We start from the raw sequence: 57,671 nt of genomic DNA, 5'->3' as shown, positions 1-57,671 counted from the left end.
CGCGCTTTGCCCGTGTCTTTCCATCATGGCGGCAAAATCAGCAATATAATTTGGAAGATCACTAAGTTCGACTGCCGTATCTTCAATAGAATCGGCTGCTTTATCATCGCCTACAATACTTCCTAAAAGTCCTAAACCTGCTTTTCGAACCTCATTTACTTTATCAATATCGGCTCCGTAAATTTTAGGCAGCGCATATCCAAAATTGTTATCTTGAAGATCCTTAATCAAAGCATCGGCTTGTAATTCGGCATCTTCCATACTAATATGCGATCCTACTTCAAGCATAATAACTGCTTTTGGTTCTCCCACAATAAAAAATCGGTTTTTTGATTGCTCCCTATTGGTTTTGGTACAATCTAAAATCGTGTCATCCATCATTTCGCAAGTGTACAAATGATGTTTCATTGCTGTAACCACCGCTTCCAAACTTTCATGAATGGTATGAAAATGTGCTACCACCATAATATTGTTTACTGGCGGCAAATCATCAACTTTCAAAGTAATTTCGGTTGTAAATGCCAAAGTTCCTTCGCTTCCGCAAAGTAATTTCCCTAAGTTGATTGTATCTTCTGTTCCTGAAAAAAGTTCTGATTTCAACAATGCATCAATTGCATAACCTGTATTTCTTCTGTGAATTTCAGGTTTTGGAAATTCTCTCTTAATTTCTTCCTGATTTTCTTTATTCGAAAGTTCCTTGTAAATGGTTTGGTAGATTTTACTTTCTAAAGAATCGCCTTTTGTTTTCTCTATAAATTCTGCTGAAGTCAAATCCTTAAAAACGACAATACTTCCGTCACTTAAAACTGTTTTTAGCTCTACAATTTTATCGCGGGTAACGCCGTAGCGAATTGACGTTGTTCCTGATGAATTATTCCCCACCATTCCACCAATCATACATCGGTTTGTGGTTGAAGTTGTTGGACTAAAAAATAATCCGTGAGGTTTTAAATATAAATTCAATTCATCTCGAATTACTCCGGGCTGAACTGTTATGGTTTTCTTTTCGGCATCAAAAGCAACAATTCTAGTAAAATGCTTAGAAACATCTACAATAATTCCGTTCCCAACGGTTTGACCCGCCAAGGAAGTTCCTGCGGTTCTTGGTGTTATTGAAATATTGTTTTGTGAAGCAAAGCGAATGATTTTTACAATATCTTCTTCTGTTTTAGGAATCGCAACGGCTTCTGGCATAATTCTATAAGCAGAAGCATCTGTTGCATACAGTTTCTTATGAAGACCATCATACAAAAGTGTACCTTCTAGGGAATCGGATAATTGTTGTAATTGGAGAGAATCGGGCATTGAATGAGTTTTGTTTTTTAATACAAATGGCAAACTTTAATTTAACAAATATATACAAAAAACAAACCAATTTCATTATTTTGCGTTATTTAACAAAATAAAATCAAAATAACGCAACATAATGCAATAAATTCTAATCAAAAAGTTAGTTACAATATAAAAACCCCTGATTTTTTATATTCTTCCAACCTTGTATCTTCAGGATCTAATTCCGTAACGATCGTGTCTAATTGATTTAGGTCGCAAACAACATGCGGCATTTTAGTATTTAATTTATTTGAAGAAAACATTGAAACAACTCTATCAGAAGCTTCTATCATAGCTTTCTTAACAATTGAGATCTCATACCCAACTTCCGTAAGACCTTGTTTAATATTAATACTACTGGCGCCAATAAAGCAAATGTCGGCTTTAATTTTAGACACAACTTGAATTACGTCCATACCAATTGTAACCATTGCGTTTTTTTGCATTTTACCGCCAATAAATATTAAATCAATATTTGGATGCTGTGACAATTGCATTGCGATTGGTAAACTGTATGTATAAATAGTTGCTTTTAAATCTGAAGGAATTAATTTTGCAAAAACCAAATTGGTACTTCCGCCGCTCATTATAATAACTTGGTCATCATGCAATAATGACAATGCCTTAGTTACAATTTTTTTCTTTTCGTCTTCGGCAGAGATTGCAATATTAAAAAGATCAACAGATTTCTCTGTTACCTGAATAGCTCCGCCATATACCTTCTCCAGCTGTTTTTTACTATCCAATTCATTCAAATCTCTTCTAATTGTATCTTCTGACAAATCCAGAGCCAAAGCCAAATCTGTAGTGACAACTTTCTGTTCTTCAATGAGCTTAGTCATTATATATTTATGTCTCTCGGCTTTCAGCATATTTTGAAAATGTTAAAATTCAACACAAATATATCAAATATTTCAATTGTAGGAGGATGTTCCATAAAAAACCGCAATAGTTTGCATTTTACAGCTTAAAAAGTAAAAGCAGAAAAAACAAACACCCAAATTATGCGTTATTTTGCGGTATTTGAATAATTTTTTGAAAAAAAATACACAATCCCGCATTTATTTGAAAATATTTTCTAAATTTCGCCATTCTAACCAAAACAATTAAGCCAATATGAAAAAAAAGTATTTAGTTCTTTTACTTTTCTTTTTCGGAATACTCGCAGGTTATTCCCAAAATTCAACCGTAAAAGGTAAAGTCACAGATGGTAGTGGAAACTCATTGCCGGGAGCAAACATTTTAGTGCAGGGATCTAAAGATCAAACTTCTACAGGAGCTGATGGAACTTTTACGATAAAAGCGCGTCAGGGTGATGTTCTTCAAGTGTCTTACATCGGTTTTAACAACAAAGAAGTTATTGTAAACGGAAATGATTTAAAAATTGTTATTTCTGAAAGTGCACAAACATTAAACAATGTAACAATTGTGGGTTCAATGGGTATTGTGCGTAATAAATCTTCTTTAGGATATGCTGTTCAGGAAGTAAAAGGTAAAGAAATTGCAGACACGCAGCGTCCTAACTTTGCTACTGCATTACAAGGCCGTGTTGCAGGTTTAAATGTAACAAGTACTTCTGGTGCTCCGGGTGCTTCGGCAGCGATTCAGTTAAGAGGAGTAAATTCGCTTAGTGGAAGCAACTCTCCTTTGTATGTTGTAGACGGATTACCGGTAAGCAACGAAACAATGGATCAAGCTTTGACTATTTCTAATGCTCCAAACAGAACGCAGGATTATACCAACAGAGGTGCAGATATCAACCCAGACGATATTGAATCTGTGGTTATCTTAAAAGGACCTGAGGCTGCAGCACTTTATGGAATGCAGGCTGGAAATGGTGCAATCGTAATTACTACTAAAAAAGGTAAAAAAGGCGTTGGAAGACTTACTTATTCTACTAATACACGATTCGACAATTTATACCGTTTTCCAGAAACTCAAAAAGTATATCAAAGAGGTTCTGACGGCGTAAACAATCCAGACTATAGAAGACAATTTGGAACGGCTTACGAACCGGGAACTCAATTTTATGATAATGTTAAAAATTTCTTCAAAACTGCGGTTTCAACCAATCATAATCTTTCGTTTGAAGCAGGTACAGAAACTACTTCTTACCGATTATCTCTTTCAAACTTAGAGCAAGAAGGTGTTGTCCCTAATACAGGTTACAGCCGTTTGACTGCTAATTTAAATGCTACTGCAAAATTATCTTCAAAATTAAAATCTGAAGCTAGTTTTAGTTTTACAAAATCAGACAATCAAAAAGCAGCAAAAGGAGCTGGATCTGCTGTACAAATTCCAGGTGTAAGAGATGCAGGATATTTACTTTCGCTTTTAACATGGCCGGCAAATGATGACGCCAGCAATTATTTAAATACCGACGGAACGAGAAGAAAAATTACGACTGGTGTTTTAGATACCGAAACTGATAATCCGTTCTGGGATGTAAACAAAAACTTATCTGAAGATTTTAATAACCGTTTTGTTACCAATGTTGGATTAATTTACGACCCAACTTCTTGGCTTAACTTTACAGGTCGTGTAGGCTGGGATGTGAATTCTGCTCAAGGTTACAGAGCTATTCATCCAGAATCTGCAGCGGGTATTACTCCAGGAGGTTACATCGAATCATACTATTCTAATACCAGTAATTTAAACACTACTTTATTGGCGACCGCTAAAAAATCATTCGGAAAATTCAACACCAAACTTATGGTGGGTAATTCAGTCAATGATAATGATTTTAGAATTTTATCTACAACAGGAAGCCGATTCTTTGATCCTAACTTCTACTCTATCAACAATACTGATGCTACAACGCAACGATCTCAAGAGAGAATTATTCAAAGTAAAATTATTGGTTTCTTTTCTGAGTTGAGTTTAGATTATGACAAAACTGTTTACTTAACTTTAACTGGACGTGAAGACTGGACTTCTGTATTACCAGATCCGTTTTTCTATCCTTCTGTTTCAACAAGTTTTGTTTTCACAAACTTAAACGGATTGAAAAATAAAGAAACACTTTCTTATGGAAAATTAAGGGCTTCTTATGCAGAAGCAGCTAATATTCCTTCTCCTTATTCTGCACAACCCGTTTTCAATCCGCAATTAACTACAGACGGTGGTTATGCGTATGGTGTTACAGGAGCAAATGCGAATTTGAAACCTGAATTCCGTAAATCATTTGAATTGGGTACAGAATTAAAATTCTTTAACAACCGCGTTGGACTAGATGTTGCGGTTTACAGCACAAAAACAATCGATCCGATTCTAAGAAATATGCGTTTAAGCTACGGAACAGGATTCGTTGTAACTTCTGCAAACTTTGGAGATTTACAAAACCAAGGTTTAGAGATTACTTTAAACGCATCACCAATACAAAAAGATAATTTTTCTTGGAATGTAAGTGCTAACTTCAGCAAAACACGTTCTGAATTATTAAATCTTCCTTCTGTTATTTCTGAATATTATGTTTCAGACACTTGGCTTTACGGAAATGTTCGCGGCGGGGTAACAGTTGGAAATCCGTTAACGACTTTAACAGGAAATGATTATTTGAGAAATAATGCAGGCGAGCCTTTAATTGATCCAAATAGCGGTTATGCTTTAAAAGATCCAAACTTTAAAATTATTGGAGACAGAAATCCAGATTTTATGCTTGGTTTACAAAACACGTTTACATACAAAGACCTTAGTTTATCATTCTTGTTAGACATTAGAAAAGGCGGCGATATTTATAACGCAACTGAATTCTATTTGTACCAAAACGGTTTATCTACCAAAACTTTAGATCGTGAACAAACAAGAATTGTAAAAGGTGTTTTAAGAGATGGTTTAGAAAACTCAGCCACTCCAACACAAAATAATATTCCGGTAAGACCAAGCGTTCAAAACGAATATTACAGAACTGGTGCGATCGACGCTGATTTTGTCGAAAAAGACATCAACTGGTTAAGAATGAGAGATATTACTTTAAGCTATAAAATGCCTTCTGAAATATTGAAAAAAACATTCATTAACGCACTTTCTCTTTATGTAACAATGACCGATGTTTTTATCATTACAAATTATACTGGAGCTGATCCTTCGGTTAATGGAACTAATGCTTCAACTGGAGGTGCTGGAGGAACAGGTTTTGACTTTGGAGTAGTTTCTACACCAAGAGGTTTGAACTTAGGATTAAAAATCGGACTTTAATTAATTGACCATGAAAAATATTAAAACATATATAGCCGCATTAGGTCTTGTAGCCACAATGATTTCTTGCAACGACTTAGAAGATATAAACGTAAATCCAAGTTTTCCTGTTGATGTTTCGGCACCAGCTTTACTACCTCCAATCGAGCAGCAAATGGCTGTGGGATTACAGTTTGACAACAGATGTCTTGGACGATACACTCAAAATTTCAGTACTGCTACGGCTGGCGCTGTAGGAAGTGAATGGGATCGTTTTGGATATCAATCAAATAGTGATACAGGTGGTGAAATCTGGAAAATGGCATATTTTTCTATTGGTTTAAACTTAACCAAATTACAGGAAAAAGCAGTTTCAGAACAACGTCATGATATTACTGGTATTGCAAAAGTAATTAGAGCTTGGACTTGGCAGGTTGCAACTGATTATCATTCTGAATTAATTAATTTTGATCAAGTTTTTACTTCGCGTCTTTCTTTTGATTATGTTCCTCAGGAACAAGTATACGCTGAAGTGGTTCGTTTATTGAATGAAGGTTTAACAGATTTGAACCGAACAGACGGAAGTGTTTCTCAGACTTATACTGCTGGAGGAGATAAAATGTATGGCGGAGACCGCTCTAAATGGGTTAAATTTGCTTACGGAGTTTTGGCTAGAAACTTAAACAATCAAATCAATAAAGCTTCTTATAACCCAGATAAAGTAATTGAATTCTGTGATAAATCATTGGCTTCTAATGCAGATAATGCTTTAATTAGATACAACGGAACAGTAGCTGCAGATATCAATTTCTACGGTCCTGGAAGAAATAACTTCAATACTTACCGTCAAACTGATTTTGCTGTGAGAACAATGGACGGAACTCTTTTTGGAGGCGCAAAAGATCCTAGAATCTCTAGAGTTTTAGCACCGTCTGTAGGTCAATCTGAATTAGCGCCGGCATCTTCCACAAATCCAGATCCGAGTAAATATACTTTTAATGGAAACCCGTTAAATACTACAGCTTCTACAGTTGCAACAAACGTAAGCAGAATTCCAAATATTTATGGAACGTATACTGCAGGAACTATTACAACTCCGGGAAGATATATTTTTAGAGATAAAGCGAATTTTCCTTTAATGACGTATTCAGAAATTCAATTTATTAAAGCTGAAGCAGCTTTTATAAAAGGAGACAAAGCTATGGCTTTAGATGCTTACAAGAAAGCAATTGACGCCAATATCGATTTTGTAAATTCAAATACTGTTGTAAGTACAATTTTCCCTATTACATCGACTATTACGGCTGCTGAAAAAACAGCATTCTTAACCAATGTCAACATCGTTCCAACGGCTGCAAACTTGACAATCAGCCAGATTATGCTTCAAAAATATGTAGCTTTATTTGGTTACGGAATGCTAGAAACTTGGACAGATTTGCGTAAATATCATTATAATCCAGATGTTTACAGAACAATGAATTTTACACCAAACGGAGGTTTATTTGTTGACAATAATGGAAATTTACCATACAGAGTTCGTCCGAGATTTAACTCAGAATATGTTTGGAATTTTGATGCTTTAAAAGCGATTGGAGCAGATAAGGTAGATTACCATACTCAAGAAATGTGGTTTTCTAAAAAGTAATTTCTTAAAAACTAAAAATCTATTAGATGAAAAATATATTTAACACCATAAAAAAGTCAATTATTCCAATTCTTGGAGTACTTGCATTTACATCCTGCGGCGACGAAAACGACCAGACTCCATATCAGAGTAAAGACGGAATTGCAAATGCTTCTAACGTAAAATTTATTCATGCCGCTGTTGGTCCAAATGGAACTAATTTTCAAATTAATTATTTTACAGGAACTGAAAAAATTTCGGCTGTAAGTTCTACAACCGGAGTGCAAATTGGGATGAGTTATGGCGCTCAATATCCAGTACCAATCAATTATGTTTTGATGAAACCGGGAACACAACCTTTGAGTGTTTTAACGCCTGCAACTCCTGCAGTTAGCATTTTCAATGGAAATATTACTACTGAAACGGGGAAATATTATACGAGTTTCTTAGTGTCAACACCGCCGTCTGTTACGCCGCCGGTATATTCTCTTTATCAATTAAATGATGATTTAGCTGTTGCTGATTTAGACAAGACTAAAGCCTATATTCGTTTTATAAATGTTATCAGCAATTCGGCACCAGCAGGTTATGATTTGGGATTAATTAAAGAAACATCAACTATTGGTGCAACGCCGGTTACGACAAAAGAAGTGTATACCTATAGAAATGTAACATTTAAGGGCGGTAACGAAAAATACATCGCTATTGAGCCGCAAGACCCAATAGATACAAGAGGATATCAATTGCAGGTTCGTGTTGCAGGTTCTCCAACAAATGTTCCTGGAACAACTACAGGAACAACAATTGCGAATCTTGCCAATTCACCAGCAAATACTGCTTTTGTTCCTAGAGCGGGAAGAGTTTACACAATTTATTGCAGAGGAATTATCGGTGGATTACCATCTGCAACTTTAAATGCTCCATCTGTTACTTTCATAACAAATAAATAAGCTTAAAAATCGAACCACTTTTTGATTAAAGTGGTTCGATTTAATTATCCTATTTTGTTTTTTTTCCTTTATTAAGCGTAATTTTAAATGTAATTTAAACTTTTGTATTATGTTTCAATCCCTTAAAAAAATCACTTTTATTCTATTTTTGATCGTTTCGAATGCTTCGAATGCAAATTCATCAACAGGAACTATTAAAAATAAAATCAATGATATCAGTAATGAAATAAAAACAGGAGCTGATAATTTCGAAAAATATATTCCTTTATTAAAAGATAAAAAAGTTGGCATTGTTACCAATCAAACTGGTCTTTTATCGAACAAAAAACATGTAGTAGATTTTCTATTAGAGAAAAAAATAAACATTCAAACCATCTTTGCACCAGAGCATGGCTTTAGAGGAACTGCTGACGCGGGAGAACACGTAGTTGACGGAAAAGATTCTAAAACGGGATTATCGATAATCTCTCTTTACGGAGACAATAAAAAACCTAAACCAGAACAATTATCTGGAATTGACGTCATGGTTTTTGACTTACAAGATGTAGGCGCGCGATTCTACACTTATATTTCATCTTTACATTATGTAATGGAAGCTTGCGCTGAAAACAATGTTCCGCTTATAATTTTTGATCGACCAAATCCAAATGGCAGAATTGTAGACGGTCCTCTTTTAGAAAAAGAATTCACAAGTTTTGTAGGTATGCACCCTATTCCGCTGCTTCACGGAATGACTATTGGTGAATATGCAAAAATGATCAATGGAGAAAAATGGCTTAAAAATGCAGCGCAATGTAAACTAACTGTAATTCCTTGCGTTAATTATAACAGAAAAATGGATTATAGTTTATTGGCAAAACCATCTCCAAATTTGCCAAACGATCAATCTATAAATCTATATGCAAGTTTGTGTTTGTTTGAAGGAACAAATGTAAGCATGGGACGCGGAACAGAAAAACAATTCCAAATTTATGGCTCGCCTTATTTGACAAAAACAAATTTCAGTTTTACTCCAAAACCAAATTTTGGAGCCAAAGATCCCGTCTATAATGGCGTAGAATGTTTTGGCGAAGATTTGACATCTTATCCTAAATTACAACAACTGGAATTGAAATGGCTGCTTAAAGCATATCAAAATACCAGTGATAAAACCAAATTCTTTAATCCTTTTTTCACAAAACTAGCAGGAACTAAGAAATTACAACAACAAATTGAAAGCGGCGCTTCTGAAGATACTATCAGAAAAAGCTGGGTGAAGGACTTAGAAGCCTTCAAAAAAATGAGAACGAAATATCTGATCTACCAATAAATTTTAATGCAGTAAAGAAAAATTAAAAATTAAAAAAAATCAAAAATGTCAAAAGCAAATCCAGATACAGAAAGAGAATCTCTTTACTCAAATTTAGATAAAATGAGTACCAACGAACTGCTTTCAAATATAAATAATGAAGATAAAAAAGTAGCAGCGATTGTTGAAGAACAAATTCCAAACATTGAAAAATTAGTCGATGCAATTGTTACAAAAATGAAACTTGGCGGAAGACTTTTTTATATTGGAGCAGGAACATCAGGGAGAATTGGAGTTTTAGATGCTTCTGAATGTCCTCCTACTTTTGGAGTTCCAGACAATTGGATTATTGGTATTATCGCCGGCGGAGATTCTGCTATTAGAAAAGCAGTAGAAAATGCCGAAGACGATGTCGATCAAGCATGGAGAGATTTATCTGCTTATGATATTTCGAGTTTAGATGTAGTAATAGGAATTGCAGCTTCTGGAAATACTCCTTACGTTATTGGCGGATTGAAAAAAGCACGTGAAAACAAAATCATAACCGGCAGTATTTCTTGCAATAGCGGCAGCTTGATTTCTAAACAAGCAGATCATCCTATTGAACTAATTGTAGGACCAGAATTCTTAACAGGAAGTACTAGAATGAAAGCTGGAACTTCTCAAAAATTAGTCTTAAACATGATTTCAACATCAGTTATGATTAAACTAGGAAGAATTTACGGCAACAAAATGATCGACATGCAGTTGTCTAACAAAAAATTAGTTCAAAGAGGTGTAGAAATGATCGTTGAAGAACTGCAGATTGATGAAAAAACAGCTTCTGATTTATTAAAAAAGCACAAAAGCGTAAGAGCGGTTTTATTAGCTCAGAATAAAAATCTAGAAATCTAATAACCAAACTATTCAAATCTTTTATAGATTTATACGTCTAAAAGTTTAAACCTAAACCTAAACCTAACAGCTTTTATAGTCTGTTGGGTTTAATCTACAAAGCAGTACTGATTTTTTAAACTTTAAGTCTCCCTATTCACAAAACCAAAACCACTAAAACTATAAAATGACACCAAGCACCATCCTCCTTCTTATTATCATTTATTTCGGAACATTATTCTATATCTCGCATAAAGTGAGCAAAAAAGACAGTGGAAATGATGCCTTTTTTACAGCTAATAAAAACTCAAAATGGTACTTAGTTGCTTTTGGAATGATTGGAACTGCTCTGTCAGGAGTAACTTTTATATCAGTTCCCGGAGAAGTTGGAGCCGTAAGCGGCGAGCAGTTTAAATATTTTCAGTTTGTATTGGGGAATGCAATAGGTTTTATAATAATTACAAAATTGTTATTACCGCTATATTACCGAATGAATTTAACCTCCATTTATGGCTATATCGAGCAAAGAATGGGCGTTTACAGCTACAAAACGGCAGCTTTAATTTTCTTGATAAGCAGAACCGTAAGCTCTGCTTTCAGACTTTATTTGGTTGTTATTGTATTGCAGCGATTTGTATTTGATTTTTATAATATTCCTTTTGCATTTACGGTATTCATCTCATTAATTCTTATTTTTTCGTATACCTATAGAGGCGGTTTAAAAACCATAATTATCACAGATACTTTACAAACATTTTTCTTGGTAACATCAGTTTTTCTTACCATTTATTTTATTTGCGACCGCATGGATTTAAGCGCCATTGGAGCATTTGAAGAAGTTAAAAACAGTAACTACTCTAAAATATTCTTCTTTGATGATTTCATGGGAAGTAAATTCCATTTTATAAAACAAATAATAGGCGGAATGTTTGTGACCATTGCTATGGTCGGATTGGATCAGGATTTAATGCAAAAAAACCTGAGCTGTAAAAATATTGGTGAAGCACAAAAAAACATGTTTACGTTTACAGGAATCTTTGTTATCATCAACATTTTCTTTTTAAGCGTTGGAGCCTTGTTATATATTTATGCTGATAAAAATGGAATCGCAATTCCAACTGACTTAATTACAGGCAAACCAAGAACTGATTTACTTTTTCCTGAAATTGCACTGAATCATTTAGCTGTTGTTCCTGCAATTGTATTTTTACTTGGAATTATTGCCGCGACTTTTGCAACAACAGATTCTGCTCTGACTGCATTAACGACTTCTTTTTGTGTTGACTTTCTGGGAATGGACAAAGCCGAAAACAACAAAAAAAACACTGTAAGAACAAGACATTTAGTACATATTAGTTTTTCAATTCTGATTTTCTTTGTAATCATTATTTTCAATACTATCAATGACAGCTCAGTTGTTGGAATGATATTTAAAGTTGCCTCTTATACTTATGGTCCGCTATTAGGTTTATATGCTTTTGGATTATTCCAAAAATCAAGACATGTAAATGATAAATTAGTTCCAGTACTATGCTTACTATCTCCTTTCTTCACGTATTTAATCAATGAAAATTCGAAATTATTATTTTCAGGATATGTGTTTGATAATGAATTAATAGTGATAAACGGATTAATAACTTATCTAGGATTATACCTGACAAGTTCACGAAGCAGCGAGAAAATATCTTTTTAAACTATATAAAAAGCAAGCCCAATTTGCTAAATAAAATAAAAGCTCACCCATTGAAAATCATCTTTTAATGGGTAGAAGCTAATTAAAACCCATTCGTTCAAAACAAAATATATTATGAAAAATTACTTCATAAGAATCAGCCTATACACCGCATTTCTTTTTTTGATTACCAATTGTGCTTCTAAAAAAAACACCGCAATTACAGCTGTAAAAACAGATATTCCTGTAAAAGACACAGTTGTTTACAAAGCTAAGCCTGTATCTGAGAAAAAAACTTTTTTTAAAGATTCTGATAAAGAAACTGCTTGGGTTGATAGTATTTACAATAAAATGTCGGCGAGAGAAAAAATAGGTCAGTTGTTTATGATTTCGGCCTATTCTAATAGAGATTCCCTGCATACAAAAGAAGTCAGTGCCTTAATTCAAAATTATAAAGTAGGCGGATTAATTTTTTTCCAAGGAGGACCTGTTCGTCAGGCAAAATTAACGAATCTGTATCAGTCAAAAGCAAAAGTACCTTTGTTTATTGCTATTGACGGTGAATGGGGATTGGGAATGCGTTTAGATTCGACTTATATTTATCCTTGGAATATGACTTTGGGAGCTATTCAGGATTTGAGTTTAATTGAGAATGTGGGACGTAACATGGCGAATGAAAATAAACGTATCGGAATTCATTTCAACTTTGCTCCTGTTCTTGACATTAATACCAATCCGAAAAATCCAATTATTGGCAACCGCTCTTTTGGCGAAGACAAAGTTAATGTAAGTAATAGAGCCATTGCTTTAATGAATGGCGTGCAAGGTCAAGGTGTTTTTTGCACAGGAAAACATTTTCCGGGTCATGGCGATACATCTGTAGATTCGCATAAAGCATTACCTCTAATTGATTTTTCGAAAGAACGACTTGAATTGGTTGAATTATATCCGTACAAAAAAACCTTCGACGAAGGTTTAGTTTCTGTAATGGTTGCGCATTTAAATATTCCAAGTTTAGAGCCGCAAACGAACATTCCCTCTTCGGCCTCTTATAATATTGTAACTAATCTGCTTCAAAAAGAATTAGGCTTTAACGGTTTGATTTTTACTGATGGTTTGGCAATGAAAGGCGCTACTGATTTTAAAGGTCCCGGCGATTTAGAAATAGCTGTTCTTCTTGCTGGAAATGATATTTTTCTCGGTCCTGACAATGTACCCGAAGCCTTTCAGAAATTAGAAGAAGCTTATGCTCAAGGTGTAATTACGGAAGAACGCTTGGCGCATTCGGTAAAAAAAATATTGCATTATAAATTTAAAGCCGGATTAAACAAGTACAAACCGATCGATATGAATAATATCAACGGTGATCTTAATCCAGTACAAAATGACGCTTTGCATTATAAACTTTACGAAAATGCGATTACGGTTTTAAAAAATGAAAAAGAAATTCTACCTATCAAAAACCTAGATCAAAAAATAGCGTATGTAAAACTAGGCGATGATGTTAACAGCACTTTTGTAACTACTTTAAAAAAATATACTGAAGTTACAGAAGTATCAAATACTAATATTGACAGTTTAAATCAAGAACTAAAAAATTACGATACTGTAATTATAGGTTTTCATAAACTAAATAAAACTTGGGAAAAGCAGAATTTTACAGATACTGAATTGCTTTGGTTACAAGAAATTGCCAAACACAACAAAGTGATTTTGGATATTTTCACAAAACCTTACTCACTGTTACCTGTCACTAATTTTGATGATATTGAAGGATTAGTTGTTTCGTATCAAAACTCAGCTATAAGTCAAGTTGTTTCTGCAGAAATACTATTTGGTGCTGTCGATGCAAAAGGAAAACTGCCGGTATCTATTAATGATTCGTTTAAGGTAAATGATGGCTTATCGACCGAAAAAATAAACCGTTTGGGCTTTACAACTCCAGAAAATGTAGGAATGAATTCTGCTGTTTTATCTAAAATAGATGCGATTGCCCAAAAAGCAATTGACGGAAAAATGACTCCCGGAATGCAAGTATTGGCTGCCCGAAAAGGAAAAGTTTTTTTTCAGAAATCATACGGTTATCAAACCTATGACAATCAAAAAAAGGTTACCAATTCAGATTTATATGATGTTGCTTCGATTTCGAAAATGATTTCTACACTGCCAAATGTGATGCAATTGTATGATAAAAACAAAGTTACTTTAGATACTAAATTAAAAGATATGGTGCCGTTTTTTGCACATACAAATAAAGAAAACATCATTTTCAAAGATTTGTTAACGCATTACGCAGGACTGCAGGCTTGGATTCCGTTTTACAAAGCAACACTAGACAACGAAGGAAAGCCATCTGCAAAGTACTATCGTAAAACAGCTGATTCTAATTTTTCGACAAAAGTTGCAGACAGTCTTTTTATTCGAAATGATTATCACGACACCATCATGAAAATCATTGCAAAAAGCCCAGTAGCCATAAAAAAAGAATACAAATACAGTGATTTTACTTTTATCATTTTAAAAGAATACTTAGAAAAGAAAACACATAAAAAGCTTGAAGATCTAAGTAAAGAAAACTTTTTCAGCACACTTGGCATGAATAATACACTTTACAATCCGCTAAATAAATTTGACAAAAACAGCATTGCTCCTACTGAAATCGATACTTATTTTAGACATCAGCTTATTCAGGGATATGTTCACGATATGGCTGCCGCTATGGAAGGCGGAGTTGCTGGTCATGCAGGAATTTTTTCTAATGCTATGGATGTTGCCAAAATGATGCAGCTATTTTTACAAAAAGGAAATTACGGCGGTAAGCACTATTTTTCTGAACAAACATTTGATGCTTTTAACACTAGTTATTATAAAGACAAAGGAATTCAGAGAGGTTTAGGTTTTGACAAAAGAGTTGGAAAAGGCGGACCAACTTGCGGTTGTGTTTCTGAGTCAAGTTTTGGTCATACCGGTTTTACTGGAAACATCGCTTGGGTTGACCCAGAAACAGAAATTGTTTATGTATTTTTATCCAATAGAACTTATCCAGAAGTTGTAAATGACGAGAATAAATTATCTAAAGGAAAAATCAGAGAAGATATTCAAAAGATAATTCAGGAAGCTGTTATCAAATAAGGAACATTTCTATTTAGTTAAACTAAAAAAAAAGATCATGAATGCAAATTTAGAATCACTGTATGAAATCGCAAAAAAGCCGTCCCGAATTATTATTGGGTTAATGTCTGGTACATCATTGGATGGTTTAGATGTGGCTTTGTGCAAAATTACTGGTTCTGGAGAAACTACTGAGGTTCAATTATTAGAATTTGACACAGTCGATTATTCAGAAGAAATAAAATCAGAAATCAGAAGCGTATTTGCAAAACCTACTATTGATTTTCAGAAACTAGTTTTATTAAATGAATGGATCGGGATTCTTCATGCTGATATGATTCTTGATTGTTTAAACCGTTGGAAAATTCCAGCTTCAAAAGTTGATTTAGTAGCCTCGCACGGGCAAACCGTTTTTCATGCTCCAAAAATTCTGCATCAGTTAGAAAAATTTACAAACGGTACTTTACAAATTGGCGACGGAGATCATATCGCTGTAAAAACTGGAATCATAACTATTTCTGATTTTAGACAAAAACATATAGCTGCGGGCGGCGAAGGTGCACCGTTGGCTGTTTATGGAGATTATTTTCTATTTAGTAAAAAAGGCGAAAATCGTATTATGCTTAATATGGGCGGTATTGCCAATTTTACTTTTTTACCTTCCAATCATAATCCCGAAGAGGTTTTTGTAACGGATACAGGAACAGGAAACACTTTAATTGATGCTTTTACCAGACTTTCATTTCCTGATAAAGCGTATGATAAAGATGCCGAAATTGCAAAAAAAGGAATTGTAAATCTATCTCTTTTAGAAGCTCTAAAAGCTGATGATTTTTTCCAAGCGCCATTTCCAAAAACCACAGGACCAGAGCTTTTCAGTATTGAATATGTGAGAAACGCGCAAACTAAAAGCGGTACAGAAAACATTTCTATTGAAGACTTATTAGCGACTTTAACCCGATTTAGTGCCGAAACGATAGCAGAAGCAATAAATTCGACAATCAGTAATACAACTTATCCAATAGAAAGTTTTACTATTTATATGTCCGGCGGAGGCGCTCATAATCCGTTATTAACAGGCTGGCTGAAAGAACTGCTGTCTTGTACTTTTACTAATACTGATTCACTGGGAATTTCTGGCGATGCAAAAGAAGCAATCTTATTTGCCATTTTAGCAAATGAAACTGTTTCTGGCGGAAACTCTGATTTTGGATCTCGTAAAGGAATTCCATCAGTGTCAATGGGAAAAATTTCTTTTCCATCATAAAAAATACTCTAAAAGTCTACCGTATGAACACAAATATTAAAAACAATATTGAACACAAATTTCACTAATTGTCACTAATTTGTTTGCTAAATTAATTTCACAAACAAGATTAACCTATTAAAATTAGTGACAATTAGTGCAATCCGTGTTACTTTTTATAATTGTGTCCACACAGAGCTTTAAAAGTTCTCTTTTAAACAATAAACCAAACCAAAAACCGACCTAATGACAAAAGAACGTTTAACCTCACTGGATGTATTTAGAGGATTTACAATTTTATTAATGACTATTGTCAATAATCCTGGAAGCTGGGCTTCAATTTATCCGCCTTTAGAACATGCTGAATGGCACGGCTGTACTCCTACTGATTTAGTTTTTCCGTTTTTTGTTTTTATAATGGGAACAGCAATACCTTTTGCAATGCCTACAAAGCATTTTGATGCAGCTGTATTCAATAAAATTTTGGTTCGTTCTCTGCGAATTTTCTGTTTGGGATTATCTCTAAACTTTTTCAGCAGAATACACTTATTTGATTTAGAAGGAATCCCATTATTACTCGTTCGATTAGCCATAACTTTTGCCGTTGCTTATGCTCTTTTAGGAAACTTTACTTTAAAGGTTAAAACCTATCTTGTTTTTGGAATTTTTACGTTGATGATTTTTCTAGCATACAGCAAATTAGAAGCTTTTGAAGATGTTAGAATTCCGGGTGTTCTTCAACGAATTGGTATTGTTTATTTCTTTGCTTCGTTATTATATTTAAAAACAAATTTAAAATCACAGCTTTTAATTGTTGCTTCGATATTAGTGGGTTATTATATTTTAATGGCTTTTGTTCCCGTTCCCGGAATTGGCGCTGCTAATTTTGACAAAGGAACTAATCTGGCAGCATGGTTAGACAATTTAGTTTTAAATGGGCATTTATGGAGCGTTTCTAAAACTTGGGATCCTGAAGGAATTTTAAGCACTCTGCCGGCTATTGGTACAGGAATACTTGGAATGTTTATTGGCCAGATTTTAAACTTACAAATTTCTAAAACTGAAATCATAAAGAAACTTGCCATTTCGGGAGTTGTTTTGTGGGCTCTTGGTTTACTTTGGAATATTATTTTCCCAATAAACAAATCGCTTTGGACAAGTTCATACGTCTTATATACGGCTGGAATTGCAACAATATGCTTAACCTTGCTGTATTATATTATTGATGTTACCAACTATAAAAAATGGACAAAATTATTCTTGATCTGGGGCGTAAATCCTATGATTGTATTTTACTTTTCGGGTGTAATTCCGAGAGTAATGAGTTCTATAAAAATGCAAAGCCCAGATTTAACTGGAGAAGAAATCAATCTTCAAACCTTAATTTACAAATTTTGGATTGTACCTTGTTTTGAGAATCCATTGAATTCTTCACTGGCTTATGCAATCTCTTATGCTATTTTCTGGTCATTGATTTTATGGGTTTTCTATAAAAGAAATTTGATTTTTAAGGTGTAGAAGACTTTGTTCCAAAGATCAAGGAAATTTGATAAAAGCTTAAATTTTAAAGTTAGTTTGCGCATTTTTGTCATTTCGACGAAGGAGAAATCTCTGCAACGAAAAGCCAATCTTTGTAGAGTTTCTTGCGGAGATTTCTCCTTCGTCGAAATGACAATGATTGTGGTTATTTAGTGAAATATTTTAAAGGAGCAAAATGAATTTGAAACAATTATTTACGGTATTTCTTTTTGCTGGGTTTCTTTTCTCCTGCTCATCCAATCTAAAAAAAAGTGATCGTACAATTATATCAAACCGTGATAAAATTGTCGTGCATTCTGATTTTAAAAAATATTTTGACAACTGCAATGTCGAAGGCTCAATTGCCATTTATGATAACAATAAACATACATGGTTTTTATCTGACACTATCGGCATCAAAAAAGAAACACTTCCTGCATCGACTTTCAAAATTATCAATCTGCTTATAGCATTAGAAACAAATACTATTTCCAGCGAAAATGACGTAGTAAAATGGCCTGGAACTACAGATACCGTAAAATATGGTTATCGTCCTGAGATTTACCATGACATAACAGTAAAAGAAGCTTTTGAAGTTTCTGCAGGCTGGGCATTTGTGGAGTTGGCAAAGAAAATTGGAAAAGATAATTACAAAAAATACTTATCATTGTGTCATTACGGAAATCTCGATCTGTCGCAAACGGATGCTGATTTTTGGAATTTTGGCAACTTTAAAATTTCACCTCTTAATCAAGTCGAATTTCTAAAAAATCTTTACGATGAAGAGCTTCCATTTTCGAAACGGAATATGCAAATTGTAAAAAAAGTAATGCTGACAGAACAAAACAGCGACTACACTATTTATTCAAAAACAGGCTGGACAAGAGAAAACGAAATCAATACCGGATGGTGGATTGGCTATATTGTAAATAATAATGGTGCTTATTTTTTTGCAACACGCCTTTTGCAAGATCGAAAAATTAATAGTGCTGATTTCGGAAATTGCAGAAAAGATATAACGAAATCTGTTTTTAAGGATTTGAGTATCGTTAAATAAATTCAGCTTTACAATCCGTCTAATTTCCTTTGTGAGTTTGTAAATCTTAAAAAACAATGGTAACGAACACTCGCATTACTACAACTATAGTCGCTGTTAATCAGCGCTGGAACTAATGCTGCATTTCCTGTAAAATCGAATTGACTGTTATATCTTGGGGGAGAACAGTTGGGGCAATAAAATTTTCTACAGTTACCACAGCAGTTCCTAACGCTGAAAAATGAGGCAGCAAAAACATCTCAATTTGCTGCATATACGAGGTTTTTAAATTCGGATATTGCTTCGGCAAAACTACTCTAGAAAGGCTTCATACTATAAAAAATGAGGGGGACAAATGGGGGACATTTTCATCTAGAAATCTAACAAAATCAATACATTCTGTTTTTAGGTTTAAGAGACGATTCTTTTTTGCTATTTTTACGATCCCAAAAACAAAAACCACAACTAAGAAAAAATGTTTTTAAAGAAAATCTACTGCATCATTTTAATCTTTTTTGCCTTTCTATTAAAAGCACAAAACGCTCCTATTCAAATTTCTTTTTCCGAAAATGAAATTAAAAATTATGAGGCAGTATTAAATCAGGAAAAATCTTTTGACAAGGATACACTGGCGTTAAAAAACTTTTTAAAACCACTGTATCAAAATAAAAACTACAGCGTTTTTTATGAGGCATTACTTGCTAATGGATATAGTAATTTTTATAATGCAGTAAACAAAAAAAGTGATTTTCACTATCAGCAGTCAATTAAAATGGCGGAGCTTTTAAAAGAACAAAGCATTGAAATTTGGACACAGCTTAATTATGTAAGTTATCTATATCACTACAGAGATTTCATAAAAATGACTCCGCTCCTTCTTAAAATAATTGATAAGATTGAAAAACTTCCAGCCGAAAAAATAATCTTACCGGGTGAATCCTTCAAAAAAATTGGATGGATTATGCAAACGCTTGGTGATTACAAAGAGGCGGCATACTATTTAGATCTTGCCAAAAAAAATGCTCCTAAAAAAAGCATCGAATATGCTTCGATAACAAATGCTATTGGCATGAATTATCTGCATACTTCTGATCTTAAAAAAGCTCAATATTATTTTTTACAAACTGCCAAATTAGCGCAGGAAATTCAGGATCGAGTGCGCTATGCTAAAGCTTTGGGAGATCTGGCACTGGTAAAACAAAAACAAGGCGATTTTAAATCGGCAATTTCATTAGTCAAAAAAGATATTGACATCTCAAAAACTGAAAAAAGCTATCAGAATACGATGTACGCTTTCATTTTACTAGCAGAACTATATTTAGATGACAACGATTTTATTAAAGCAGATCATGCTTTGAAAGAGGCACAGAATATTGTGTACTCAAAAACCTATTTTGAAAAATCAGAACTTCAAATCATTCAACTTAAATTGAGAATCCTGCAGCACCAAAACAAAGCTGATGAAGAATTGTTTTTAAGAAGACGAATGCTTGTTCTTGAAGATTCTCTTAAAAATAAAGATGGAGATATGGCTATCAGCAAAGTAAACTGGATGATTCAAAAAGAAAAATTTCAGCAAAATATTAATCGTACTAATGAACAATACAAGAATGAAATTTCGATAAAAAATGTTTATGCTGTAATTATTATCCTTGCTCTTTCCTTATTAATTTTTCTTGTTATTAATTTTAAAAAGCATCTAAAAAATAGACAGATTGAGTATCGTGAAAAGGTTTTTTCATTAAAAACAGAGAAAATAAAAAATGAGCAGAAATTATCCGAAGCAAAAGAAAATTTAGATGCACATGCCGCTCATTTGAAAGAAAAAAACAATCAAATAAAAATTTTAAAATCTGAGATAAATCAAATTAAAAACTCGTCTAACAGCGATTCTGAAAAAGAAAATCTGAGCATTTTACTAGAATCTCATTTGATGACGGAGGAAAACTGGAAAAATTTTAAAAGAGAATTTCAAAAAGTTCATCCTGAATTTCATCGTTTACTGGAAGAAGATTTTCCTGAAATTACAGATTCTAATAAACGAATTTTATTACTGCAAAAACTAAATTTTAATAATACTGAAATCTCTGAATTATTAGGAGTAACACCTGATGCTGTAAAAAAATCAAAACAACGTCTTAAGAAAAAACTCGGCGACAAATTTAATATCCTTTTTGAGCATATCAGTTCTAAAATTTCATAAACGTATAATCTTGAATGGTATCTAATTTGAAATTCGAATATATTCTAAAAGTAAAAAGAGAACTTAATTTTTAACTGTACCTTTATAAAAAATTGCAAAAAATAGAACCTGCATACAAATTTGCATGAGCTTTTTTACCCGTCAGAACTTTTTTTACATAACGAATTGATCAATGAAAAAAAGAGAAAAATTAGATATTATCCGAAAACACTATCCTTATGCTTTAACTACTATTGATTATATCAATAAAGTAATTGATTATGTTGAAGAGAAACTAGATTTAGAACCTTCGCAAATTATATTAGCAGATAGTATTTGCAGTGATGATGTAAACAGCATTCAATATCCTGCAAGAGCTCTCGAGTTTTTAGGTCCTTTTAAGATGGGCGGCTTAGATGGTTTTCCGTTTACGGGATTAAGCGGTATGGCTGCTTTTGCTAGTCATGTGCCTGATGATGGAGCTGTTTTTATTTATTACGGCCCTCATATTGGTATTTCTAAAGAAGGAGTTGTTGGAAAAATTAACCGCATTGGACAAACGGAGAAGTCGCTTTGCTGCGGTGCGGCAACTGGTGCTCTTAACAAATTAGCAGATAATACCATAAAATTAGGAAATGTAACGGAATTGGATTATCAAATGAATATTATTGAGCAAATTTTATTCAAGCAAAAAGATAAAATTCTAAACTCAGAACTTCCATTGATAGAGGCAACCGAAGTGATCTATCAAGCTATAGACGATCGTATTCAAGAACTGATCGCTGCAACGAAATACAATTGTAAATATATCATTCTTGTTGGCGCAATTTTAATTAACAGCGACAGCGATATTGGTTCGTTTTCGGCGGCAAAAAGATTTGAAATTATCAATCTAAAAACGGGTCTGAGAGAAAATATTATCACCGTTTTAAATCCGGAATAGTAAAAACAAACGCTGAACTTGTTTATTGAGTTGAAATAGCTGTTAATGTTATCTAAAATCAATGCAAGTACCATTTTTTAGAGTTATTTTTATAAAATGAATTGGAAAAATTACATCACTTTTTTTCGACATCTTAAGCATCTTTTGTTAGCTGTAAGTTTGGTGTATGCTTTTTCTAATTGTCAGATTAAAAAAACTATTCTGCATTTTACCGCGATCGATTCAATAGAATTTTCTCAAAAAACTCAAACTCAATTACCACAGTTTGGATCTTGCAGCAGCAGTTTAGTTCATAAAAACACTTTTGTAAAAAAGGTTATTTCTGCACCGCAAATTCCAATTATACCTAGAACACTGTCGTTTTATTCTCCTGTAAATGAGAGTACTGTTTTTACTAAAATTCAAATTCGTCCTGCTTTTGAATTCGGCAAAAAATCTACGACTTATCCTCCTATGTTTATCGTATTTAAAAATCTAAAAATTGCGCTAAAAGCGAATTCAATTACAGCTTAAAAACAATTTTTAATTTTTAAATTTTTACTGCATGATACAGCAAAAGAAATCTTTTGACACTGCGTCTATGGCTACTTTATCGTTACGATTGGTAGTTGGCTGGACTTATTTTTCGGCATTTTGGAGACGTCTTATTTTAGAAAACAAATTAATACCTGAAGAAGCAGGTTACATTGGCGAGAAATTCAATCATTTTTTACCCAATTCGCTGGGGTTAAAACCCATAATCGAATATTTAGTTACACATCCCGAAGCTTTATGGTATGCAATGGTAACTTTTACTATTGTCGAGGGAATTGTAGGTTTAGCATTAATTCTTGGTTTTTTCACTCGTTTAATGAGTATTGGAATATTCTTATTAGCATTCGGAATTCTGCTTGCTTCCGGCTGGATTGGAACAACTTGTTTAGACGAATGGCAAATAGGAATTTTAGGCTTGGCCGCAGGATTTACTTTATTTATAACCGGCAGTAACTATCTTTCGTTAGATTCTTATTTTATTTCGAGAAAGTTTCCTTTTACTAAAACAAAATGGTTTAAATTTCTAGGTTCTGGACCGCTGAATTTAGCTGCATACAAACGACTTATTTTGGTAATCGTTGCTTTTATTGCAGGTCTTACTTTGTATACTAATCAATATTTTCATGGAGGCGTTTTTGGAACATTGCACAATAAATCGGTAAAACCAAAACTGGAAATCAGCAATTTTAAAATGCAGAATACAGAAATGAGTTTTGATGTTTATAGAGTTGAAGGCGTTGACGTTTACGGTTCTTTTTTAATTGGTATTTCGCTTCAAGATTCATCTGGAAAATATCTTTTACAATTGCACGGAGCCGATTTAGCAAAATTACCTGCCACGATAATTGACAATCATTATGTTGCCAAAATAAAACCCGGAGCTCACAGCTTAATTATTCCGCTTGGTGCAAAAGCAACAATACGTCTTCCGATCGATCGTAAAAAAACATCTGACAAAGAGCATTACACGCTGACTTTAACTGATATAAGCGGTCTAACTTGGAGTGCTAGTATTTAGTATTTATAAAAAAAGCTGTCCGAAATTATATTTCGGACAGCTTTTAAAAATAATATATTCTATAATTGATATTACGCTTTATAAAGCATACTTGTGGCGCCTAATAAAGCTGCCTTCTCATTATCTGTAGAAATAGAAACTACGATTTCACTTCCAGCTTCTTTAATTTTTTGATTGAAAACAGGCAAAAAGAATTCGCTTGCGTTTGCAATTTTTCCTCCAATGATAAAGCTGTCTGCACCAAATTTTTCTAACCACGGAAGAACGATTTCTGCCAAGTCTTCTCCCATTTGTTCAAATACTTTTGCTGCCATTGTATCACCAGTTTTAGCCAAATTAAAAAGCTCTAAACCATTGTTTACTTTTTTTCCGCTTAAAGCGAAATAACCAGCCAAAAGTCCGCGAACTGAAACATAATCCTCAGCAATACCTTCTTTGTATGGAAGATCGTAAATTTCTCCCTCTTTTGGTACTGAATTACCTGTGCTGATTGATTCTCCTTTGTCTATAAAGCAAGCACCTAGTCCTGTACCAAGTGTAATCGCCATTACTTTTTTAGAAAGATTTCCTGAGTCTTTAAAAACTTCTCCTTTTCCAAAACAAACAGCATCATTTTCAAAAAGAATTGGAAAATCACTAGAAAGATCTAGTTTGTCCTGAAATAAATCACGTACATTCAACCCATAAAAATGTTCGTACTTAGATTGGTCTTTTATCCAGCAAATTCCGTTTGTATAATCAAATGGCCCCGGCATACAAACTGCTAATCCTGAAGTTTTTTCTACTTTAGAATTTTTGAATGATGTACGAATTGCTTTTTCCCAAATAGTCATAACCTCTTCCACCGGCATATTAGAATCAAAAGATTCTTTGTGCACTGAAAAATCCATCACCTTCATATCTACTATATCAATTATCGCTGCGGTGATATGTGTGCCTCCTATATCTAAGCCAACGGCATACTCTTTATTCATTCTTGTTTTTTTGTTTTTGGAATTGAACCATTTAGGGGTTAACTAAATTTTAGTTTTGATTCTTTTTTACCATAAAGAGATTAAGTCTAACTACTTATTTTTCCTAATCTCTTGACGGCAAATTATTGTTTTAAATGTTTTTGTCTTTTAAAATTTGCGGGTAATGAATACTGGTGTGTACTATCATTTCTCCAAAAAGTGTATTTGCCCAAGCAAACCATTTTCTAGTAAATTTTGCTACGTCGTCTTTATGAAAAGATTCGTGCATAAAACCAGTATCTGCATTTGTCTTGATTAAGTTGCTGATACATGCTTTTATTTCTTTTTCATCAACACTTGTAATGGCTCTTAAAACAATACTCATCGGCCAGATTGTATCGGTTCCTGTGTGCGGTCCGCCAATACCTTCACCAGCTTTTCCTTTATAGAAAAACGGGTTATTCTCTGAAAGCACTACTTTTCTTGTGTTTAAATAAAGCGGGCTGTCTGGTTCAATTGCTCCTAAATATGGTAATGATAATAATGACGGTACATTAGCGTCATCCATCATGTGAAAACTTCCGTATCCGTTTACTTCAAAAGCAATGATTTTTCCGAATTTTGGATGCTCGATAATTGCGTTTTCTTCTAATCCTTTCTGAACTTGGGCTTGCATTTCTTTTGCTTTGGCAACTAAATCTTTATCTAATAAGGCCGGCAAAGAGAAAATTTCCTGAAGGTATCCTAATACTTCGATTGCAAACATATTACTTGGAATTAAATATCCAAATAAAGTACTGTCGTCACTTGGTCTAAAAGTCGAAACAATTAATCCGCATGGTTTTACTGGATAACCGTAACCTCCTAAAGGCACTCCATCTGTAGCCCAAGCTGTAACTCTTTGAAAATTGTATGGTCCTTTATCTGTCCAGCGCTGTTGTTCTTTAAACGTTTGTAAAACCAACAACATCGCTTCTTTCCATTTACTATCGAACAAACTTATGTCTCCAGTTTCTTTCCAATAACCATGTGCCAGTCTAATTGGGTAGCATAAACTGTCAATTTCCCATTTACGTTCATGGATTCCAGGCTGCATTTTGGTCATGTCATTTTTCCATTCGCTTACCTGATTGAAATCTTTATAAAAAGCGTTTGCATAAGGATCTAATAAGATGCATTTTGTCTGACGATTGATTACTCCTTTTACCAACTCAGCCAATTTTTTATCTTCTTTTACAAACGGAATATATGGCCAAATTTGAGCTGTACTATCTCGTAACCACATGGCATCAATATCACCTGTAATTACATAAGTATCTGGTTTACCGTCGATGATTTCAAAATCGACAGTGGTATCTAATGTATTTGGAAAACAGTTTTCAAACAACCAAGCCAATTCTGGGTTAGCTATTTGTTTTTTGATTCTTACAATAGCGGCTTCAATAGCTTTACTTGTAAATTTTCGTTCGGCTACAGGAGGTCTTTTTGTAATAAAATCTTTTAATGCAAAATTGAAAGTATCCGATTGCATTCCGAAAGCATCTGTTTGAATGGCTAATAATCCTGCTGAAAATATCCCAGCGTTTTTTATGAATTTTCTACGTGATTGCATAATATTATTTTGAAGTTGAATAAGAATATGGAAAAGCGTTTGCTGAAGTTCCTCTTTGTAAATTTGGTGTATCGATCATGTCAAAATTTAATTCGCCGCCCTTTAATACATCAAAATGATTGATATAGTTTTTTGAGTAAGCAGCGTTGTTCCATTTTAAGTCCTGAGCATATTTATTAGTTTCAGAATTTTTTGGTGCGTTAATCACCAGTTCTTTTCCGTTTTCTAATTGCAATGTCAGTTTTTTAAATAATGGTGCTCCTAGAACATATTCTTCCGTTCCCGGGCAAACTGGGTAAAATCCCATTGCAGAGAAAACATACCAAGCCGATGTTTGTCCGTTGTCCTCATCGCCGCAATATCCATCTGGAGTTGGTTTGTACATACGGTTCATTACTTCACGTGACCAATATTGTGTTTTCCAAGGTTCACCTGCATAATTATACAAATAAATCATGTGCTGAATGGGCTGATTTCCATGAGCATATTGTCCCATATTCATAATCTGCATTTCGCGGATTTCATGAATAACAGATCCGTAATAACTGTCGTCAAAAATTGGCGGTGTTGAAAATACTGCGTCTAATTTTGCCGTAAATTTCTTTTGTCCTCCCATTAAATCAATCAAACCCTGTACGTCATGAAAAACGCTCCAGCTGTAATGCCATGCATTTCCTTCGGTAAAAGCATCTCCCCATTTAAACGGATTGAAATCTTTAGGAAAACTTCCGTCTTTATTTCTTCCGCTCATTAATCCGATTGATGGATTATAAAGATTTTTATAATTCATCATTCTTTTTTCGAATAAACTAATTTCTTTTTTAGGACGATTTAATGCTTTTGCTAATTTCCAAATCGTAAAGTCATCATAAGCATATTCTAATGTTCTTGCCGCATTTTCATTAATTTTCACATCATAAGGCACATAACCTAAAGTGTTGTAATACTGTACGCCGCGTCTTCCAACGGCATCCATTGGTCCTTCGTTGTTAGCACCGTGTAATAAAGCTTCGTACAACTTGTTGATGTCATATCCTCGTAATCCTTTGATGTAAGCATCAGAAACTACAGAAGCAGAATTATTACCAACCATTACATTTCTAAAGCCCGGACTTGACCATTCTGGCAAGAAACCGCCTTCTTTATAATCGTTGATTAATGCTTCTTGCATTTCTTTGTTTATAGAAGGATAAACTAAATTCAACAATGGATACAAGGCACGGAACGTATCCCAAAAGCCTGTTCCTGCATACATATAACCTGGCAAAACTTTACCATTGTATGGGCTGTAATGTACAATTTCTCCTTTTCCGTTTATTTCGTATTGTTTTTGTGGGAAGCATGCTGTACGGTATAAACAAGAATAGAATGTTTTTAATTGCTCGTCGCTTCCGCCTTCTGCAGTTAATTTTCCTAGAACTTTATTCCACTCTTTTTTAGATTCTGCTACTGTTTCTTTAAAAGAAGCAGTTCCTAATTCATTTTTCAAATTCAACTCAGCTTGTTCTTGACTGATAAAAGAAGAAGAAACTTTTACATTTACTATTTCTCCTTTTTTAGTTTTGAAACCTACAATTGCACCAACGTGATCATCTTTTAATTCTAATTTGTCTTTTTCTAAAACTTTATCATGCCAAGTATAATTGGTTGCAAAAGGTTTGTCGAACTGCAGTACAAAATAGTTTTTAAAGTTCTCAGGAACTCCGCCGCTGTTGCGAGTAGTATAACCAATAATTTTATTTTCTGATGGAATAATTTTAATGTAAGAACCTTTATCAAAAGCATCAATTACAATTGAAGATTGTTCATTTTCTGGAAATGTAATTTGAAAATGTGCTGCTCTTTCTGTTGCAGTTATTTCTGTTGTAACATCATAATCTGCAAGGTAAACGCTGTAGTAATACGGTTTAGAAACCTCGGCTTTATGACTGAACCAGCTTCCTCTTTCGTCTTCTGCAAAAGTTAATTTTCCAGTAACAGGCATGATCGAAAACTGTCCGTAATCGTTCATCCAAGGCGAAGGCTGATGTGTTTGTTTAAATCCTCTAATCTTATCTGCTGTATAAATATAAGCCCATCCGTCTCCCATTTTACCCGTTTGCGGAGTCCAGAAATTCATTCCCCAAGGTCTGCAGATTGCTGGATAGGTATTTCCGTTTGAAAGACTATGCAAAGATTGTGTACCCATTAACGGATTTACATATTCTACTGGATCTAATGCTTTAACCTGTGCATTTACAAAAATGCAGCATTGTAATACTCCTAAAAAAATTAAACTTTTTATTTTCATATTTTTTATTTTTTTGCTTTACGCTTTAAGCAATAGACTTTAAGCTAAAAACTGTGGCTGAACTTCCTAGTTTCTTTAATCTAAATCTTGTTTGTCTAAACTTTGACAAAGCTGTCATAAATCTAATCCCGATAACTCTCGGAACTGAAATCTAAAATTAAAGCGGTCTGTCTGCTTTTTTAACACCAAAAGTTGTCGATGGTTTACTTCCCATATACAATTTTAATTCTCCACCTTTTACAATCATATCATGTGTGATATATGATTTTGTATATGGCTTTCCGTTAAACTCGGCTTTCTGAATATAGATATTGGTTTTGCTGTTATCAATCGCTTTTATTGCAAACGAAATTCCTTCTTTGTGATGAATTACTGCTGAATTTACTAACGGACTTCCCATAACGTATATTCCATTTGCAGGATTGACAGAATAGAATCCCATTGACGATAAAACATACCAAGCAGACATTTGTCCTAGATCTTCATTTCCGCACAATCCATCAGGTTTTGTAGAATAGAATTTCTCATCGATTTCACGGATTAATTTGGCTGTTTTCCAAGGTTGTCCAACATATGCATAAAGATATGGAATATGATGGTTTGGCTCATTTCCTTGCGCATATTGACCAATTAAACCACTAATATCTGGAGATATTTCTTCACCTTCTACTTTATCAGTTATTAAAAATAAGGAATCTAATTTTTTAATAAATTTATCTTCACTTCCAAACAATTCGATTAAACCATAAGGATCTTGAGGAACTAACCAAGTGTATTGCCATGCATTTCCTTCTACATAATCATCTTTTCTATGTGCTGATGAAAGCGGATTAAATGGTGTTCTCCAATTTCCATCTGTTAATTTACCTCTCATGAATGTAGTTTCTTTATCGAAATAAAGTTTGTACAAATCGGCTCTTTTTGAGAAATAGTTATAATCTTCTGTCTTACCAAGATCTTTCGCCATTAACGCTATACAATAATCGTCGATCGCATATTCTAAAGCGTTTCCAACAGATTCTAACAATTTATCTGCAGGAATGTATTCTAGTTTTTGCACATAATCCATTCCTTCACGCGTTTGCATCGCTGTTTTTTTGATGGCTTCATAGGCTAATGCAACATCATAACCTCTATATCCTTTCATGTAAGCATCAACAATTACAGCAATCGAGTGATTTCCGTTCATTGTATTGGTTTCGTTACCCATTAAATGCCAAACTGGTAATCTGCCTTGCTGCTGATAAATCGCTAAAAATGATTTTACGATGTCATTAATTTTTTCTTGTTGTGTAATGGTATACAATGGATGTAAACCACGGTAAGTATCCCAAAGTGAAAAAGTAGTGTAGTTTGTAAAGTTTGCTTTTTCGTACACTTTTTTGTCTGTTCCTCTATAATCTCCGTTTACATCATTGAATATTGAAGGAGCAAACATCGTGTGATACAAAGCGGTGTAAAAAACTTTCATTGTTTTATCATCAGCTTTGATCTGAATTTTATTTAACGCTGCATTCCATTTTGAAGTCGCTTGTTTTGCTACAGCATTAAAGTCCCAATTTGGAATTTCGGCTTTTATATTGATAACTGCATTTTCATAGCTTACAGGTGAGATTCCAACTTTTACTAAAACTTCTTTATTTTTTAAAGTTGTAAAATCTAAAACTGCTTTCATTTTAAGACCTTCGCCCTCGTTTCCGCTTACAGAAGTTTTATCATCGTACAATGCCATATTTGAAATTGGCTCAGAAAATTCAATTGCAAAAAAGATACGTTGATCTGCTGCCCATCCTGCTGAATATCTATATCCTACAAGTGTAGTTTCGTTTACTTTTTTGATAAACGTTTTTACGGGTTTATCCCATCCCACACCATCTGCAAGATCTAATAAAACGTGATTGTCTTGAGCAGTATTAAAAGTATATTTATGAAAACCTACTCTTTCGCTTGCTGTTAACTCTGCTTTAATTTTATATTTATCAAGCAGTACACTGTAATATCCTGCTTTGCTTACTTCATTATCATGAGAGAAATAAGATCCATAACCTGTTGTCATGTCTTCTTTTGTTCCTTTTGTTAAAGGCACTTTTCCTGATACTGGTAACAAAAGAATATCGTTTAAATCTCCAATTCCAGTTCCGCTTAAATGGGTATGTGTGAAACCTAAAATGGTATTACTTGCATAGTTGTATCCACTGCACCAATCCCAGCCTTCAAAAACATTTACTGGTCCTAACTGCACAGCTCCAAAAGGAACATTGGCCCCCACAAATACATGACCGTGACCAGCAGAGCCAATAAACGGATTTACATATTGGGTATAATCTGAATTTGTTTGTTTTACCTTTTTTTCCTGTGAAATAGCAGGATTGGCAAAAAACAGGTTTAGAGCTAAAATACCGCTAAAAGCAATTTTGTTGTACTTTGTAAACATATTTTTTTTATTTAGATTCTGAGGTTCTAAGGTTCTAAGATTCTAAGATTTGCTAATTAAACTTAGCACTTCAGAACCTTAGCTTCTTAGAAGCTTTTTATTTATACTTATTCAAAACATTATATAGAGACTAGACTTTCACGGTTCGTTTTGTTATTTTACTCTCAAAAGAATAATCTAGAACACAAAAAATAACCGCAAAGAGCGCAATGACTCTCGCTAAGTTCGCAAGGTAAACAGATGCACTGCAATGCGTCTCTACACAAAAACCTTTGAACCTTTGCTACTTAGTACCTTAGTACCTCTTCAAAACATCATACAGAGAATAAACTTTCAGGACTGGCTTTGTCACTTTGCCTTCAAAAGAAATAATTCTTTCCTCACCAGCTTTTAAGTCTATATAATTATCACTCCATTTTCCTGTATAACCTTTTATAGAAATGTATACATATTTTGCGGCTTTTGAAGCTTTTAAAATCACTTTATTTCCTCTTACTTCCCAAGTTATTTTTGGGTCTTCCAATTTTAAATCAATTGGGCGAGTAAGATCAATTTCTGGTGTTTTATCATCTCTATACGCTTCTTTCATAGCGTACCAAGCTGCTTTTGGCTGTCTGTCATAATAATCCGTTACGCTCCAGCTTGCAACAGGCCAGCAATCATTAAGCTGCCAAACTAATGTTCCCATATTATAAGGCGCTTTTGAACGATGAATGCCTATAATATTTTTTAATGAATAGTATTGTAAGCATTGCGAGAGGTAAGTATAATCCTCAACATTCATTTTCTTTATTTTGTCTGAACTAATAAAGTAGCGATTTAAATACGAATCTAATTTCATAAATCCTTTGCCCGCTTTTTGATGTGCCTGCAAAATATCTGAATATAAATATCGGTCTTCTGGTAATGTAAATTTTTCTATAGAAGAATAATTTGGCATAGCCTGCATTCCGTACTCGCTTACAAAACGTCCCGTTTTATTCTGCACCGCTTCAATATCTTCAAGTCCCCACCAAGTTCCCCAATAATGGCTGTCACCTTCTGTTATACTTTTTGCTTTTGACCAGTGAAATAAAGGCGAAGAACTTAAGTATGGTCGTTTGGGATCAACTTCTTTTACCCATTTTGGAATACTATCTTGAAACAAACGAACGTAGTCTTTCCATAATCTGGTCGAATCTTGTTTCGACATTTTCATGCTTTTTTGCCATCCCCAACTTTTAAAAGCTTCATCGATTTCATTATTCCCGCACCATAAAACTATGCTTTTGTGGTAACGAAGACGTTTTACTTGATATTGAACTTCCTTTTTTACATTATCAAAAAAAGCATCATCTCCCGGTACCATTGTTCCAGCGAACATAAAATCCTGCCAGACATAGATTCCGTTTTTATCGCATAAATCATAAAAATAATCATCTTCATAAACCCCGCCTCCCCAAACACGCAGCATATTCATGTTGGCATCTTTGGCAAGTGCAATTACTTTTTCGTATTCTTTTTTGGTTACTCGCGACAGGAATGCATCTGATGGAATATAATTTGCCCCTTTCATATAAACGGGCTTGTCATCAATTTTAAAGTAAAATGATGTTCCTTTATCATCAGGCTGTTGTATCAATTCGATTTTGCGATCTAATACATATGGTTTCTCAGGAGTTTTTACATCATATGCTTCTAATCTTGGTGTTTTCCAAATTCCACAAGTTGTGAATTTTGGCCCCCAATCCCATCCAAAATGGTATTGTGCTTTACGTACATAGGCACGAGGATTATCTGGAATTACAAACGGAAAATCTTTTTTGGCCAATGAATCAACAACATTTTGTGCTGATTTAAAAACGACTACTAAATCATTTTTTCCCGGCTTTAAATTCTTTTTTACGTCAACACGCCATTGACGAAACATATTGTCTGCTTTTAAAACTAACTGATTGTTTAAATAAACGGATGCGTAAGTATCTAATCCGTCAAAAACTAATTCGGTATTTTTTTTATTTAAAGTTGCAGTGCTTACTTCAAAAGTGGTTTTATATTCCCAATCTTTCTTTTCAATCCATTCCAGCTTTTTTTCATTGTCTCTGTAGAATGGATCTGGTATTAATTTATTGTTGAGTAAATCGGTATGAACTTCACCGGGAACAGAAGCAGGATACCATTTTGTTGTTTTGGTTTCTCTGTACTGCCATCCTTTTTTTAATTCCATGTTTTGCGCCTTTGCCACAAATGAAAAATTTGCCAGACAAATACTCAAAACCCAATAAAAGTTCTTTTTAAACTCCATTATAACTCAATACTTAATTATTATGCTTTTGCAACTTAATTGTTGGCAGTTTGAGAAGGAAAACTACGTTTCCACAATTCTCCCTCTCTTTTGGGCTTTTAATACGGAATAACAGTAACTAACAAAATATTCTGAAAATCATTTTCCCTTTTACAGCTGCCAAGTTTTATCTTTTAAATTGTTTATTTAAGATTTTTTATTACACTTCAATAATTAAAAAATTAAGATCATTCAATTGTATATTCTTTTTGAAAGTAATTCCATCTTTTTCAGCAGAAGCTCTTTTGTCTTTTGCGAAAAAAAGGGTATTAAAACTATAGAACTAATTTGTGATACAAACCCTCTAATTTAATGAAAATTGAAATAGAAAATTAAAAATAAGCCGGGAGGTACTCATACTCCTCCCGAGCTTATTCAACTTAACTAACCAAAATTTTAAAACTACTTATCCCACCAAATTCTAGTTGTCATTAAATCCAACCCTTGGCGTTGTATTGCTTCTTTATAATTTGCATTATTAGTGATTAATTCTGACTGGTCATAAATTAATCTTCTAGGAATTGTTCCCTTTGTTTCTCCTGTTGGATCATTAACTGGAACTAAAACTGGATATCCTGTTCTTCTGTATTCTGAGAATGCTTCAAAACCATTAAACAACAATACAATCCATTTTTGAGTAATAATTTGTTCGATTTTTTGAGCTTCAGTTCCTGATGATTTAAAAGGGTGAGCTGTCATGTAATCGTTGTATTCTGTAAGAGTGACTGCTGGTACTTTGTCTCCAAAAATAGTCAGAATCTGCATTGCAGCTCTTACTCCATCTTCATAATGCTTTTGTGCTGATCCGTTTACATTCCATCCTTTTACAGCTGCTTCAGCCAAAATAAACTCTACTTCAGCGTAAGACATAATTAATGTAGGAGCGTCTAAACGTAATACTGTAGATGTATTAGGATCAGAGAAAACTTTTTTGTCTCCGCCTGGAAATTCTCTTGCATCATTTGCAAGACCTTGCTGGCTTGCAGGAGAATTGTCTCCAGTTGCTTCAAGTTTTGCTAAAATTCTTAAACGTGGATCATTATTGCTTTTCAAATTATCAATAAATGTTTTACTGAATTTTGTATTTGCATCGCCTTTATTCAAGTCATTTACAACCCATGAAGAAGTAATTGGATTTGTCTTAACTCCTTGTGGTCCTGAGTCATGTCTTAAAACTAAACTATCATCATTTGATGTAAAAACACCTTTAGCAACAGCTTTCTCTACATATTGTTTTGCTTTTGCAGGGTTCACTTTAGATAAACGCATTGCAACTCTTAACATCATTGAGTTAGCTAATTTTTTCCATTTAGCCACATCACTTTGATAGAACAAATCAGCGTTGCCTACAAATGCTTTATTAGCATCTAAAGCGTCACCTGCTTCATCTAATTCTTTCAAAAGATCATTGTAGATTGCTTCTTGAGTATCATATTTTGGAGCATAAACTCCTCCGTTGTATCCTTTTCCAGCTTCAAAATAAGGAACATCTCCATAAGTATCTGTTAACTTTTGAAACAAGAAAACTTTCATGATTCTTAAAGCCTGAATAGCATTAGCATTCTCTGGTGTATCTTTTATAACAGATAATAACTGGAAAATTTGATTTAATCCTTTACCATACGTTTCTCCAAAAAGTGCTCCTGAATATTCAGATGAATAGGTATATTTTGACCCTGAACCACTTAAGGATGAAAATTGCTGTACAATTTGCGCAGCATAAATATTATTTCCTCTCGTATTAGAAAAGTCTTGTCCGTCAACATAAATCTCAGCAAGTGTAAACATAGATTTTACAGATGGATCTGTCAAAGCATTTGGATTCTGATTCAATTCTTCGAATCCTTTGTCGCATGAAGCAAGTGTCATTGCACCAACAATTGCAACACAGAATATTTTTATAAATTTATTTTTCATCTTTCAATTTTCGTTATTAGAATTTAACATTAAGAGTTAAACCAAAGTTTCTTGTCAACGGCATAGATGCTCTTTCAAGACCTTGTGCATTACTATTAGAGTAGTTAGACTCTGGATCAATGTTTGGCACTTTATCATAAATTGTCCATAAGTTATGAGCAGAAAATGCTAAACTAACCGATTGGAATGGTGTTTTTGCAAGATTTGCTTTTGGAAAATTATAGCTGAAAGAAACTGCTCTCAACTTGATAAAATCAGCATCGTAAACAAAATTTGATGTCACCTCTGCATAACTTCTCCAGTAATCATATGCAGAAACTGTAGTATTTACAGGATTACCGTTAACATCTGTACCACTTACAGCAATTCCGCCTTCACGACCGCCAAGTGTTTGCTCAGCTAATCCGTAACGAGTTCCTAACTGGTTTGTTGCTGAGTAGATTTCTCCACCAAATTTAGCATCAACAAAAATCGAAAGTGTGAAATTTTTATAAGAGAAATCATTTGAGAATCCCATAGACAATGGTGCAACACCTTGTCCAGCATTAATTAAATCTCCTCTCATGAATCTGCCGTTTGTATCAAGTACAATATTTCCTTTTGCATCTCTTAAATAATCATAAGCTTTGATTATTCCAAATGGCTGTCCTTTTTCTAAAACTACAGAAGCTTTTGAATCTCTGTTTCCTTCAAGTGTTTTTGTTGTAATTTTATCAGAAAGATTAAGTACTTCACTATCGTTATAAGCAAAATTATACCCAACATTCCATCCAAAAGTTGGTGTTTTAATCGCTTTTACATTAATTGCAAATTCAACCCCTTTGTTCAGGATTTCTCCCACGTTGATTTTTGTTGTTCTATAACCAGATGCTTGAGAAATATCGGCATCAGTAATATCGTTAGTTGTTTTCTTACTGTAGAAAGTTAAATCTGTACTCACTCTATTATTGAAGAATGTATTTTCGAAACCAAATTCGATTGTACTAACGTTGTAAGGTTTTAAACTTCTGTTTGGAACTGTATCTCCATTAACTCCTAAAATTGGCTGACCTAAAGAATCTGTTTGTCCATCAGGTGCAGAATATGTTAATGCTAAAGCATAAGCGTCTGGCAAAGCTCCACCAACATTACCCCAACCTGCTCTAATCTTACCGTAAGACATCCATTCTGGCAATTGAATAATTTCAGAATAAATTAAACTGGTACTTACAGATGGGTAAAAAGTACTGTTACTTGACGGATCTAAAGTTGAAAACCAATCTTGACGACCTGTTAAACTAACATATAAGAAATCTTTGTATCCTAAATCGGCAGAATAGAAAAGTGAGTTAACTTCGCTTTCCGAGAATAATTTTTCTGTTTTTTCAGGTTGTGTATTTCCATAGAAATATTTGAATGGAACAATAAAATTATTTCCCTTCATTTTAATTCCGCTGAATCTGTTGTGTTGACGGTTAGCTCCAATGAAAGCATCTAATGAAAGGTTTTCTACTATATTACCTTTGTATCCTAAATAAGCAGAAGCATTATATTCTGTACGTCCTTCTACTCTGTTCTCTAATGCCCCTCCAGTTTTGTAGTTAATTCCTGTAGGTTCGATTTCAGTGTATTCGTAGTTAATATCATCCATACCAATAACACCTTTTGCGTAAATTTTTTCAGTAATGTTATAATTTACTTTAGCAGAACCGATAAAACGTTTTCTAAGATCACTATTTAAATCTTCTTGCGTTGCAAAATATGGATTCGTTTGGTAAGTGTTTGATCCAAAATAATCAGCTTCACCTCCATTTTCATCGTAACCATTACTTAACCATCTGATATCTGCTCCAGGATTTAAGAATGTTGTAGTATACGAAGCGTTTCTAGGTGAATCGTTCAAATAAGGTCTGTTTTGACTTTTCTCTGTAATATATTGTGCATTTGTTTCGATGCTGATTTTTTTATTCGGAGACGAGTTCAAACTTAAAGCCACGTTGTTTCTTCCAAAGTTTGTTCCTGGTAAAATAGACTCGTCTTTTGTATTTCCGAAAGACAATCTAAAATTAGTTGTTTCGTTTCCTCCAGAAATTGCTAAAGTATTACTGAAAGAATATCCCGTTCTATAGAAGTTTTTTACGTTATTTTTCCCATTTGCTTGATATGGTCTAGTAGTTCCATCAAGTGCAATAGTTTGTTTTCCGTCATATTTATCTCCCCAAGCCAATACATATTTTTCTCTAAGCTCTGATAAACTGCCAAATCTTGAAGGAACTCCATTAACAGGCTCTCCTGATCCGTATTGATCTTGCCAATCTAAAAGGCTTATTGGTGTATTGAATGTAGAGTTTGTACTAAAATCTACACCAAGACCAGTTCCGCTTTTTCCTTTTTTAGTAGTAATCAAGATAACACCATTAGATCCTCTGTACCCGTAAAGAGCAGAAGCCGCACTACCTTTAAGTACTGACATAGAAGCAATATCATCTGGATTGAAAGAAGACATACCATCTCCTTTATCAGCTCCACCCCACATACCAGCATTACCTTGCTGAGTGTTATCGATTGGAATACCATCTACAACATACAAAGGCTGGTTTGATCCAGAAGCCGAAGTTGCTCCACGAATTACAACACGGCTAGAACCTGATGGTCCAGAAACTGGTGCAGAAACGTTAACACCGGCAATTTTACCTTGTAATGCGTTTCCTAAGTTAATTTCTTTATTTTTTGTTAGTTCTTCTCCTTTAAGTTCCCCAACAGCGTATCCTAAACTTTTCTTTTGTTTTTTAACTCCAAATGATGTTACAACAACATCTTTTAATTCTTGTACATTTTCTAATAATACAACTGATATTTTATTTTCACCTGGCTGAAGTACTATCGTTTTTGATGTAAAACCTATCGAAGATACATTTAAAGTAACTGCTCCTTCTGGAACATTCATTTTAAATCTACCTTCTGTATCTGTAATTGCACTAAACGGTTTTCCTTGAACCTCGATAGATGCAGCAATAACTCCTCTGTTTTGTGCATCTGCCACTACGCCTGTTATTAATCGATTTTGCGCCACAGCTCCTAAGCTGCACAACAATACCATTCCTAACACTGCTAATATTCGTTTCATAAGCTTTTTTTTTGGTAATTGGTAATTTGTTTTGTTTTAACGTGATTGTTTTTAAATAATTAATAAAAATTTGAACTCAATTTTAATATTGTACTCATAAGCTCTACGCCCAACAAATACAATGCTTTAATAGCAACGTAAACATTCCTATAACTCTTAGCAATCGATATAGTAAACAGCTCAAAAAAATAACGCAATGCTCGAATATTTTGACCTTAAATTACTAAAACGATTTAGTAAAATTCCTAAAAAAAAACGAATCGTTTTTTTCTTTTTTTTTATGATTATGCTCTTAAAAATTAAACTGATTCTCTAACAATCAATTCTCCTTTTTTGAGACTTTTTTCTATTTCAAATTTTTCCATATTGGTCATCTGACTCAATAACAATTGTATTGATTTGACCGCAATATCATTAATAGGCTGCGAAATAACTGTTATTTTTGGTGTATGAAGTTTAAAACTGTCATGATCATCAAAACTAATAACCGAAACATCGTCTGGAATTGTTTTCCCAACCTTTTTAAAAGCCTGTAAACCTGCAAGCCCCATATAGTTTGTTAAAAACAAAACGGCATCAATTTGCGGATTTTTTTCTAAAAAACTTACAATTGCTGCAACTCTGGTTTCTTCAGTGCTGTTGTACTCCATATGAAGCACCAGCGAATCATTATAAAGACCAGCTTCTTTTAATGCATCTCGACATCCATCTTCTCGTGATTTCATCTGAATCATTTCTGATGTGATATTGACAATCGCTATATTCTTACGGCCTTTATTGATCAAAAATTTTGCTGCAGAATTTGATGCCTCATAATTATCCATTACAACATGGCTCACATTTTGTCCTGCAAAATATCTATCAATTAATACTACCGGCTTTTTCAATCTCAAAAGCAAATCAATACTGCTTTCAATATTTTGTGTTGGCGTAATAATAAACCCATCCACATTTGCCTGCAGTAAACTATGTATTAACTCCTCAGAACGTTCATCATTACCGCCTGTACTGCAATAAAAAACACGATAATCAATATTTCTTGCTTCCTCTTCTATTACCCGCGCAAGATCAGCAAAAAACTGATTCGAAATATCCTCAACAATTAACCCGATAGATCTCGTTTTACCCGTTCTTAGACTTGTCGCTATCATACTTGGCCGATAATTAAGTTTTTCAGCAACTTGCTGTACTTTTTTAATCACCGCCGGGCTTATTCCCATCTTCTCTCCTTTATCATTAATAACAAAAGACACCGTAGATATAGAAACCTCAGCTTCTGTTGCAATATCCTTAATAGTTATTTTTTTCATTTAGAGAGTTAATTTTACATTAAGCTGTTATTAACGATATTACAAATATAACTAAAAATAATTACTAAAACGATTTTGTAGATATTATTTTAAACAAATCATTATTTTAAAGCCAATAATAATCATATTTAACAGTAATTGTATGTGTTTTTAGCATTAATCGTTATTTTTAATCAGATAAAAACGGCATAATAGTAATAGAATTCCTTTTTTATTAAGAATCTTTACTGAATTATGAATGGGCAATTTAACTCTTTTTTTTGGTTTGCAATTATTTTAAATCAAATTAACACTTATAGTTTTACGAAATATAAACTTCTAAAATTGAAGCTTCTCCTTCTAACACATAATTACGCATTCCTGCGGGAATTAAAACCGTATCGCCTTTTTTATATTGATAGCTTACATTTTCATATCTAATCTCAAAAGCTCCTTCAATACACATATAAACTGTAAAAGTTTCGCCGTTTTTATTTCCTTCAATCTTACCGTCTAGCGGAATAATGTTTGTTGTAAAATAGGGACAATCTACAATTACATTCGATTGATTAGATACTGTTTCGTACTTTTTATGTGTATCTACTTTATTGTAATTGATTGCATCAAGTGCCAAGTCAACATGTAATTCTCTTGTATTTCCTTGAGCATCTTTTCGGTCAAAATCATACAAACGGTATGTAATATCAGATGTCTGTTGAATCTCTGCAACAACCAATCCCGCTCCAATTGCATGCACAGTTCCTGTTTCTAGAAAAAATACATCGCCCGCTTTTGCTTTTACATCGTCAAGAATCGAAACCAAAGTTTTATTATTTAGATTTTCTAAATATTCTTCTTTACTCGAATCTTCTTTAAAACCAACAATAATTCTTGCATCAGCATCAGCCTGCATAACATACCACATTTCGGTTTTACCAAAAGAGTTATGACGTTCTTTTGCTAATTTATCATTCGGATGTACTTGTATTGATAAATCTTCGCGTGCATCTAAATATTTAAAAAGTAACGGAAATTGATTGCCAAATCGAGCATAAACGTTTTTTCCTAAAATATCATTTGGAGACTTATCAATAAGTTCTGTCAATGATTTTCCTTTTAATTCTCCATTTGCCACCACACTTACATCACCTTCTACTGTAGACAACTCCCAGCTTTCTCCTGTAATTGCAGAAACAATAGGTTTATTAAGAACGGTTTTTAATTTTTCTCCTCCCCAAATTCTTTCTTTCAAAATTGGTTCAAACTGTAAAGGGTACATTTTTGTATTCATTTTTTATATTTTTTAATATTGTTTTTAGTCGCTAACCACTAATTAATCTACACTTATATTAAATCTGCTAATCTGTGTGAAACCTTTTTTTGCCACAGATTAAAAGGATTAAAATGATTTTAAAAAATCTGCTCAATCTGCCAAATCTGCGTGATTTTTTTTTTGCCACAGATTAGAATGGCTAAAAAAAATCCGTGTTTATCTGCGTTTTCGCGATAGCGAATCCGTGTCATCCGCGTGCCATTTTTCCAACTTTTCTACTTTATAGAAATCGCAGCGCCTCCGCTTGAAGCTAGTTTTTGTTTTAGTTTAGTTTTACTGTTTACTGTTACTTTTCGAATGTTGTACGATTGCGGATTAGTTTTGTAATCTGCCGTTTTTCCATCTTCATAAATTGTTGCTGTAAAGTTTTTTCCTGCTGGAAGGAAACTAAAATCAATTAAAGCTGTACGCGAATTTTCATCTGTAATTGCACCCACAAACCACTCTTGCTTGCCTTTTGTTTTTCTAGCAATAGTAATATAATCACCAGGTTCAGCTTCTAGAATATAAGTTTCATCCCAATCTAAAGCGACATCTTTTATAAACTGAAAAGCATCATTGAATTTTATATAATTTTCTGGTAAATCGGCAGCCATTTGCAACGGACTGTACATGGTAACATACAATGCCAATTGCTTAACAAGTGTTGTGCTCAATTTATTTTTCTTTTCTCCATAAACTGATAAATCACCTTGAAAAATTCCTGGAGTATAATCCATTGGCCCGCCCATTAACCTTGTAAAAGGCAAAATTGTAGTATGATCTGGATGAATTCCTTCCATCGATTCAAACTCAGTTCCACGAGCTGATTCTTGCGCAAACCAGTTTGGATAAGTACGGTGTAAACCTGTTGGACGAACGGCTTCATGTGAATCTACCATAATTTTATGCTTAGCAGCTTCTTTTGCTACATAAGTATAATGATTTACCATTTGCTGCCCGTCGTGATGTTCTCCTCTTGGAATAATTGGCCCAACATATCCTGTTTTTACAGCATTGTAATTATTATCAACCATAAAAGTTAAAGCATCTTTCAACTGTCTTTCATATTCAGAAACTGATGATGTTGTTTCGTGATGCATAATGATTTTTACGTTTTTCTTTGTTGCATAATCGCTTAGTTCTTTCACATTAAAATCTGGATATGCTTTAGTAAAACTATAAATGTGTTCTTTTTTAAAAGCGGTATTATCTTCCCAGCCTTCATTCCAGCCTTCTACCAAAACAGCATCAAAACCATTTAATGAAGCAAAATCTATATATTCTTTTACATGTTTTGTATTCGCTCCGTGTGTATTATTTGGTTTTAACTTAGAAAAATCTGTTTTACCAATTACAACATCTTGATTGTCTGAATACGCCCAAGTAGATCCGCCTCCTGTAAAATATTCCCACCAAACTCCAATATATTTTACTGGTTTAATCCAAGAAACATCATCAAAAGCACAAGGTTCATTTAGATTTAAAATCATTTTTGAAGATAAAATATTTCTAGCATCATCGCTTACAACAATAGTTCTCCATGGCGTGAAACTTCCTGTTTGAATATATCCTTTATTACCAACTGCGTCTGGAACTAAATGTGAACTTAATGAATACGTTTTATCATTTACATTAAGACACATTGCTGGAAAGTTTTTTAGCGCGGCTTCGTGAATATTAATATAAATCCCCTCATTTGTCTTCAGCATTAAAGGCGTTTGAGCAGCTAAATTTTTAATTGTTGTCTGCGCAGCTAATGGAACATGGGTTGCATCGTAAACCAAAGACTGCATTTCTGATATTTTTGAAGTTGAATAACTATATTCATTTGTATCATAATCCCCCGGAATCCAGAATAATTTATGATCTCCTGTCAAATTAAATTCAGTCGTTTCTTCTTGAATAATAAAGTGGCGCAAATTGTCTTGCACCGGAAATTCATATCTAAAACCTAAACCATCATTAAATAAACGAAAGTAAATTGACATTTTTCGTTTGCTCTTTTCTTGCACAAGATCAACTTTTAATTCATTGTATTGATTTTGTATTTCTTTTTGCTCTCCTAAAACGGGTTTCCAAGTACTATTTTCAGATTGAAATTTGGTTTCGGCAACTTGAAAACCGCTATTCAACAAAATATCAGATTTTATAACAAAACCCATTTTACTTTCTTGAATTACTGCTTTTTGTTTAAAGTTTAAAGTATAAACCGGTGTTCCGTTTTGATCTAAATGAAATTTCATTGTTAAGTTACCATTTGGAGACTTAAGGTCTTGCGCAGTAACAAATCCGACTAAAAACAATATAAAGAAGCAGCTAAAAAATGTATTTTTCATAAGATAATTTGAGAGAGTAAAAATTCCTAAATCGATTTAGTAAAAATAATAAAATAAATTAAAAAGCAATACTTTGTAGAAAAAAATAAATATAATGGAATAAAAACGCGGTTTAAATTAAGAATAATCTTTCGCCTTAAAAGTAAAAAGGAAGTGTAATGTATTGATTTCTATAAATTTTGAAGTCGGCGGTAATCTGTGGGAGAAATAGAAGAATGTTTTTTAAAAAAGCGTCCAAAAGCAGAAACTGAATTAAATCTAAGTCGATAAGCAATATCACTTATATTGATGGAAGGATTTCCTAATAATACGACAGCTTCTTTTAACAAGTGTGCATCGATAATTTCGTGCGGAGTTTTGTCTGCCGCTTTTTTTACAATCTGAATCAGATATTTGTTTGAAATATGCAATTTTTGAGCATAATAACTTACTCCTTTATGCTGTGTAATATTATTCATAACCAAATTAAGAAACTGAAAATAAGTATCTTTAGGATTATTAGTAATTGAAACTGTTTCAGGTGCTTCTTTTGGCAATAATTCGGCTGTTTCTAAAAGCAGATTGAAGATAATGGTTCTGACAATTTCATCTTTAAATTTCAAATCGGCCTCAATTTTACTTTCAAGATATTTCATCAATTTAATCAGCTTTTTGGCATCTTGTTCTTTCAATTGAATGAGTTCAAATGATCTGTCTTTAAAAAAAGCCAGTCTTTCGATAATAAAAGGATCTGATATGTATTTAAGCAAAAACTCCTTTTCAAAAAACAGCAATTTCATCCTAAAGTCTTCGCTGTTATTATGAAAAGCAATAATGGTTGCAGGCCTTGCGATTAACAAAGTAAATTGCTTGATATAATGCTGATGTCCGTCAATGGCAATATCGATATCTCCTTCAGTACAGACACACAACGAATAATAATCCATCCGAAAAGGCTTCTGAGGGTATTCCATTTGTTTTTTCCCCGAAGAAACATAATAGGGTAAATTGTTATCAACCTCAAAATAGGCCAATGTATCTCTTATTTTATCGTAAGGTTGATCCATCCTATATAAATGCTGCTTAAATATTGTTTTTGGAAAACTAATTTATGCATAAAAATAAGCATTTATAGGTATAATTCCTTATAAAATGTGCCCTTTTAATAATTAATTAAACTTAAATCATACAAAAATGGCGCTAAAGCAAAAGCCTTAACGCCATTTATTTGAATTATGATAGTATATACAATTATGTTTTAATCTCTGATTCCTCCTATCCAGTGTTTTAATTTATTCAGCTGTTCATTAAAGAAGGATTCGTGTTCTTGCCCGTCATCAGCATTTTCAACAAGTAGATGTTCGTAGTAAGTTCCTTTTAGAAATTTTCTTAAAAGTCCTTCACCAACTATTGGTTCGTAATCATTTAATGATTGTGCAGCTTTAAGCAAATGACGAATATCGTATTGCAGCGGATTGATGTCTGGTACTTGTTTGTTCAGATTTAATAAGTCATAAACGGCGATTCTGGCTGTTCGCACAGAACTTTCCATTGTAAAAACAATATCATTATTGGTTTCCACAAATTGCCCAACTAATCCTAAATTGGTACAGCCTTCTGGCACTACTTGCGGACGATCTCCTTTTGCTCTCGGCATAAACATAGAAGTAATGTATGGCATATAAGAACTTCTAACAATGGTATTTTCTACAATATTGTCTAATTGATCGATGATTCCTAAATGATACGCTAATTCAGCCAAAATTTCATCTCCGGTACATTGCGGCATTGTTTTTTTGACGTAATCACCTTCTTTGTCCATAAAAAGAGCATACACCCAAATTACTAAAATATCATCTGGCTGGTCTGGAAAATGAGGCTGTCTGTTACAGGTAAAACTCATTAACCATTTGGAATCGCTGATGGTTACAATTCCTCCTGTTGCCGTTTTTCCTGAGTACGGATCGTTGACACAAAGTTCTTTTACTTTTTCTACAAAGGCAGAAGGTTTACAGGTAAGTGTAGCCGATTCCCAAGAAGATTTTGCAATGTTACCGCAGAATTTTTCAGGTTTCCCAAAAACAGGTGATTTAGCTGCTAGATTTTTCCATAATTTCCACCCGGCACTTTGTCCGCTGGTACTGTTGTCTAAACCTATAATTGGGGCATTTTTATTATCTCCATAAAAAGTATCTTCGGTCATTGAACCTGTTGTAGCAATTACATAATTGTCTTTACCTACAGGAATTCTTTCTTCTTTTCCATTTTTTTCGGTAATAATAGCTTCAATCACTTTACCTTCGGTATTGCTGTGAATATCTAAATCTTTAACGAGTGTGTTTAAATCGATCTGCACACCTTTACTCTGAAGAAATCTTCGAAGCGGCGTAATAAAGGTATCATATTGATTGTATTTTGGAAAAACAAGACACGAAAGATCTTTCATTCCGTCGATCGCGTGAAGGAAACGGTGCATATACAATTTACATTCTAATAAACTGTGCCAGTTTTCGAATGCAAACATGGTACGCCAAAAGAACCAAAAATTACTTTCTAAGAAAGATTTACTGAAATAATCCTCAATAGTTAAATCGTCTAGATCTTCTTTCTTTTTGAGGAGTAATTTTATAATTGCCAACTGGTCTTTTTTCTCTAATCCAAACTTGCTGAAATCTTTAATTTGTCCTTTATTATGTATCAATCTCGCTTTAGAATAATTAGGATCATTATCATTTACTAAACGATATTCGTCTAATACGCTATACGGTTCAGGAAGTTCCAAAGCAGGAATATCTTGAAAAATATCCCAAAGATTTTCGTAAGTCATGTCCATTTCACGTCCGCCGCGAATAATGTAACCGTCTGTAGTATTTCCGGCACCATCAAGAGATCCGCCGTCTACGTGAAGCTGATCTAGAAAAATAATATTCTCACCCGGAACATGACCATCACGAATAAAATAATAAGCCGCTGCCATTCCTGCAATACCGCTGCCCACAATGTAAATTTTACTGTCTTTGTACGATTTTGAAGGAATTCCTTTGTTTCGCTGGTAATTTCCAATTTGATCTGAAAAAGGCATTGTTTTTTCAGGTGTGTTAATCTGAACCTCTTTACTAGAGTCCGGTTTGTGGTTCACATTTCCATATTCTTGAGAACCTTTAAGTAATTTATCGAATTTTGAAGTGGTAGAACTCATAACTAATCTATTTTTGATTTACCCAAAGTTAAGACTAGCCTGAAGATAATGTGCATCCCGAAACTCGCTATTACTATCCCCAAATTCTTACTTTGTAAAACGTACTATAATCTAGTAATAACAATAAATTAAACTCGTTAGACGCAATTACTTTCAACACATAGTCCCGATAGTTATCGGGACTATGTGTTAGATTATTATTTTTTACAATTACACTCAACGGGTTTAATTAGTATATAAAAACGTAGTACTGTCCTAAAACTCCTTACGCATATTAAAATCTCTATTCGATAAAAAAAATAACAAAATCAACTTTTCTTAAAATTAGAAATTCCAGTATTCAGCCATTCTAAATAGTCATCAATATCAGGATTATAAGCTGAAGTTTCGTTTAGCTTTTCTCCTTCATTATTCACCAATACATAAAAAGGCTGTGCATTTGTTTTATATTTTATGGTTTGAAATTCGCTCCATTTCTGACCAATATATTTTATTTTTTTACCTGTTAATTCAGAAACCTTTTGTTCATGTGAAGCTAATTCTCTTTTATCATCAACATATAAAGAAATCAAAACCAGATCGCCTTTTAGAATTTTCTGAACCTTATCGTCAGACCAAACGTTATCTTCCATCTTACGACAATTAACACAAGCATGTCCTGTAAAATCAATCATAACGGGCTTACCCATTTTTCTGGCATACTCCATTCCTAAATCATAATCTCTAAATGCCATAATATCATGAGGCCCCAGCTCTGCTCCTTCTGGCAGGTTTTCTGTTATTTGACGCGATTCAGAATTACTTAATCCATTCGGAATTTCGCTATAATGCATTGGCGGTGGAAAACCACTGATCATTTTTAAAGGTGCACCCCAAATTCCAGGAATCAGATAAATAGTAAAGGCCAAAACCAAAACTCCTAATCCTAGTCTTCCAACACTAATATTCGAAACTGGACTATCATGAGGCAGCTGAATTTTTCCGAATAAATAAAAAGTTAATGTCCCGAAAATTGCTATCCAAATCGCTAAAAAAGTTTCTCTTTCCAGTAAATGCAATTGCAAAACTAAATCGGCATTCGACAAAAATTTAAACGCTAAAGCCATTTCCAGAAATCCCAAAAATACTTTAACTGAATTCAGCCAGCCGCCAGATTTTGGAAGTGAATTTAACCAACCCGGAAATGCGGCAAATAAAGTAAAGGGCAATGCCAAAGCCAAAGAAAAACCAAACATTCCAACAAAAGGTGCAATCCCTCCGCGTGAAGCAGCTTCAACAAGTAAAGTTCCAACAATTGGTCCCGTACAAGAAAAGGAGACAATCGCCAATGCCAAAGCCATGAATAAAATTCCAACAACTCCGCCTTTATCTGCTTGCGAATCTACTTTGTTTATCCACGCATTTGGAAGCATAATTTCGAATGCTCCTAAAAACGAAAAAGCAAAAAACATTAAAAGCACAAAAAATATAAGGTTAAACCACACGTTCGTTGAAAGTGCATTTAAAGAATCTGCACCAAAAAACCAGGTTACAATTGCGCCTAAAAAAATATAAATAGCGATAATTGAAATTCCGTAAAAAACAGCTTTTCTAATACCCTGAGACTTAGTTTTACTTTGTTTGGTAAAAAAGCTTACCGTCATAGGAATCATTGGAAAAACACAAGGTGTTAACAAGGCCGCAAATCCAGAGAAAAAAGACAGTAAAAAAATCGACCATAAACTTCTTGATTCCGTTTCATGCTGTTGTTTTTTCAGCTCTTTTTTGGGCGTTTTTTCAGCTTCTGTCTGAATTATTTCTTCTGTCTTTTCTTTTACAACAGTGGCAGAAGAATCAATCTCTGCTGTTTTAATTTCTTTCTTCGCATCACTTTCTATTAATGTTACTGCTTTCGCAGACGGACTAACGGTAAACTCCAGTTCGTCTGAACTTGGCGGAAGACAGTTTTCATCATTGCAAACCATAAATTCAACTTCTGCCTTTATTGTGAAAGGTTTTGATGAAAGTATTTTAACACGCTGTCTAAAAGTGGTTTCTTTTTCAAAAAACTTAATCAGCATTTTAAAAATCGGATCATTGATGGTTTTTCCTTTTTCTTCTTTTACTGCACCAATTAACTGAAATTCGGGTGCTTTTGTAAAGGTAAAACGAGTAGGAATCGGACCTCCGTCTGAAACTTCCTGACTGTATAAATGCCAGCCTGATTCGATTATTGCTTTTGCCTGCAACTCGTATTCCGTATCGGAAATTTTCTCGATACTGGTTTTCCATTTTAACGGATTATAAATTTGAGCCTGTGTTATTATTGAAAACAACAACAAAAGACTCCCTAAAAATATGTTCTTGTTCATGGGTTATTTTTTTTAAAAAAGAGGGTTGAATAGCAAAAAAACAACCCTCTTGACAATCCTCTATAACAACTAATTTGCTTACTAATTCAAAATAATAATTGATAGGGAAAACAATTAAACTCTATTATTAAAAAAACGGATGAAATTATTTTAATGGTTTGAAAACAACTTCGTAAGATTTTGCATTTTTAAAGAAAGTATTTGCAAAATCCTGAATATCTTTTACTGTAACTGCATTTACAATATCAATGTAATTTTTTGGATCATCCATATTAATATTATTTTCAAAATAATTGGAAATTAGATCCATGCTGTTAAAATTAAAATTTTGCTGATCTGCTTTTGCTTTGATATAGTTCTTACTTGTTTTTTCAATATCTTCGTTCAAAATATCTCCTTTTCGAATTTTATCAATTTCCTGATATACAATTGGCAATAAATGTTCAACTTTATCTGCGTCACAATCAAATGCTATATTAAGATTAACAGTAGGTTTAGGAAGCTTCACTAAACTTCCACCAACCTGCGCTCCATATGTTCCTCCTTCTTTTTCTCTCAAGCTTTCGGTATATCTTAAAGTTAAAATGTCTCCTAAAAATGAAGCCAAAATTCTATTTTTTTGAGAGTAAGTAAAGTTGTCCTGAAACTTAATTTTAACGGAACTCTTTGGCGTTTCCATCTTTATAAAAACATCTTTGTCTATTTTATTAGAAACCCATTCAACTGTATTATCCTTAAACTTTTCTTTCCTTTTTATTCCAGGTATACTTGCAATATATTTTTCTAATAAAGGTTTTAAAACTTCAGGTTTAATATCACCCACAATATAAAATGTAAAATTGCTTACATCTGAAAAACGATCTAGATAGAAAGATTTCATTTTATCAAAAGATAAATCGTCTATAAATTGTTGGTTTACTATCCGAACTTCTGGATTGTTTTTACCATAAATAGCAAAACTTAAACTGTCGCTCATTTTAGATGAAATATCATTTTGTCTGTTTTTTAAAGAATTTTGCATGTTTTGTTTAAACAAATTGTACTGGTTCTGATCAAATCTTGGTTTGACAAAACGTAAGTAAACCAATTGCATCATCGTTTCTGTATCCTTCGTATTTGCATTGCCCGTAACTCTTTCTGACAAATTATCAATATCAGCCAAAACGTTTACAATCTTTCCTTTTAGTACTTTTTCTAAATCGGTACTCGAAAATGATGCAACACCTGACATCATTGCCAGATTTGCAGCACCAGCTATTGAAGGCATATCTTTAGAGGAATATAGCGAAGATCCTCCAAAACTTTTTGCATTCAGCGTGACCGATTTTTTATTCTTATCAGCAAATTTATAATGCACTTTTATACCATTACTTAATATGTAGGTAGTTGCTCCAATTTCTTTTGTTTCTTTTTCAGAAACAATTTTGCCAGGTTTTAAATCTGCTCCATCCATAAGAGATTTAGTAACAAAAACATCTACATACGGTTGTAACAAAGCATCATTTTCTGCTTTCTGAATAATATCAAAAGCTTTTTCCTGATTCAGATTTTCTTCACCTTCTACACCTGTTACGGTTACAACTCGATTTTGTTTAGTGTATAATTTTAAAACTTCTTCTTGAAGAATTTTACTGTCCAGATTTTTCAAAATGCTTTTTGTCATTTCAAATTCTACTGCAGGATCAGCAATAACTTCGTGATTTAAATAATCATCTTTTACCATTCCGATTACTTGTTTATGCGAAATCTCATTTAGTTTTTCTAAATAATTTTCATAACCAGAAATGGTTTCGGTAACTGCCCTCTCTATTTCTCCTTTTGAAAAACCAAATTTATAAGCACGAACCCATTCGTTCATCACAGCCGTAAAAGCTTCTGCTTGTTTTCCTGGTTTTGGGCTTATACTTAAAACAAAAACATCATTTAAACGAGAATATTTTTGATATCCTATTTGTGCGCCTTTAAATGGACATTCTTGTTTTTGAGCCATTTCTCCCAAACGGTTATTCAAAATAGAAAAAGCAATACTTCTTTGTGTTGATTTTTCTAAATCGGCATAAGTTCCTGTTGGTTTTTCAGCATTATGACGAATCATGAAGCTGATATTTGAAGCTGAAATTTCTTTATCTAAAGCCAGTTTAAAAGTCGGTTCTGCTCGTACTGGAATGGCAATTTCAAAACGCTTTTTAGGATTTACCGGCGTCGGAATATCAGCAAAAAGCTTTTTTATTTTGGCTTCAATTTCATCTGAATTAATATCTCCAACAATAGCTATTGCCTGTAAATCGGGACGATACCAATCTTTATAAAAATCTCTTAAAACTTGGTATTTAAAGTTCTTTACAATATCCATGTCTCCAATCGGCATACGGTCTGCATACAGCGAATTGTTGTAATAATATGGTGCTAACTGATTGTAAATTCTTGCTCTTGCATTTTGTCTAGTACGCCATTCTTCAGTAATTACACCGCGTTCGGCATCGATTTCTTCATTGGTCAGAGACAAAAAGTTAGACCAATCGTGCAAAACCAATAAACAGGTATCAACAACACCTCCGTCTTTTGACGGAATGTTGTCTAAGTTGTAAACCGTTTCGTCTGTACTGGTGTAGGCATTAATATTTTTCCCGAAAACAGCACCTTGCTTTTGAAGTGTATTCAGAATGCCTTTTCCTTCAAAATTTTTGGTTCCGTTAAACGCCATATGTTCCAGAAAATGCGCCAAACCTTTCTGCTGATCGTTTTCTAAAATAGAACCTACATTTTGAATAATGTAATAACTTGCTGCATTTTTATTTACCTCAGTCGGGTAAATATAATACGTCATTCCGTTTGGTAAAACGCCCTTTTTTATTTTCTGATTGACTGCGATTGGGTCTGTTGCTTTATAATTCTGTGCAAATGTCAAGCTTCCGATGAAAAGCAGTAAAACTGATATTTTTTTGGTGTACTTCATAAAGATTATGTATTAACTCTTCAATAGTTTATCCAGTTGTTCTCTCAATTCAGGATTAGATGGACGGAAAGCATCTGTGTTGATAATGTTCCCTTTGGTATCAAATAATAAAAATCTCGGAATCGCATTTACTTCATAATTTTTAGCGACATCAGAATTGAAATCTTTATCAGCCATTAACTGAATTCCTTTTAATTGTTCTTTGGTAACAAAATCTTTCCATTTTTGTGCGTCTTTTGGTTTATCTAATGAAAGACTAACGAATACAATATTTTTTCCGTGATAATCTTCTTCAATTTTTTTCATGTGCGGAATTTCAGCCTTGCAAGGTCCGCACCAAGTTGCCCATAAATCGATATAAACAAATTTTCCTTTGAAATCTGAAAATGAAACTGGTTTATCATTAATATCATTATACGAAAAATTTAATCCCTTTTGTCCTACGCTTTTATGAAGCACTTTTTCGTATTCTAGTAAAAAAGTTTTGCTAGCTTCAGAAATCATATACGGTTTTATGCTTGGAGCTACTTTTTCATATTCTTCGATTTTCATTCTTGAAGTTGACACTGCATCACGTAAATAAACATCTTTTAACGCAGGATCTGTAATATGATCTAATGCTTCAACAATATCTAAACGCTTTGGAACTGCGGCACCATTTATACTTATATAAAAGAAATAATTCGACATTAAAGCAACTCCGTTATGTAATTTTAACAAATCTGGATCTGTAAACTTTTTATCTGTCTGCCAAGTTTTTATAACCGCCGGACGATCGTCTTTATCTGGAAATGCAGTTCTAGGCATTCTGAAAAAAGTATATGTCGATTCTTCAACATCTGTTGCTACAGCCAGTTTTAATAGCTTATTGAAATTAGCATCTTTTGTATTTATTGTTTTAGAAAATTCATTTGCTTTTGCAACACCTTTATCAAGCCAAGGATAAAAATCTAGGTATGTTACATTTCCTCCAAGTCTTGCAAATGGTGCAAATTCATTATATATTTCATTTGCTTTCTGAACCAGAACATTCTGCCCCACATTTTTTCCACTCAAAACATAATGCTCTTTATTAATAACCAAATTGATATCTAATTTTGGTTCTAAATACAAACGGATTAACTGAGTTCTGTTTTTAAACTGTCCGTAATCAACATAATAAAAGCCAGCAGTTGAAACTGGTGTCATAAAGCCAAACTCCCCAAGCGGATTAACTTTTGCGGTAGCAGCAACGGCTGGCTTTCCATCTTCAACATTGTAAAGTGTAACTTCTTTCGCCTGAAAATCTGGAATCGAAATTGTTCCTTTAATTACAGCATATTCTGAAATACTGCCTGCAAAACTCATTTGAACCGTAATAAAGGTCAAAATGAAATAAAAAATGTGTTTTTTCATGATAGTTTATTTGTTTTTTGATTGTTTTTAAATTGAAATACGCATCGACTGATCACCTTGTTCGATAATCAGGTCTTTACTTTCTTTATTGTCTTTTAGTTTTTTAAGATTTTCTGGTTTCAATAAATCTTTGGCTTCAAAATCATTAATCTGAGTGATTTTTGCTCCAATTTTGATTTTCTTCAAGTCTTCATTTTGCTGGTCTATAATTCGTTTTACTATAAGATTCTGGTTTTCGTCAAAATCCAAATTAAGTCCAGCGATATAAAATGAAGATCTCTTTTTAAAGTTTTTATTTGGTTCTAAATAAACCATTTTATGGAGCACATCAATTGTAAAATTGAAACGTTTTATTAAATCAATTCCCAAAGATCCATCAGCGTACGCCCAATTTTTATTTGCCTCTTCATATTCCTGAACCGCAATTGTTACATCTGAAAAATTATTTCCGTTAATAGCAACATTTGGTATTGTGCCGCCTACAATTTTAGTTTGTTTTCCTAAACTGTAATTAACAGATGTATATTCGGTTTTTAAACTGGCTTCCAGATTGTTTTTATGATTAAAAGGTCCGTACGCAATTAAGTCATAACCCGCGCCGGTATCAAAAGTAAAATTGCCTTCGACTGTTTTTTTATCTTCAAATGTCAGATTCATTTGTACGACCGGAAGCCCCGATTTATAATCAAAAACTAATGGTTTTGCTTTTCCCAAATAATTGAAATTTCCAAAATTGTACAAATCAATTGTCATCGTATCAAAATTGACAGATGTGATATAATTGCGTAGTAAATTGGCGCCAAATAATCCATCATAAACACCATGTTTTGGAAAAATAACAAGACCTTGATTTTTTAAAACCTGATCGCCAATGTAAATGGTATTATCTGCCGAGTATTGTACTTGCTGACTTCCGCCAACCACAGATGCCGATTTGCTTTTTGTAACTACAACTCCTGCTTTATAAGCACTGTCTGGATTTAAAGCCATTCCGTCTGCGCCTGTATCAAACAGCATTAAAAATTCACGATCAGCTTTGTTTAACTTTATTTTAATTGCGATTCCGTTTTCTATAATTTCAAACGGAATGCTGGCCATTTTTTTTACCTCAGCATTTCGATCGACTCTGTATAATCCGTCAAAAAAAGTAACATAGCGTATTTTGTTTTCTTTATTGAAAACTATTTGTGTGGGTTTCTTTTCTTTTCCTTTGAAACAAAAATCAGCCGAAACAAAAGTTTCGTCTTTAATTGCTGCCGATTTTCCAATTTGGATAGAATCTAAAACAGGAAAAGCATTAAAAATAGTATTTAAATAAAATTCATTTGAAGATGAATCTCCTGCACCTACTGTAAATTCGGGTGCCAGAAGATTTTTTATATCATTATAATTTTTATTTTGAAAGGCTTTTTCGAAAGATTCAATAGCTTTTTGAGCGCTGTTTTGAGCGCAAACTGAATATCCAAAAATCAATATCGAAAACAAGAATATTTTTTTCATTTCGAATTACTTTTGTAAAGTATAGGGATTAGTTACCACTTTTTCTACGCCAAAATCTTTCAATAAAATAACTGAATATTTTGTGAATTCTTCTGGTGTATACAGTTCTTTAGCATCATTTACTAATTCTGTAAAACCTTTCAAATCCTTCTTTTTTTCGTACTCTTTTTTCTTGCGTTGCAAAATGTTAAACACATGAGTATTAACACTCCATTTTCCGTAATCTTTAGCTAATTTTTTACTGCTCAAAAGAAATGGATCATCATATTGTTTACCAACTCTTAATCCAGTAATAATTACAAAAGAAACCTCTTCAGTAGCATCTTTAGATTTTAAATATGTATCGATTACTTCAAAAGGAACATTTCTTTTTCCATCTAAATAAGCTTGTTTGTAAAAATCTGGATAGTCTTTTTCTTGAATTTCTGTACTGTATTTTTTGAAAACACCTTTTTTAGCAGCGTCTTTTGCATTTTGAAGCAAGGCTGTAAATTGCTCAACGTTTTGAAAACCGCCGGCAATATCAATTACTTTTCCGTCTGCATTCATAAATAAAAATGTTGGAAATCCGGTAACGCCGTATTTCATGCATAGTTTTTTACCAATTTCTTCTTTCAAAATATCCGATTTGAAAGTGACAAAATCTTTGCTTAAAACAACAGCTACTTTAGGATCTGGAAATACCTCTTTATCCATTTGTGCACACGGCATACAACCTGTAAAATACAAATCGACAAAGATTAATTTTTTCTCCGTTTGGGCTTGTTTTTTGGCTGATTCCCAACTTTCTTGAGTTGATTGCTCTTGTGCTTTTAAGGCAATAGTAGGACAGGCAAGCAGCAAAACTGCACTTGCGATTTTAAAAAAACGTTTCATAAAATGTAGTTTTTAGAAACCGAATGAAGAATGTTTTTTTGCTCTTCATTCGGCTTTGTTTAAGGTTTTTAGTTATCTACCACGGTATGCAACATCAACAATTTTGCATAAACCACTGTATGTATCTGTTAAAACTAAATCTCCATTTACTGGAGGAACAGTATATAATTCTAATTTACCAGTTGTTCCGTAACTGCCGACAACTAATTTTTTGTCTGCATTTCTTGCATAAGCATGAAAACCGATATAAGTTATCTCTTCTGATCCTTTGTTTATCATTAATTTGGCAGACTGAGTACCATTATCATATTCATAAACTTTACCTCCCACAGCATAAAATAAATATCCTGAATCCGGGCTTACAGCAAACTTGGTCGCTTTATCAAATTCTGGCGCGTTTAATATTTCTTTATAATAGCTTTGTACTAAAGTTCTTGAAAAACGAAGCAAATTGTATTTCCCCGTTGAACGGTTTTTTAAAACCGCAAAACTTTCAAAACCATTAAAACCAGATGTGGTCATGTAAATTAAATCAGAATTGGTATTGTTCCAATCAAGAGTTGTAGTACTTCCCGCTACAGGAGGCATTGGAGAACAATTTCCTTTAGAATAACTAAAACGTACAAAACTGCGAGTATCGTTATTGAAGAAAACCGGCATTCCACTCGCTCCACTATTTGTTGCAATAAAAGGTGCAGCATAAAAAGGCTTTGTTTCACTCTCCAATATGTTTTGAGGCAGACCATATTTTATATTGAAAGGGCGATAATAATAATAAATATTTCCTTTACTATAAACAAAATTCTCTGAACCAGAGCCTGGAGTTTGCATAAAATCAACTCCAAAATCGGTTGGAAATGCGCCTCCCAAAGTCTCATAAGCAAAGTTTTGCGACTGAGTCCATCCAAAAGAATTTGGATCAAGTCTGGCAGTACCACTTTCAGTTGCGGTAACATATACTCCATATGCAGAAGAAGCAGTAGCGGCTCCAAAACAAGAAACTTCAACAGCTGAACCTGACAATTTTAAAGCTGAACCTGAAGCATCCAAAACATCTGTAATAATTCTTGGTTCAGGAATACCTGGTAATATTGAAACCATATCTAAACGTGCCTTTCCATCTACATTTCCAATTGCTAACCAGCCCTCGTAAATAGAAGATATTACATTTAACTCAAAAGGTTTTTGCTGCCAAGTAACACCAGTAACTTTATCTTTTACAAAATAATATACATCATATTTTCCTGAAGGTAATTTTAGAATCCCGTCTAAATCTTTTGTGGTGGCCAAAAGAATTACTGATGTTGGATCAGCTAAGATTTTAGAAGGACTAACTACAACCCATTCATAAGTATAACGATCCGGGTTATTGCCATCGTCTATAGTTGCATTTAAATTGGGTGTAATCTTGAAGTATTCACCTGAATAGGCCGTATACGCTTTTTCGACACCAGTTACTGCAATTTCATTAATTGCGTTATAATTGTAATTTCCTTCATCTTCTGAACAGCCATAGTTTAAAACCAACAGCAAGGACAGAAAAAACTGAATTTTTATATTTTTAAACATAATGTTCTATTTTTAAAATTTAAAGAATATTTTTATGGAAAGATCATTTCTTTTCCATCCTCTTCATAAATGGTATTACCTGCCGCTTTTTGATCGGCCAAGTAACGTTTCATAAAAGCCTGATAATATCCGAAATCAGCCAATCCTAAACCAGGACCTCCTAATTTCTGATTGAATATCTCTGGTTTTAAATCTATCAATTCGCACATTAAATAAAACTTTTTGGCAGTAAAAACTCCTAAAGCCGTTGCATACCATCCTGGTGGCTGTGTCAATTTATCATCTAATGATAATTTGAAAGTGATAAAGCTAATTGTCTTTCCAGTAATTTTATTTAGATGGCTCTTCATCTCAGTCTTGAACGAATCATTCTCTTCTAAATTCAAAATCAACAAGAAAGGTTTTTGTTTCATATCAGGAGTTCTGTGAACTTTTAAAGCTATAGTATCTAGCTCTTTTCCAGCCGAAATTTTTATAGTTTCTGGAAGTTCAAAATGAGTTCCTGCAATTGCTGTACTTTTTGGATCAACTGACACTTTTACATTTCGGTCTACATCACTCACTTTTCCCTGTACACGAATTGGTATTTTATAAATTACTTCGGTAAGTGACGCTTTTTCAAGGGCAAAACTATATCCCGCACTATCTGTAACGGTTTTCGTTCCCTGAATTATCATACCGTATACAGAAGGTCCAAAATAAATACTATCCACACCCTCAAAGGTGTCAATTTCATCTCGATTGCATGAAGTAATTCCTAATAGGGAT

At 33.5% G+C, this 57,671-nt stretch carries 35 protein-coding genes (2 of these 35 only partly in view); 14 read left to right on the top strand and 21 right to left on the bottom strand.

Translation table 11 applies throughout. The features are described from left to right. Window positions 1-1,305, bottom strand: the beginning of a protein-coding gene (locus B0A75_RS04460) for an FAD-binding and (Fe-S)-binding domain-containing protein (protein WP_089053096.1). Its footprint begins 1,611 nt before the window's first position; 1,305 of the gene's 2,916 nt are visible here — the first part of the coding sequence; it begins with the start codon at window positions 1,303-1,305; its stop codon lies off the left edge, out of view. A gap of 149 nt (window positions 1,306-1,454) precedes the next feature. Continuing rightward, on the bottom strand, window positions 1,455-2,204 hold the full coding sequence (locus B0A75_RS04455) for a DeoR/GlpR family DNA-binding transcription regulator (RefSeq protein WP_089053080.1): 750 nt from the start codon (window positions 2,202-2,204) through the stop codon (window positions 1,455-1,457). Between the two features lie 244 nt (window positions 2,205-2,448). Here B0A75_RS04455 and B0A75_RS04450 point away from each other — a divergent pair, with 244 nt between their 5' ends. The 14 genes from B0A75_RS04450 (at window position 2,449) to B0A75_RS04385 (ending at window position 23,503) form a co-directional block, all read left to right on the top strand. Beyond that, window positions 2,449-5,529, top strand: coding sequence for a SusC/RagA family TonB-linked outer membrane protein (locus B0A75_RS04450; protein WP_089053079.1), 3,081 nt, complete (start codon window positions 2,449-2,451; stop codon window positions 5,527-5,529). A 10-nt stretch (window positions 5,530-5,539) separates the two neighbouring features. Then, window positions 5,540-7,153: a SusD/RagB family nutrient-binding outer membrane lipoprotein gene (locus tag B0A75_RS04445; RefSeq protein ID WP_123872315.1), complete on the top strand. Its 1,614-nt coding sequence runs from the start codon at window positions 5,540-5,542 to the stop codon at window positions 7,151-7,153. 26 nt (window positions 7,154-7,179) lie between these two features. Beyond that, window positions 7,180-8,082 carry a DUF4397 domain-containing protein gene (locus tag B0A75_RS04440; RefSeq protein ID WP_089053077.1) on the top strand — a complete coding sequence of 301 codons (903 nt, stop codon included), beginning with the start codon at window positions 7,180-7,182 and terminating at the stop codon, window positions 8,080-8,082. Between the two features lie 109 nt (window positions 8,083-8,191). Further along, on the top strand, window positions 8,192-9,391 hold the full coding sequence (locus B0A75_RS04435) for an exo-beta-N-acetylmuramidase NamZ family protein (protein WP_089053076.1): 1,200 nt from the start codon (window positions 8,192-8,194) through the stop codon (window positions 9,389-9,391). 45 nt (window positions 9,392-9,436) lie between these two features. Continuing rightward, window positions 9,437-10,264: an N-acetylmuramic acid 6-phosphate etherase gene (murQ, locus tag B0A75_RS04430; RefSeq protein WP_089053075.1), complete on the top strand. Its 828-nt coding sequence runs from the start codon at window positions 9,437-9,439 to the stop codon at window positions 10,262-10,264. 166 nt (window positions 10,265-10,430) lie between these two features. Then, window positions 10,431-11,936 carry a sodium:solute symporter gene (locus B0A75_RS04425; RefSeq protein WP_089053074.1) on the top strand — a complete coding sequence of 502 codons (1,506 nt, stop codon included), beginning with the start codon at window positions 10,431-10,433 and terminating at the stop codon, window positions 11,934-11,936. A 114-nt stretch (window positions 11,937-12,050) separates the two neighbouring features. Continuing rightward, window positions 12,051-15,047 (top strand): glycoside hydrolase family 3 N-terminal domain-containing protein, encoded by a 2,997-nt coding sequence (locus tag B0A75_RS04420; protein WP_089053073.1) that lies wholly within the window; start codon window positions 12,051-12,053, stop codon window positions 15,045-15,047. 37 nt (window positions 15,048-15,084) lie between these two features. After that, window positions 15,085-16,293 (top strand): anhydro-N-acetylmuramic acid kinase, encoded by a 1,209-nt coding sequence (locus tag B0A75_RS04415; protein ID WP_089053072.1) that lies wholly within the window; start codon window positions 15,085-15,087, stop codon window positions 16,291-16,293. Window positions 16,294-16,518: 225 nt separating this feature from the next. Further along, window positions 16,519-17,790, top strand: a complete 1,272-nt coding sequence (locus B0A75_RS04410) for an acyltransferase family protein (protein WP_089053071.1) — start codon at window positions 16,519-16,521, stop codon at window positions 17,788-17,790. Window positions 17,791-17,986: 196 nt separating this feature from the next. Then, window positions 17,987-18,847: a penicillin-binding transpeptidase domain-containing protein gene (locus B0A75_RS04405; RefSeq protein ID WP_089053070.1), complete on the top strand. Its 861-nt coding sequence runs from the start codon at window positions 17,987-17,989 to the stop codon at window positions 18,845-18,847. 454 nt (window positions 18,848-19,301) lie between these two features. Continuing rightward, window positions 19,302-21,029 carry a tetratricopeptide repeat protein gene (locus tag B0A75_RS04400; protein ID WP_089053069.1) on the top strand — a complete coding sequence of 576 codons (1,728 nt, stop codon included), beginning with the start codon at window positions 19,302-19,304 and terminating at the stop codon, window positions 21,027-21,029. Between the two features lie 172 nt (window positions 21,030-21,201). Beyond that, window positions 21,202-21,951 (top strand): hypothetical protein, encoded by a 750-nt coding sequence (locus tag B0A75_RS04395; protein WP_089053068.1) that lies wholly within the window; start codon window positions 21,202-21,204, stop codon window positions 21,949-21,951. 96 nt (window positions 21,952-22,047) lie between these two features. Continuing rightward, complete coding sequence (locus B0A75_RS04390; RefSeq protein WP_089053067.1) at window positions 22,048-22,464, top strand: hypothetical protein; 417 nt, start codon at window positions 22,048-22,050, stop codon at window positions 22,462-22,464. Between the two features lie 31 nt (window positions 22,465-22,495). Next, entirely contained in the window at window positions 22,496-23,503 is a 1,008-nt protein-coding gene (locus B0A75_RS04385; protein WP_089053066.1) for a TQO small subunit DoxD, read from the top strand. 71 nt (window positions 23,504-23,574) lie between these two features. Here B0A75_RS04385 and B0A75_RS04380 read toward each other — a convergent pair whose 3' ends face one another. The 19 genes from B0A75_RS04380 to B0A75_RS04290 all read right to left on the bottom strand — a co-directional run. Beyond that, window positions 23,575-24,477 (bottom strand): ROK family protein, encoded by a 903-nt coding sequence (locus B0A75_RS04380; protein WP_089053065.1) that lies wholly within the window; start codon window positions 24,475-24,477, stop codon window positions 23,575-23,577. A 130-nt stretch (window positions 24,478-24,607) separates the two neighbouring features. Beyond that, the gene (locus B0A75_RS04375; RefSeq protein WP_089053064.1) at window positions 24,608-26,068 is read right to left on the bottom strand and encodes a glycoside hydrolase family 125 protein; all 1,461 of its coding nucleotides are present in this window, start codon (window positions 26,066-26,068) and stop codon (window positions 24,608-24,610) included. 4 nt (window positions 26,069-26,072) lie between these two features. Further along, window positions 26,073-28,358 (bottom strand): GH92 family glycosyl hydrolase, encoded by a 2,286-nt coding sequence (locus B0A75_RS04370; RefSeq protein ID WP_089053063.1) that lies wholly within the window; start codon window positions 28,356-28,358, stop codon window positions 26,073-26,075. A gap of 157 nt (window positions 28,359-28,515) precedes the next feature. Then, complete coding sequence (locus B0A75_RS04365) at window positions 28,516-30,792, bottom strand: GH92 family glycosyl hydrolase (protein WP_089053062.1); 2,277 nt, start codon at window positions 30,790-30,792, stop codon at window positions 28,516-28,518. A gap of 295 nt (window positions 30,793-31,087) precedes the next feature. Next, complete coding sequence (locus tag B0A75_RS04360) at window positions 31,088-32,998, bottom strand: beta-mannosidase (protein WP_244284345.1); 1,911 nt, start codon at window positions 32,996-32,998, stop codon at window positions 31,088-31,090. A 519-nt stretch (window positions 32,999-33,517) separates the two neighbouring features. Further along, window positions 33,518-35,032, bottom strand: coding sequence for a SusD/RagB family nutrient-binding outer membrane lipoprotein (locus tag B0A75_RS04355; protein WP_089053060.1), 1,515 nt, complete (start codon window positions 35,030-35,032; stop codon window positions 33,518-33,520). 16 nt (window positions 35,033-35,048) lie between these two features. Continuing rightward, window positions 35,049-38,138: a SusC/RagA family TonB-linked outer membrane protein gene (locus B0A75_RS04350; RefSeq protein WP_244284344.1), complete on the bottom strand. Its 3,090-nt coding sequence runs from the start codon at window positions 38,136-38,138 to the stop codon at window positions 35,049-35,051. A 299-nt stretch (window positions 38,139-38,437) separates the two neighbouring features. Then, window positions 38,438-39,448 (bottom strand): LacI family DNA-binding transcriptional regulator, encoded by a 1,011-nt coding sequence (locus B0A75_RS04345; protein WP_089053058.1) that lies wholly within the window; start codon window positions 39,446-39,448, stop codon window positions 38,438-38,440. Window positions 39,449-39,749: 301 nt separating this feature from the next. Continuing rightward, window positions 39,750-40,718 (bottom strand): type I phosphomannose isomerase catalytic subunit, encoded by a 969-nt coding sequence (locus tag B0A75_RS04340; RefSeq protein ID WP_089053057.1) that lies wholly within the window; start codon window positions 40,716-40,718, stop codon window positions 39,750-39,752. A gap of 257 nt (window positions 40,719-40,975) precedes the next feature. Next, window positions 40,976-43,078, bottom strand: a complete 2,103-nt coding sequence (locus tag B0A75_RS04335; RefSeq protein ID WP_089053056.1) for a glycoside hydrolase family 97 protein — start codon at window positions 43,076-43,078, stop codon at window positions 40,976-40,978. Window positions 43,079-43,248: 170 nt separating this feature from the next. Then, window positions 43,249-44,124, bottom strand: a complete 876-nt coding sequence (locus tag B0A75_RS04330; protein WP_089053055.1) for a helix-turn-helix domain-containing protein — start codon at window positions 44,122-44,124, stop codon at window positions 43,249-43,251. A 191-nt stretch (window positions 44,125-44,315) separates the two neighbouring features. Then, entirely contained in the window at window positions 44,316-46,256 is a 1,941-nt protein-coding gene (locus B0A75_RS04325) for an oleate hydratase (protein WP_089053054.1), read from the bottom strand. Between the two features lie 308 nt (window positions 46,257-46,564). Beyond that, on the bottom strand, window positions 46,565-48,607 hold the full coding sequence (locus tag B0A75_RS04320; protein WP_089053053.1) for a protein-disulfide reductase DsbD family protein: 2,043 nt from the start codon (window positions 48,605-48,607) through the stop codon (window positions 46,565-46,567). A 145-nt stretch (window positions 48,608-48,752) separates the two neighbouring features. Continuing rightward, complete coding sequence (locus tag B0A75_RS04315) at window positions 48,753-51,563, bottom strand: M16 family metallopeptidase (RefSeq protein WP_089053052.1); 2,811 nt, start codon at window positions 51,561-51,563, stop codon at window positions 48,753-48,755. A gap of 12 nt (window positions 51,564-51,575) precedes the next feature. Beyond that, complete coding sequence (locus B0A75_RS20665) at window positions 51,576-52,958, bottom strand: TlpA family protein disulfide reductase (RefSeq protein ID WP_244284343.1); 1,383 nt, start codon at window positions 52,956-52,958, stop codon at window positions 51,576-51,578. Between the two features lie 27 nt (window positions 52,959-52,985). Beyond that, entirely contained in the window at window positions 52,986-54,458 is a 1,473-nt protein-coding gene (locus B0A75_RS04305) for an aspartyl protease family protein (protein ID WP_089053051.1), read from the bottom strand. A 6-nt stretch (window positions 54,459-54,464) separates the two neighbouring features. Further along, the gene (locus B0A75_RS04300) at window positions 54,465-55,334 is read right to left on the bottom strand and encodes a thioredoxin family protein (RefSeq protein ID WP_089053050.1); all 870 of its coding nucleotides are present in this window, start codon (window positions 55,332-55,334) and stop codon (window positions 54,465-54,467) included. A 72-nt stretch (window positions 55,335-55,406) separates the two neighbouring features. Further along, window positions 55,407-56,903 (bottom strand): PKD-like family lipoprotein, encoded by a 1,497-nt coding sequence (locus B0A75_RS04295; RefSeq protein WP_089053049.1) that lies wholly within the window; start codon window positions 56,901-56,903, stop codon window positions 55,407-55,409. 32 nt (window positions 56,904-56,935) lie between these two features. Beyond that, window positions 56,936-57,671 carry the 3' portion of a DUF4843 domain-containing protein gene (locus B0A75_RS04290; protein ID WP_089053048.1) on the bottom strand. Its footprint extends 35 nt past the window's final position, so only the last 736 of its 771 coding nucleotides appear in the window; the start codon falls outside the window, past its right edge — the gene reads right to left on this strand; it ends in the stop codon at window positions 56,936-56,938.

The organism is Flavobacterium oncorhynchi (assembly GCF_002217355.1).
Taxonomy (GTDB): domain Bacteria; phylum Bacteroidota; class Bacteroidia; order Flavobacteriales; family Flavobacteriaceae; genus Flavobacterium; species Flavobacterium oncorhynchi.
This window is presented reverse-complemented; position numbering and strand designations above follow the sequence as displayed.

Coding starts and splice junctions, on each gene's coding strand:
- B0A75_RS04360 (WP_244284345.1), bottom strand. CDS start 32,998: ATGGAATTAAAAAAAGGATGGCAGTACAGAGAAACCAAAACAACAAAA.
- B0A75_RS04425 (WP_089053074.1), top strand. CDS start 10,431: ATGACACCAAGCACCATCCTCCTTCTTATTATCATTTATTTCGGAACA.
- B0A75_RS04455 (WP_089053080.1), bottom strand. CDS start 2,204: ATGCTGAAAGCCGAGAGACATAAATATATAATGACTAAGCTCATTGAA.
- B0A75_RS20665 (WP_244284343.1), bottom strand. CDS start 52,958: ATGAAAAAACACATTTTTTATTTCATTTTGACCTTTATTACGGTTCAA.
- B0A75_RS04395 (WP_089053068.1), top strand. CDS start 21,202: ATGAAAAAAAGAGAAAAATTAGATATTATCCGAAAACACTATCCTTAT.
- B0A75_RS04380 (WP_089053065.1), bottom strand. CDS start 24,477: ATGAATAAAGAGTATGCCGTTGGCTTAGATATAGGAGGCACACATATC.
- B0A75_RS04335 (WP_089053056.1), bottom strand. CDS start 43,078: ATGAAAAATACATTTTTTAGCTGCTTCTTTATATTGTTTTTAGTCGGA.
- B0A75_RS04300 (WP_089053050.1), bottom strand. CDS start 55,334: ATGAAACGTTTTTTTAAAATCGCAAGTGCAGTTTTGCTGCTTGCCTGT.
- murQ (WP_089053075.1), top strand. CDS start 9,437: ATGTCAAAAGCAAATCCAGATACAGAAAGAGAATCTCTTTACTCAAAT.
- B0A75_RS04345 (WP_089053058.1), bottom strand. CDS start 39,448: ATGAAAAAAATAACTATTAAGGATATTGCAACAGAAGCTGAGGTTTCT.
- B0A75_RS04450 (WP_089053079.1), top strand. CDS start 2,449: ATGAAAAAAAAGTATTTAGTTCTTTTACTTTTCTTTTTCGGAATACTC.
- B0A75_RS04305 (WP_089053051.1), bottom strand. CDS start 54,458: ATGAAAAAAATATTCTTGTTTTCGATATTGATTTTTGGATATTCAGTT.
- B0A75_RS04340 (WP_089053057.1), bottom strand. CDS start 40,718: ATGAATACAAAAATGTACCCTTTACAGTTTGAACCAATTTTGAAAGAA.
- B0A75_RS04325 (WP_089053054.1), bottom strand. CDS start 46,256: ATGAGTTCTACCACTTCAAAATTCGATAAATTACTTAAAGGTTCTCAA.
- B0A75_RS04390 (WP_089053067.1), top strand. CDS start 22,048: ATGAATTGGAAAAATTACATCACTTTTTTTCGACATCTTAAGCATCTT.
- B0A75_RS04295 (WP_089053049.1), bottom strand. CDS start 56,903: ATGTTTAAAAATATAAAAATTCAGTTTTTTCTGTCCTTGCTGTTGGTT.
- B0A75_RS04330 (WP_089053055.1), bottom strand. CDS start 44,124: ATGGATCAACCTTACGATAAAATAAGAGATACATTGGCCTATTTTGAG.
- B0A75_RS04365 (WP_089053062.1), bottom strand. CDS start 30,792: ATGTTTACAAAGTACAACAAAATTGCTTTTAGCGGTATTTTAGCTCTA.
- B0A75_RS04355 (WP_089053060.1), bottom strand. CDS start 35,032: ATGAAAAATAAATTTATAAAAATATTCTGTGTTGCAATTGTTGGTGCA.
- B0A75_RS04385 (WP_089053066.1), top strand. CDS start 22,496: ATGATACAGCAAAAGAAATCTTTTGACACTGCGTCTATGGCTACTTTA.
- B0A75_RS04405 (WP_089053070.1), top strand. CDS start 17,987: ATGAATTTGAAACAATTATTTACGGTATTTCTTTTTGCTGGGTTTCTT.
- B0A75_RS04445 (WP_123872315.1), top strand. CDS start 5,540: ATGAAAAATATTAAAACATATATAGCCGCATTAGGTCTTGTAGCCACA.
- B0A75_RS04435 (WP_089053076.1), top strand. CDS start 8,192: ATGTTTCAATCCCTTAAAAAAATCACTTTTATTCTATTTTTGATCGTT.
- B0A75_RS04375 (WP_089053064.1), bottom strand. CDS start 26,068: ATGCAATCACGTAGAAAATTCATAAAAAACGCTGGGATATTTTCAGCA.
- B0A75_RS04415 (WP_089053072.1), top strand. CDS start 15,085: ATGAATGCAAATTTAGAATCACTGTATGAAATCGCAAAAAAGCCGTCC.
- B0A75_RS04420 (WP_089053073.1), top strand. CDS start 12,051: ATGAAAAATTACTTCATAAGAATCAGCCTATACACCGCATTTCTTTTT.
- B0A75_RS04440 (WP_089053077.1), top strand. CDS start 7,180: ATGAAAAATATATTTAACACCATAAAAAAGTCAATTATTCCAATTCTT.
- B0A75_RS04370 (WP_089053063.1), bottom strand. CDS start 28,358: ATGAAAATAAAAAGTTTAATTTTTTTAGGAGTATTACAATGCTGCATT.
- B0A75_RS04410 (WP_089053071.1), top strand. CDS start 16,519: ATGACAAAAGAACGTTTAACCTCACTGGATGTATTTAGAGGATTTACA.
- B0A75_RS04315 (WP_089053052.1), bottom strand. CDS start 51,563: ATGAAGTACACCAAAAAAATATCAGTTTTACTGCTTTTCATCGGAAGC.
- B0A75_RS04350 (WP_244284344.1), bottom strand. CDS start 38,138: ATGAAACGAATATTAGCAGTGTTAGGAATGGTATTGTTGTGCAGCTTA.
- B0A75_RS04400 (WP_089053069.1), top strand. CDS start 19,302: ATGTTTTTAAAGAAAATCTACTGCATCATTTTAATCTTTTTTGCCTTT.
- B0A75_RS04320 (WP_089053053.1), bottom strand. CDS start 48,607: ATGAACAAGAACATATTTTTAGGGAGTCTTTTGTTGTTGTTTTCAATA.